This is a genomic window from Alteromonas sp. PRIM-21 (genome assembly GCF_027563165.1).
GTDB classification, from domain to species: Bacteria; Pseudomonadota; Gammaproteobacteria; order Enterobacterales; family Alteromonadaceae; genus Alteromonas; species Alteromonas macleodii_A.
In genome coordinates this window covers 1-57671 of record NZ_JADOEK010000015.1, presented here as the reverse complement: position 1 = coordinate 57671, position 57671 = coordinate 1, and the positions used below count along the sequence as shown (strand labels likewise).

Below are 57671 nucleotides of genomic sequence, written 5' to 3'. Positions count from 1 at the left end.
GCAGATGCTACTTCGCCGCGAGTTTCCGCAACCTTTGGAGATAGCTTTGACACCGATTATGGACGAGTCGGTTTGGTTCTCACCGGTAGCTACGCAGAGCAGCAAGTTGCTTCGTTTGACCCACGTTTCGACAGGGACAGGGAAGTACTCCCTGATTCTGGCAGCGCTAGTGCAGAGTCTTTCCCTTTTTTGAGAACGCAGTTTTTAGATCAAGTCATTTCCCGATATGAATATGAAACCAAGAATTTCACAGGCTCCTTTGAGTTTGAGCCTATGGATAACCTGAGGTTATATTTTGATGCGACAGTTAATCGCCAAGAACGAGCACAGAAAAGTTCCCGCGCATTTATTTCAGGAACCGGTGGATCGGCTGTTGTTGACAATACGGATAACACAGCGTTTGAAACCGTCGACTTAGGAACAATTGATGGTCCAAATGGGCCGTTAGAATTAGGTGAGGTTCAAGCAGTCCTTACGGGAACATTAGGAGTAGGTGTTGATGCAAATAACAATAATATCGACCCAAATTTAAGAACAAGCGTCAATACAGGCTCACGTATTACCGACAGTGATGTATTCGCTACCGGTTTCGATCTTTTGTTAGATCGCCTTGCTCTTAAAGGTGAAGTATCTTATTCAAGTTCAGATTCAGTGTTTCCTCGTTTAAATACGACACTCGATTTTATCAATCCGAATGGCCCGCAACCAAGTGAAGGGTTAAGTATTGATAACGGTGTGCCTGTTGAATTTGATGCTTCGGGCGGCACACTTCAATTCGGGATAGCTCAAAATGCTGAATTTGGACCTTCTAGCCAAGACTTGTTGAATCCAGCTAACTATGCACTTCGTGGTGTCGGTGTGGGTAGAAGTACTCAAGAAAACTCCGAAACCGCATTTAGACTAGATGGGGACTACGACATCTCCGATTTAAATCCGTATTTTTCGGGCATTAAAGCAGGTTTGAGATGGAATAAGAATAAGGCAGAAAGTAACGATATAAACACCACGTCAAACTTTTCTAACCCTAACTCAGCATTCTATAGACCTAGGGCTGATCTGTTTTCAAATATTGTTTCTGCTGGCCCTTCAAACTTTAACGATGCTGATGGAAGACGCTTGTACATTGCTGACTACCTTACCGTAGACGGTGACTTATCGTTTAACAACCCAGACCAAGTTTTGACTGCGATTAATAACGCTATCGCTGAGAATAATGCTGCTCAAATTGCAAATGGAAATATATCAGAGCCATATCCGTCATTGGCACAACCTGAGCTTCAGCTAGATTCATTTTTTGACATTGAAGAAGAGACAACAGCGTTATATTTGCAAGGAGACTACTTCTTTTATATCAATGATATGACATTTCGCGGAAATGTTGGGGTTCGTTACGTTAGTACAGATATTACTTCGGTAGGTAACAACATAGAGAACGGTGTAGTAACAGGCCTGCGCGAGGAAAGTGCGTCTTATGACTATTATCTGCCAAGATTCAATATTGCGTCTGAAGTTATCGATGATTTAGTAATTCGAGCTGGTGTTGCTAAAGATATTCGAAGACCCAACTTTGATAACCTTTCCACGTCCATAAATTTTCCAGGAGGCGCTGGTGCCGCAGTAACAGTTGGAAATCCCGCTTTGACTCCTGAGGAGGTTATTTCTTACGATCTATCTGCCGAATACTACTTTTCTGACTCAAGCTTTGTCAGTGTAGGTGTCTTCCATAAAGAAAGAACGGATATCTTTGCCGAAGTCCGTGATAATCCAGAGGAACCTATCGGGGAAAATGGTCAAATTGAGCGTGATATTACAGCCCCATGTGAAGGTGGCGGTATATTTAACCCCACTGTTACTGACCGAAATGTTTGGTCGTCGGTTCCTGGTACGGGAATTTGTGTTCCACTCCAAACAACAATTAACTTGCCGAATGAGGAGACACAAACTGGTATTGAGGTCGCGTTTCAACATGACCTTTCTGAATATGAGGAGGAGCTTGGATGGGCTTCTGGTTTTGGGGTAATCGCAAACTATACATATCAGGAAGCAGGTGCAGGTATTGAAACGTTCCGTCCAGCAACAGGAGATGGAAACGCGCTGAATAAACTATTGGGGCGTACAGATGCTGATCAATCTACACCTACACTTGCCGACGATATTGTAGAGGAACGGATTGAGTTGGAAGACTTATCTCAAAACGCATACAACATTACGTTGTTTTACGATAAGTATGACCTCAGTGTGCGAGCACGATACACGTGGCGTTCAGCGTTCAAAACTGGGGACTTGATAAGCTTTGATATGCCGCGAATAGTTGATGATAGAGCACAGCTTAACATGAGTGTGAGTTACGATATAAACGACACCTTTACCGTTGGGCTAGACGGCATAAACCTACTTCGCGAAGATCGTACTGAGTGGTGCGTAAATGAAGGTGCGTTGCTTTGTGCACAAGGGTTAACTGACAGACGCATAGTGTTAGGGGTTACAGCAAACCTTTAATTAACTTTTCAATAATTAAGTAATTCTACAAAATCCGCCTCTAGCTTATCTAGAGGTGGAGTTTTTGGTTTTCGGTGATTCTCGAATGGTAATGAAACCGGGGCAGAGCCCCGAATCTGAAATATGAGTCTGTCGATGATGTTACATCGATGGGAGCGATTTCATAAGAAGTAGTAGCTAGCGCTATTTACTTGCATATAAATTCTCCACAACCACACAACCAGCTTTAAAATAACGCGCAATTGTGGAGAAACGTACCACTTGCGAAGTACTGTTCGATTTGCAACTCGTTAAAACCCATTATTTCCAACTGTTTTCTCATCCCTATGCCCAAATATCCATTTCATTAAAGGGTTGTGGAGAGTCTAATACGTTAAGTGTACACAATTTCGCTATAATGGTGAAAATGTGTATATTTAAAAAGGTTGTGCTATTATCTACACATAACTTCGTCAATATGGAGAAAAAGTGTATATGAGCTTCGCGTTGAAGGTCACTACTAGACTACATAAAGCCATTAAAGACGGACATTTTGGGATATTTACAACTCACGATATCGCATTGGCAACAGAAGAAAGCGTAAATGATAATTTTCGAAAGAAGCTGTCTAAGGGCGTTTCAAGTGAGTGGCTATTGAAAGTTTGTCGAGACATGTATGCCTTGCCTAACAATGAGCCAACAAAGCGAGGCGTGCTTGAATACATTGCATCTCGTCTGCACTGGGATAAATTCATATATGTCAGCTTAGAAAGCGAGCTTTCAAGACAAGGGATAATATCGCAAGTTCTTTTTGGCTACCTTACCGTTATGACGCAAGGGCGAAGTGGTAAAATAGAGACGCGATATGGAACTATTGAGTTCACGCACACTAGCCGTAAAAAACTGACCGAAGAAGATGTATATTATGACCCTGATGCACGAATTTTTCGGGCCAGAGCAAAGCGGGCGATTGCTGATTTAAAGCGGGTCGGACGAAATGTAGATATGATTAATGAAGAGGTCGTAAATGATTAGTGTTTTAGTCACCCGAGCAATTGAAAACAATTCGCAATTGATAGGGTTAGAAGATGTTGTAGAAAAGGAGATAGTGCATCATGAATTGCTTAATATTCTGCATAAAGAAGGGTTTTTAGAACATCTCACGTTTATCGGTGGAACAGCCCTGCGTCTTTGCTATGGCTCTAACCGCCTGTCAGAAGATTTAGATTTCACTGGAGGAAAGCATTTTTCATTAAAGGACTTCTCGTCACTATCGGCTGATATAGAGTCAAATTTGCAAAATAAATTCATGTTGGACGTCAATGTGCGCGAACCTGCCATAGACCGCGGTGACACATCGACTTGGAAAGTGACTATCATCAAAAATCCAAAGCGGCCGGATTTACCTTCTCAGAAAATGCACATCGATATATGTCGCTATGATTCGTTTGATAAGGTGCGACGCCCAGCTAAAAATTTCTACGAATTAGATTCACCTATTGAGGGTTTGCCAATTCCTGTGCAAAGCGCTAAAGAAATACTTGCAGACAAGCTCATTGCGTTGGCGTTTCGAGAGCGCCGGATTAAACCACGCGACGTGTGGGACCTAGCATGGCTAAACCAACAGAATGTGCCAATTGAAGCTTTGCTGGTGGAAAAGAAACTTGAGATGCGAGGTAAAACTCAAGATGAATTTCTCGATAGTTTAGAGAAGCAACGTGGCTTGGTTTTAGCTTCGGATGAAACAAAGTCAGACTTTAAAAGAGAAATGTCCAGATTTGTCCCTAAAGATATACGAGAGCGTACTCTAGACCGCAAAGAATTCTGGCCGTACGTGGGCGAAACGATATCAGCACAAATTGGAACCATTGGTGCGGCTCTGTCCGGTGACGGCAAGAAGCGTAATGCTTCAGATATGAGTATGTAATTCAGTTAATTAAGAAATCCCTCGGTGTTAACCCACAACAAGGTTAGATCCATTTTGACCCTCTGATATACGCTATTTTCCGCCATTTGTAGCTAGTGATTAATAATTAAGGACCACAGAGTAGCCCTAATAATGTAGGTAATTAGCACCTTATTGCATGTTAATAACGTTATAAATATAGATGCTGCAAACTCACCTAACGATATAGCCGCACTTAAAAGTACTGAGTAGCAACTTGATTAAACAGGCGCTCCAGCTACTCGGTATTACCGAAACCGTTTTCGCTACTAAAGTATAATTGCTTATTCAATTTTACATAGAAGTTATGATTTTTCACTTTTTGACTATAAATGATCATTTTTGATTCTAAATTTTTGCATGAGTGGTAGTGTTAAATCCGTGTTAATTAATTGTTTATTGTTGCCTTCATAGTTGAAAGACACTGAGTGGCTGATAAGAACAATATTTTTAACATCAAGGCAGTGCCTACCTCATTTATTAAATTTTAAGGATAAAAAATGAGTCACACATTGAAACATAGTTTAATTTACTTAGCGTGCATGTCTGCACTTTACGTCTCTCACGAATCTCAAGCACAAGACACCCCAGAGGCAAACGATGTCGAAGTAGTTGAAGTGTTAGGAATAAGATCATCTCTAACAGGAGCTCTGGATAATAAACGGTCAGCAGATAGCGTTGTAGATTCAATTTCAGCAGAAGATTTAGGCAAATTTCCAGATCAAAACATCGCTGAATCTCTACAAAGGATTTCAGGTGTTTTTATCGACCGTCAATCTGGTGAAGGTTCAAAAATTACAGTTAGAGGGTTCGGGCCTGAATTCAATACTGTACGGTTAAATAATCGAACTATAGCAACTATTGAAACTGGTGAAGTAGATTACTTCTTCTCCGATGTAAATCTGTCAAGAGCATTTGATTTTCAGGCGCTGGCGGCAGAGGTTTTGAGCGGAGCTGATGTGGTAAAAAGTCCCACTTCTGATATGTGGGAAGGGAGTTTAGGTGCTAGTGTAAACATGCGTACTGCTCGCCCACTCGATAGTATCGGTTTTCATATGTCAGGCTCTGCACAGGCCCGATATCAAGATTTAGGGGAGGAATGGGGACCTCGAGTATCTGGACTGGTAAGCAATACATTCGCTGAGGACTCGATGGGGTTGCTCTTCGCTGTATCTTATGAAGATAGAAAAACAAGGTTAGAAGAACACCGTGGTGGAGCATGGTCTTACTATAATGGACCAACTGTTGACTCGGATGACGTTGTTGAGTTTCGTTTCCCCCAGGAGATGGGGCAAAGTTTTACTATAGATGATAGAAAGCGTTTAAGTATTAATAGTACTTTTCAGTACGAACCAAGCGCCGATATGGGTATGACGGTTGATGCTCTCTATGTAGATTTTAAACGAACCACCACCACACAGGGCATCAACGCGCCAATGCAGTTTCCATTCTTTTCTGATGTGAAAACAGATGAAAACGGGACGGCTACATCATTTGTTAAGACATTTGGTCCCGTAGATTATCGTTACGAAGAGGGCGGCGGCGATAGTGAGACTATTGCGTTGGGTTGGAACGGTTTTCTTTATTTAGATAATGGCGTTTCGTTCAATGCCGATATTTCTTGGTCGCGGGCTACAGCTCGAAACGATGCAACAAGGATTCAAGCAGCAATCAAAGATACTAATCCGTGGAACGCCCCCTTAGAGCCCGGGAGCCTTGACGACCCTAGAGCAGGTGAGGCAAGCCCCGATTTTGAAACAAATATTATCACATGGACAAATGCTGATGTTCCTTCATGGTCTACTTCTCTCGATTTGGCGGACCCTGCAAATGCCCGTGCGCATGTCGCTTTGACACCCTCCATTGAGTTAGAGGATGAAGTTTTTGAAAGTAAGTTTGATGTCGGGTTTGAATTGGATTCCGGGGCTATCCGTGGTTTTCAAACGGGAGTATTCTACAGTGACCGTAAGAAAGCTGCGTTGCCTTTCAACTCTGGTATTTATAGACCTAACTCTCCAGAGGGACCGTTCGACCCAGGGTATAATTCTGCAGGCACTTTATTTGCAGACTCAAACTTCGTCGCGCCATTTGACCCAACCGATGGCGTTCAGGCGCCATGGGAGGCGATAAATGTACCGAATGGCCCAAGGCCCAATATGGGAGGTCGCTTTTTCGCGTTGCCTTCAGATATTTTCACTCCTATTTCAGTACCGAGTCTACTTAGTGACTCAGGCGCAAGTTTTCCAACCTCGTTTTTGTTGACTGATAAAGATGGCTATTGCGAGGCAGTTCGTCAGGGGTCTGGAAATAATGACGTTTGTTCTTCACAGGCGCGTCCTGATTTAGCTCGAGATGTACAGGAAACAACTTACGGTGCCTATGTGAGGCTAGATCTTGATGGTGAGTTTAATGAATTCCCTTGGTCTGCAAATTTAGGTCTAAGGTATGTTGAGACCGATACCTCAGCATCAGGCCCATCAGTAGAGTTGATAAGAATTGACCCAGTGGACGCTGATGGCGCTACATCGGGTCTAGACTATGTCACAACAGAGAGACAAATAGTTGAGAAGAAGAATTCTTATTCTAATCTGCTCCCAAGTTTAAACGCAAAAATATCACTGAGTGACAACGTGGATTTGCGAGCGGCAGTAGCTAAAGTCATTACGCGACCTAACTTAGGCGATATCACGCCAAATCAAAGTTTTAGCGGTTTATTTGGGCTGTCCACTCGTCGTTCCAACAACACGGATTTACAACCTTACGAAGCATGGCAGTACGACGCTTCTTTAGAATACTATGCTGACAACGGTAACGCGTTTTCAATATCTCTGTTTTATAAAGATATTGAGACTTTTATTTCAGAAAGCACTGAACTTGTACCCTCTGGATTTAGTCATCCCGCCTTTGGTGAAATTATTTTCCGAGACACGACAGATAGAAACCGAGATGGTGGGTCAATTCAAGGATACGAGCTTGCAGGGCTAATGTACTTTGATTTTCTTCCTGGTTTCCTCAGTAATGCAGGTATACAAGCAAATTATACTTTTGTAACGGGCCAAGACGATGAGGCGCTAGCGTCGCCCCAAAACCTTCCACTAGCAACTGCGCCTGGAAATGGGTTAGAGGGATTTACACCTCATTCGTATAACGTAGTTGCGTTCTATGAAGATGATGACTTTTCTGCGAGGGTCTCTTGGAACTGGAGAGATCAATTCTTAGTTAAACGTGCTGGACTAGCGGGCATAGCAGAGCACTTTGATGCTTACGGACAGTTAGACTTAGGATTTGGCTACGCGCTAAGTGAAAATACCAAAATTACACTTGATGTGAGTAATTTGTTAGACGAAAACACTATTCGTTTCGCAGATGTAAGAGAGCGTGTCATTTTGAACGAATACACTGGCAGGCGCTTCCTTCTAGGCGTTCGTTCAACTTTCTAAAACTGAATCGTTTCAATTTATTTTCAATTAACCAAAAAAAAGCGCCGTATTGAAGACGGCGCTTTTTAACACATCATTATATTCTACTGTTCAATCGTCACTGAATATTGCCCAGCTTCATATATACGACTTGGTCTCCCCTGTAATGAAACCTTAGCTGAGGAATTGTTTGGTACCTCGAACTGCCAATGGATAGTATTTCCATGGCGTTGCCAATTGCTCACTATTTTCCCATAGCCTGTCTTATAACTTGCTTCAACCCATTCCAGGTCTTTAGGGAACACAGGTGACAGCTCAAAATGTTGATAGCCTGGATTATCGTTGTGAGGCCGAATACCGCCTAAACCCTCGTAAAACCAACCGTCATACCCACTGTGAAAAGGGTGGTTTAATGAGCGGCCTGGCGGGTTTCTACCTTCCGGGTCTTTAGTTGGATCCCATACGCCTTTACGCTCCCATAGGGTTGTTGCCTTGAGATTATCGAATTGCCACTGATAACCAGGATAGCCCTGAGCTGTAAATATACCAAAAGCAGTATCTCCGTAACCGTAATCGCTCAGTGCGCGATATACATAAGTTTGACCCAATGCGCCAATAGAGCCGTGACCATTCCAGTTTTCCACAACATCTTTATTCAGTGCTTCGGCAACAGAAGCCCTTAAGTGTATAGGGGTAATACCGAATCTAAGTGCCATGGCGTCAGCGGTTTGGCTCCCATAATGCCCGGTTTCTGGGTTATAAAATTCTTTGTGATATTGCGAGGCAATCCTTTCGAATAAAGCACTATAGTGTTTAGCTTTTTCCGGTTTATTCAGAAGCGTAGACATTTTAGCCATTAGGTCGGCGCCATGTGCTAAAAAGCCAGATGTCGTCATCGTTGGTAGAGTATATTCAGGATTACAGCGTTTGCGCGTCATCCCGGGTACTCGAACTGGATCACACCAGTCACCATAGCCATCGCGCAGAAGGTTATCGGTTAGTTGTGTCTCTGCAGCGTCCATGTATTCCACCATACTCTCGTACTGTTCGGCGATTACTTGGATATCTCCATGATGGCGATAATGCTCCCAAGCAATAATAACTTCAGCTACAGCCCAATCGTACTTTTCGCCATGTGAACGTTTGCCAGGTACGACTGCCGGAGCGATGTGACTCGATGTCTCGAAGTCACCTAAATATTTTTCCCAGAGGTTTTGCATGTCGTAATTGTAGTTACCAGTAATCAGCGCTGCATGTGCATCACCTGTCCACCCAGCTCGCTCTCTTATTGGGCAATCCATCGGTAGCGCCATTAAATTTCCTTCGTAACTCCACAGCGCCATGTCATGAATTTTGTTTAGCAAGTTACTAGAGCTTTTAAATTGCCCAGCAATTTCAACGTCGCTTCGAACTAGATGTCCGTATACGGCATTTAATTCTGGCTCAAAGTCTATGCCAGTTAGTTCTAGATAACGAAAACCATGCCATGTGAAAATCGGACTCCAGAATTGCGCGTCTTCTCCAGAAGCTATATAGGTATCAACCTGTTTTAGAAGTGGTGCACCTCCCCCAGACTTTTGGCTTAAATTACCGTCTATGTCTGCCCATTCTCCGTAGCGCATATGGACAGCTTGCCCTGGTTTTAAATTTAAAGCTTCTAGGTTTAATGTTGGTATACCAGTGAAGTTTTGTCCGAAGTCGAAAACCCAAACATTCTTTTGCGGTTGATAAAGCTTAATAGGTTCTAATTTTTTTATTGCTCTTATTGGCGGCAGAAGCTGTGGTTCCAATGATTCAGTAGGCCATTCATTCAAGGCTTCAACCGGTTGCCAGTTAACTAGGTTATTTGCAGATGTATTTACGTTCCATTCTTCAACAGCTTCATTGGCGTCGTAGAGCTCTCCAGAAAAAAGCCCTTCTTTTAAAATAGGTGAAGGGTGTGATATCCAGTTTTCATTAGACGCTACAATTTGACTGCTTCCATCTTCATAAAAAAGTTCTAATTGGGCTATGAATTTCGGCTGTCCATAGGATAAGGTTTTATGATTTCTCTTATCCTTAGCTGCGTCTGGGTTAAACCATTTGCTAAAGGCAATGTTCTCGTCATACCAGCCGCTCCCAAGATGGACGGCGATAGTATTCTGACCGTTTAATAGTAAACCGCTTACTTCATCAGTGTTATATAAAATACGCTTATCAAAATCAGTTTGACCCGGGTCAGCAAGTCGATCATCAACCTTCTGTCCGTTTAAGAATATTTCATAGTACCCTCCAGCTGTGCTGTGAAGTTTTGCTCCCGCGATTTTTTTGCCAGTTTCTGTAGTAAATGAGTGACGAAATAAGCTGGCAGTTGGCTGCTGTTTTAATTGTTCAACAACGCCTAGTTGTTTGTTAAAAGCGGTCTCTGTTAGTTTCTCTGTGATATTTGGATGAACATTGGCTGCATATTTTATCCAATCCATTCGGTCTTTTGTTACTTGTGCGATATCACGCTGCTTAACTTGCAACCACTTTGCGCGCCAGTCGGATTTGTTAAGTAAGCCCATTTCCCAGGTTGAGGGAGTGCTCCATTCGCTGGGCTGTTCGGCGCCCTTTGACCAGACTCGAACTCTCCAAACGGCTTTACTGTTTGCCTCTAGCGCCGTGCCTTGATAGGGAACGTTAACAGAAATACTAGATATGACTTTCTCGCTGTCCCAAAGATCTGGCAAGTCAGAAACTAATTTGTCCTGACTAGTAGCGACTTGTATTTGGTAAGCCTCTTGTGATTCAACATTGGCATGCCAAGATAGCCTTGGAGCTTCGTTGTGAACGTTAAGCGGACGGATATTATCTTCAACTAGTAAGTGACTAGGTTGTGGCTGTTCATTGTATTGTACTTTGCTGGAACTTGATTCAGGTTCAGGAAGGGTACAAGCAACTAATATAAGTAATGAGGCGACAAAGGTAAGGTGTCTTAACATGTAATTTTGCTCTTCTCATAACAATTCAAAGGTTCATCATGAATAGGCAATCTTCTTGAAGATTGATACCCAAGATTTGTAGTTATTTTTCAAAATTAGTCGTCGCAAAAGAGCACTTTCAATATGTAAGGGCTTTGACGTAACTCACTACTTAAGAGCTGCTATCAAAATTCTCTTACGGTGTCAAAAGTTTTACTTAGAAAGAGTAGTAACTAGGTGCCAGCAAGCATCCACCGAGGCACCTAGTTAACTAAATTGCAGAAGCCTAATTCTTTAGGACAGGTAATTAGCCCTTCATATCTTCAAGTTCTACGCCTCTAGTCTCATAGACATAACGTATAACAAATACAATCGACAGCAGTGAGAAAAGCGCATAAAGGCCGTAAGCACCTGAGAGCCCTATACCTGCTAGCAACATTGGGAATGACCAAGTTATTAGAAAATTTGTTGACCATTGGACTAAACCACTAACAGCAAGGCCTGAACCTCTTATCTGATTTGGGAACATTTCTCCTAACATTACCCACATTACAGGCCCCCATGAGAAGTTAAAGCAAAAAACATAAAGGTTCGCTGCAATCAAGGCTATTGGGCCCCATTCGTTTAGAGATAATTTTCCATCAACAGACTGTTCAGCATTTAAAAAGGCAATGGCGACCACGGCAAGCGTAACTGTCATGCCAATAGACCCCCACTTTAGTAACGGTTTACGGCCCACTTTGTCGATCACGGCGAGGGCAACAATACATGCTGCTATGCTTATAGCCCCACTTATAACGTTTATTAATAATGCGTCAGACTCAGAAAAGCCTACTGCTTGCCATAGTACGGCTCCATAGTAAAAAACGACGTTTATACCCACAAGTTGCTGTAGTGCAGCTAAACCAATGCCAATCCATACTATAGATTTCAGCTTCCCTGAACTTTTATCAATTAAATCCTTTAACTGAGGCTTATGGTCGTCAGACAGTGATGCCTCTATTTCTGTGAGTTTATGCTGCGCTTGTTGTCCATAAAGCTTGCTTAGTACCGAGCTTGCCGCCCCAGTTTTCTGCTTGACTACTAAAAAACGAGGACTCTCAGGAATGAAAAGAAGCATTATGAAAAAAAGCGACGCCGGCACTAACTCCATCCAGAACATCCAGCGCCAAGCTTCAAAATCCAACCACAGTTTTTGAGTAGACCCTGATGCAATATCAGCAAGAAAATAGTTACTGAGAAATGCTGTGAAAAGGCCCCCTATAATAGCTATTTGTTGAATTGAAGCGAGCATACCTCTGTATTTTGCGGGTGATACTTCTGCGATGTACGCGGGCGCCATTACAGAAGCGGCGCCTACAGCGAGACCTCCGATAATTCGATAAAGAACAAACTCGACACTGTTTGTTGCAACACCTGAACCCCACGCACTTATTAAAAAGAAAATAGCCGCAACGAGTAGTAGAGACTTGCGGCCATATTGATCTGCTAAGCGTCCAGCAAAAAAAGCGCCGACAGCACAGCCTAAAAGCATACTGGATACATTAAAACCCGTGCCTACACTTTCAGAATTGAAAGCGGTTTGTAGCCCATCAACAGTGCCATTTATCACGCCACTGTCGAATCCGAAAAGGAACCCTCCTATCGTCGCTACAATAGTTATGAAGAGAATAAATCCAGTGTTTGTCGATTCACTGGAAGTATCATTGGTTAACGTTGTGTCCATATTGTTTTCTCTATTGTTGTGGTCCTAATCTAGGAGATGTTGATAACCGGGCTTTCTGATTCACTTTCTAAATAATCAGGTTGCGCTGCTTGGCGGTACTCAACAGGAGTTTGGTCAAAGTGTTTACGAAAAAGCGCATACATATATTGAACAGAAGGATAGCCACAGCGCTTTGCTATTTCGCTACTGTGCGCGTCAGTCTCCTTTAGCATTCTGCATGCTCTGTTTAATTTTTCATTGTGTATTTCGGTGTGAATACTATGACCCCGCTCTTCTTTAAATCGGGCCTCTAAGTTAGACCTTGAAATGCCTACGTGGTCCAGCACTTGGTCAACTTTTATACCCTTACAAGCATTCATTCTTATAAAATGCGAGGCTTGCATTACAAGAGGGTCTTTGATGGCTTTAAACTCTGTTGACTGCCTCTCTGCTACGGTAACGGGGGGAACGAGTAACTGGGAGTTCTTAGGCGCGTGTCCTTTTAGTTGCCTGTGAAGTAGCTTCGCAGCTTGAAAACCCATTTCGAGACAACCTTGTCTGACAGAGGACAAACTAACTCGGCTCAAGAATCGCGTAAGTTCATCGTCATCGATACCAATAACGGCAAATCGCTCTGGAATCAGTAGGTCTAAATGGTCACATGCTTGGAGTAGATGCCTAGCACGGGAATCTGTAACCGCTACAATCCCGGTAGGCGCAGGCAAACTTTTAAGCCAATCGGTAAGCCTCTTTTGAGAATATTGCCAAGTCTCGGCCCTCACAGCATGACCACGATATACATAACACTCATATCCATGCTGCTTAGTAAGAGCTAACATCGCGTTTTCGCGCTCTTGCGCCCATCGCTGCCCTTCACTAATTGGACTGCCATAGAACGCAAACCTTTCTATACCCTTTTGGCGTAAGTGTTCAAATGCGGCTTCTACGAGCGCAAAGTTATCCGTGGCAACATAGGGCACATTGGGGTAATTGCTTTTGTCTTGATAAGAACCCCCTACGCCAACAACTGGTACAGATGTACTAGTCAATGCGCGCTCTATCGCAGGGTTATCGAAGTCGGCAATTATGCCGTCACCGCGCCACTCATCTAAATGCTCCAGCCGAGTTAAGAAATCTTCTTCTAAATACAAATCCCAATCTGCATCTGATGTTTGGAGGTACCGCCCAATCCCTTCGATAATTTGTCTGTCGAATATCTTACTCGCATTCAGAAGTAGCGTAATACTGTGCGCTTTTTCGAACATGTTAGCTTCCTACGTATAAACAAATTACGTAACGTTTATTATGATTATTTGTTTAGCGATACTAAACCAGGATGTTGTAATTAACAAAACGATTACAAAATTTCGTAATTGATATAAACGCTTTTAGTAATCAACATTCGTACATCAGCGCTTATTTTATGAGAAATGTCGATGTACATAGGAATAGACTTAGGCACCTCTGGTGTGAAAACTGTGTTAACCAACGAAGCTGGAGCGGTTGTTTATTCAGTAAGCCGTCCACTTACCGTATCTATGCCGCATCCTCTTTGGTCGGAGCAGGATCCTAACGACTGGTGGCAGGCCACCTGTGACTGTCTTGATGAGTTGAGTGATAAGAACAGTTTATCTACCGTCAAAGCAATCGGCTTGAGCGGTCAAATGCATGGTGCGACGCTGTTAGATAGCGAGGGGAGCGTTTTAAGACCCGCTATATTGTGGAACGACGGTCGAAGTAGCGACGAGTGCGAAGAGATAACTCGCTTAGTGCCAGACTCATCTATCCGTACCGGAAACCTCATGATGGCAGGCTTTACTGCCCCCAAAATTCTTTGGGTAAGAAAAAATGAGCCGGAAATCTTTTCTAAAATAGACAAGGTACTGCTTCCTAAAGACTTTTTGAGGTACCAGCTTACCGGGGAGTTTGGGTCTGATATGTCGGATGCTGCGGGTACCGTTTGGCTTAATACCGAGTCTCGTAGTTGGGATGAAGAACTATTAAAAGCCTGCGGCCTGAGCATCGATAACATGCCTTCTCTTTATGAGGGCAGCAGTATTACAGGGCACTTAAAAGACTCATTAGAGGCACGCTGGGGAATGCAGGATGTCGTTATTGCTGGTGGTGCTGGCGATAACGCCGCTGGTGCAATTGGGTGTGGAATTTATGAGCCTGGTCACGCAATGCTATCGCTTGGAACATCAGGTGTATATTTCGCGGTAACTGATCGATTCACCGTAAATACTGCTCAGGCTGTTCACAGTTTCTGCCATGCTATTCCTAATCGTTGGCATATGATGTCGGTTATGCTCAGCGCGGCGAGTTGCTTAGACTGGTATGCAAAGCAAAGTGGTTATGCTGATGTTGGGTCTATGATCGACGATGTACAGAAAAATACAAGCCACCACGACACTCAAACACCTGTTTTTCTCCCATATTTAACGGGCGAAAGAACACCTCATAATAACCCTTCAGCTAAGGCCGCATTTTTTGGGGTATCGGCATCGACTGAGCGGGTTCATATGGCACGAGCTGTCATAGAAGGGGTTTCGATGGCACTTGCTGACGGCATTGACGCGGTGCATCAAAGTGGTGTCACTGCAAAGTCAATAAGCCTTATAGGTGGAGGCGCAAGAAGTACTTTCTGGCGTCAGCTCCTCAGCGATATCAGCGGTTACGAACTGGAGTACAGAGAGGGCGGGGATGTTGGTCCGGCTCTTGGGGCCGCTCGACTGGCACAATTAGCTGCCAATCCGGATGCCGACCTTTCAGACATATGCTTTAAGCCAAAGCTTGAGGCGACATACACACCAAACAAAAAGATTCATGACAATTACCTCAATAAGCGGCAGAAGTTTAGAGAATTGTACTACGCCGTCGAGACATTTTATTCGTAATGTTGCGGTTTGAGGTAAAAACTGTAAGTGACTGTTACGTATCAATATGGTGCGGACTACAAAGGAAATACTATGAGCAATTATTTTGAAAGCATTCCTTCTATACAATATGAAGGGCCAGATTCAACGAACCCTCTTTCATTTAAGCACTATAACCCTAAAGAGGTAATCGGTGGCAAAACAATGGAAGAGCACCTTCGTTTTGCCGTGTGCTACTGGCATAATTTCTGTTGGGATGGCGCAGATGTATTTGGGGGTGGCACGTTCGACAGACCTTGGCTAGCAGCAGGCGATCCCATGGAGCGAGCCAAACAAAAAGCCGATGTAGCGTTTTCATTTTTCGAAAAGTTGGGAGCGCCATTTTATTGTTTTCACGATATTGACGTAGCACCAGAAGGCGATTCTATCCAAGATTACATTCGCAATTTTGGGGAAATGACAGAAGTTTTAGCACGTAAGCAAGAAGAAACGGGTATGAAACTCCTGTGGGGAACTGCTAACGTATTTAGCCATCCTCGCTATATGTCTGGCGCGGCAACTAACCCAAATCCAGAAATCTTCACCCGGGCCGCTACCCAAGTTTACCATGCGATGAATGCGACCAAAGCCCTCGGTGGCGCAAACTACGTTTTATGGGGAGGCCGTGAAGGCTATGAAACCCTATTAAACACTGACCTAAAGCGCGAGCGTCAACAATTTGGTCGCTTTATGAATATGGTTGTTGAGCACAAGTACAAAATTGGTTTTGATGGGTTATTGTTGATTGAGCCAAAACCTCAAGAACCTACGAAGCACCAATATGATTACGATACAGCAACCGTTTATGGTTTCTTGAAGGAGTTTGGCTTAGAGAAGGAGTTTGCTGTAAATATTGAAGCCAACCACGCGACCTTGTCTGGCCATTCTTTTCATCATGAAGTGGCTACTGCCTTCGCGCTTGATATCTTCGGTTCTATTGATGCAAACCGTGGTGACCCGCAGCTTGGTTGGGATACCGATCAGTTTCCTAATTCAGTAGAAGAAATGACGCTTATTTGTTACGAAATTCTGCAGAACGGCGGTTACACGTCAGGCGGATTCAACTTCGATACAAAATTAAGACGTCAAAGCCTCGATGCTGAAGATCTTTTCTTAGGCCATATTGGTGGTATGGACACCTGTGCTCTTGGTTTGAAGAAAGCTTACGAATTGATATCTAACGGTGTGTTGGATAGTAACGTTAAGAGCCGCTATGCAGAATGGAATTCTGTGTTCGGCAGAGAAATCTTAGACGGTAATATGTCGCTAGAGTCTTTAGCTGAACACGCGAAAGTCAAATCTTTAGACCCTAAACCAGTATCTGGAAAGCAAGAAGGGCTAGAAAACATAGTGAATCAGATTATCTACAAATAATGCTCTACCGAGCAATATTTAAGCCTGATCAAGAATCAGGATTCATAAAGACCCTCATTTTTGAGGGTCTTTTACTTTTCCCATAAATTCAGCTTTTCGTTTTTACAAGAAGTCTTCCCGCATTGGGCTAAACATGTCAATGAGGACACCACCGGTTTCTGTAGTGGTGCCGTGCTCAACATGTGGATCGATCACGCAGCTATCTCCTGCCTTCAATACCTTGAGTTTACCGTCAATGAGGAAGTTGAATTCACCTTCTTCGCAGTAAACAATTTGTGTATGACGATGGCTATGGGCGTAACCTTCTGCGCCTTTTTCAAACCACACTTTCACGGCCATAGCATCGTCATTGTATGCGAGTATCTGACGCTTGATACCGCCACCCATATCTTCTACAACACCTAACTTTTCAGACATTTCAGTTTTCCTTCTTAAAGTGTTTTAATGATCAATTACGTGATTTCTGCGCATCTACGGATGCTAGATTTTCTCTAGTTCTTTTCTAAAGTATGTAAATTCACCGTTGAGCCCCATTTTTTGAGATAAAGCCAATCCGAGTTGTAGCAATTCGTATCGACCTTTCACGCTAGGGCTTCGTGCTTTTAGCACCTCAATAGCTCGTTTGGTATTACCTGCTTTGTCTAGCGCTAAGGCCAAAATATACAGATAGTTGCTGTTTGTCGGCTCGATATCGGTGGCAATGTTAAAATGCGTTATTGCGGCATTTAAATCTTGGCTGCGTATTAAGCGCATTCCTTCTGCGTAATGCATTAACGATGAGTGTCGATTAGCATTTATACCTTTTTTAAGCGTTGCTGCCTCTAAAGCGCTATCTCCCAAAGAGCGGTATAAATTTGCTAGGTTTATGTAATTAGGTTCAAAGAAGGGGTCACGGGATATACCTGCCTCAAGAAAATCTTTTGCTTTTTCAAAGTTACCTTGATTAGCTTGAATAAGACTAGCGTTTAAGTTTCCTTCACCACGCCAGAGGTTCTGTTCAGATGCTTCGTATAACTCGTCTAATACTTTTGCGGAAATAATGGCCAATTCCCCCGAAGCTATTAGCTGTTCAGCAGCCGAAACTCTAACCGCTTTATATTCATCCGCTAAAAGCGCTTTTAGAAGCTCGACGCGTCTGTGTTTATCGACAAGAAATGAAATATCGGAAAATGCTAGACGAACTAGCGGGCTCTCGTCATTGGCCAGCATTTTGGCATACTTATACGCTAGAGTTTGAACTGAAGCGGGAAGCAGTGAAACGACAGTTGCTCGTTTTATATCAGGCAGTGCTTTGTTTTTTGCTAAGGAAAAGTGACTATTGAGTGTCAAGGTGTCGCCACTTAACAATACCATATATTGCATTTCAGCTGGGTGTGAAGGCGCTGTCGGTCCATGCCACTCGTCGATTTTGTCTTGCGCCCATCGCGGGCCTTTGTCTTCGTGGCAGCTATTACAGGCGTTAGGCGAGCCAAACTTTTCAGTAAGGTGCGGTGCTGGGACCTTGAAACTATGATCTCTTCGTTTATCAACGCCCATATAAGTATTCGTAGGCATATGACAATTTACACATTGTGAGCCTTGGCCATTGGGTTCGTGCTTATGATGCTCGACGTCATCATATACTGTTGCTTTGTGGCACTGTAAACAAAGGCCATTCCCTTCGACTTTCACTTTCGCAGTATGAGGGTTGTGACAGTCGTTACAGTTTACTCCAGCCTCAAACATTTTACTTTGTAAAAACGAGCCGTAAACATACACTTCATCCTTTATCTGGCCATCAACATGATATTGCGGGGTAGTTAGCAAAGCGGGTTTAAATTGTGACAAAAAAGGTTCAGATGGTGTGATACCGTCGCTGAGTGGCGTGCGAAGTGAATGGCACGCAAAGCAGCGTTCCATAAAACTATTGTCACGCTTTGGACCTTCCCATGTGGCTATCTTTTTGTCTTTACCTAACAGCCAGTTGCCAATATCTTGCTGTTCGCTCTCAGAAAGAACCGAGTGAGAAGAGCCGTTACCAGCATAATGATCGTCGTCAACGTGACCATGGCAAGATTGACAAGAAACGTTTATCTCATTCCACACTGTATTGAATGTGTCTTTTTCACTGTCGTAGTTTCTTTTTAATCCTGACGAGTGACAGTCCGCACACATACCATTCCAGTTTTGCAAAGGTTGAAGCCAATGCAGCCTATCCTGCCTGCTTATCTCCTCGTCGGGATATATGGGGTACCATTTTTGACCGCCGATCGACTTATCTCTTGAGTCCCATGCAAATGGAAAGACCTGCATTTTTCCCTGCTCAGTTTTGATAAGGTATTCCTGAAGAGGAAAGTGACCGAACACATAGCTGACTTGGTAAACCCTCGGTTCTGTTTTATCTTCTTGAAACTCTATAAAGAACTTTTTATCTTTTTTATAGAATGTGGCTTTTTGATTGAAATGCTCAAACGTAATGTCATTAAAATCCCCTAAAACCGTGTTTTCTGAGGCGATAGCCATTGCTTTACTGTGGTCCGATTCAAGCCAATCGGTCAGCTCCTTCTCATGACAAGCACCACACAGGGGCGCCTCGTTTGCAAAGGAACTGAAGGAAATACTAATAAGAGTGAGTAAAAAGCACAGTCGTAACATCAATTAAGAAAGCCAAAAGCAATAAAATACAATCATAAAATATCACGGTAGAAGTACGAGCGCTAACATTCGATTAACTTTTGTTCTCTTGTGACGTATGTAAAGCGCGGAATCAAGTAAATTCCAAAAGGGAATAAAATTTAGATTTAACTTAATATGCTTATTAATGACAGATAAAGATGATATCATCATTTTGAAATTCAACTTTATTCAGGAGTAGTCATGAAGATTGCCTTAATGATGGAAAATAGCCAAGCGGCGAAGAACCCTGTAATTCTTAAAGAATTGACGTCTGTGGCCGACTCGCTAGGACATAGTGTTCATAATGTAGGTATGGAAAGTGAAACTGATCATCACTTAACTTATGTACACCTTGGGATTATGGCCGGCGTTCTTTTGAACTCTGGCGCTGTAGACTTCGTTGTCGCTGGCTGCGGTACCGGGCAGGGCGCTATGATGTCTTTGAACGCGCAACCTGGTGTTTTCTGTGGTTATTGTATCGACCCTTCTGACGCCTTTTTGTTTAACCAAGTAAATAACGGTAATGCGTTAGCGCTTCCTTTTGCGAAAGGTTTTGGTTGGGGAGCTGAGCTGAACGCCCGTTATATTTTCGAAAAGGCTTTTACTGGCGAGCGCGGAGCTGGTTATCCGGTTGAAAGACGCGAACCTCAAGTGCGCAATGCCGGTATCCTGTCAGAGCTAAAAGCGGCATTGGCATGCGACGACTATGTCGATACATTGAAGAAAATTGATCAGGAATTGGTAAAAGTTGCAGTGTCTGGTGAGCGCTTTCAAAAGTGCTTTTTTGAAAATGGCAAAGACGAATCTATCAAGTCATACATCAAAACGCTCGTGTCATAAGTCAACTGTAGGCAGTGTAAGGAGTGGACAATACGCCTTACACTGTTTTTATTCTTATCCAACGGGTAGCGTACTATTTGGATACTTGATTCTTTTCTGACGAGGGCTAGCAAGAAAATACGCAATGGTCAGTGGACCCAATCGGCCAATAAACATCAGAAATATGATAACAAGGCCTCCAGTATTAGATAACTCTCCGGTTAAACCGCGTGATAATCCTACCGTACCTAAAGCCGATATAGCCTCAAAAATAATATCTATAAACGCCGCATTTTCTGTTATCGATAAAATAAATATAGAAAGCCATGCAATTACAGTGGATATTAACGTAAGCGCCAACGCTTTTCCTCTCGTTTCACTCGACAACGTGCAGCCAAATATCGCTGGAGAAGGATCGCGTCGCAGATAGCTGTAGGCCGACATAATAAGAACAATAAAGGTGACAAGCTTTATGCCACTGGCAGTACTCATAGAGCCTCCACCGATGAACATTAATAGCAACGTTAGCCAAGTAGTTGCATTTTCTAATGCACTTATATCCACAGTATTGAACCCAGCCGTGCGGGGTGTTACAGCTTGAAACCAAGATGCCCACCATTGTGAAGTGGTGTCCAAATTAGCAAGCGTATTTGGGTTGTCTTTTTCGATAGAATAAATAAGGAGTAACGCTATTGCGTTTACGATAATAGTGCTACTTATCATTAATTTACTGTAGACAGACAATTTGTGCCACGTACGCTTTTTAATAAGATCTATCCAAACTGAGAAGCCCAAACCTCCTATGATAAACAAACCGGTAATAGTGAGGTTTACTACTGGGTTACCCACATAAAATGAGAGACTATCTGAGCTTAATGCAAACCCAGCGTTGTTGAAGGCTGAGATTGTGTAAAAAAATGCGTGAAAAAGTGCTTCTGCAGGTGGTTTACTCTGAAGCCAGAATAAAGCCAAGATAGTGAAGCCAATCATTTCAATGATAAACGCAAAAATTAGAACCGACCTCGCCGTAGAGGCGAGGGTGGATAAATCTGTTTGGTTAAATGCTTCTTTAATTGCCGACTGTTGCAAAAAGCTTATTCTTCCGCCAAGCGCAATTAGCGTGACTACCGCAAAGGTCATTAAACCAAGCCCACCTATTTGAATTAACAGAGCAATTACTGTAAGCCCCAAGGTGGTGAAGGCAGTCCCTGTGTCTACAACTACAAGTCCTGTCACCGTAACTGCAGATGTCGCTGTGAAAAGACTGTCTGCGAACGTGATTGATTGTGTAGTCATACCTGGTAGTAAGAGCAATAATGTTCCTAAAATTATCACAGCTAAAAAGCTCAGGGACAGTATGAGTGGTGGAGCCGCTTGGATTTTATAAGCGCTTTTTGCCTTACGTGATAAAGGGCGACGTTGCAAATTCCAGCGTGTCATTATTTTAGCCTTGGGGCAATCCGAACTAAGGCCTCTTTGGGGCCGAATAAGATTAACGTATCGCACTCGCGAACAATATAAGAAGGCGGTGGGGATTTCATAACCTCTTGCCCTCGCTTCACCATTAAACAGTGAATTGAGTTCTCGAACCCTTTTATGAGCGAGTCAATTGAGGTTGGTTGAAAAGGAGAGGGGAGGTGTATATCTACAATATAACTACCATGACCAATACTCAAATAGTCACTTACCATTGGATAGTTTAAAGCCTGTGCTACTCGTGCTCCCATCTCCTCTTCTGGGTGAATAATTCGTGTCACTCCTAGTTTAGAGAGGATAGTATGGTGGGCTGAAGTATTAGCTTTTACCCAAATATCCTTAACGCCCAAATTTTTAAGATGAAGAGTGCACAGAAGGCTGGCCTGCATATCTTCGCCTATGGCTACAAGTACGGCTTCGCTCTGACAGAGATTAAGTTCTTTCAGGGCCCTCTCATCTGTAACGTCACATATGAGTGCTTGAGTGAGCTCACCTGCGTACTGCTCGGCAAGTTTCTCATCTTTATCTATACCTGTTACGGTATGGCCCATATGTATCAGCTCGATACTGGCGGTTATGCCAAATCTTCCTAATCCAATTACCGTGAAATGTGCCATTTATTTACTCCGTGTGACTGACGAGGAAGCGATATCCGTTCCCTGCAGAAGTCTCAATCGAAAAACAATTTGAATTTAGAGCAGAAAGTTTTTTCCTAACGTGACTGACCAGAATTCTTACGTAATGTGTGTCTTCGCTATTATAATTACCCCAAATAGAGCGAATGAGTGTTTGTTGGTTAACAAAGACCCCGACTTCCCGTGTTAAAAGGTCGATAAGGTGCAGTTCTTTTGGGGTGAGTGAGATGTCTATGTTGCCTAGTGATATTAATCCGCTATCCAGGTCAATTGTTAGGTTCTGTATCTTTCTACGTCGTTCCGCGGTAGGAATGACGGGGGTAATATCCCTTAGAAGAACTCGAATGCGTGCTATCAATTCTTTTATACTGAAAGGCTTGCTAACGTAGTCGTTAGCTCCAGCCATCAACATACCTACTTTGTCATCTTCTGAATGTCTAGCGGATAAAATTAGAACAGGCACGCTACTTGTGCGTCTAATTCTAGCTAGAATTTCTTTACCGTCGCCATCGGGAAGGCCAAGATCCAATATTATCAGTTCTGGCTTTTCTTTAAGCGCTGTGATGAGTCCGTCTTTAACATTAGATGTTTCAAGGGGCTTAAACCCCTCGGCCTTCAGGGCAATACATATCATTCTGCGAATGTTTGCGTCATCTTCAACAATAAGGATTTTGTTCATGACGATTTTTCACTTAGGTTTGGGATGGAAATAATTGCACGACAACCTGGCGCTAAGTTTTCGAGTATTAGCCTACCTTTGTGCGCCTCTGCTATACCTTGGGCGACGTTTAGCCCTAAACCAATTCCTCCAGTACCGACATCACCATCTCTTGATGAAGAAAAAAGCATAAACGGGCGTTGTGTGTCGCCATCTTTAAGCCCAATACCACTGTCTTCTACAATTATATTTGTGTATTTCGAATCGCTTTTTACTTTTACAAGCACTTCTTGTTCGCTAAATTTAAGTGCGTTATCGATGACATTAAACATAGCTTGTTCTAAAAGTGGGCCGCTTGCATAAATTTGACGAAGATGCCCCGAAAAGCTAGTCACAATACGAGGATTGCTAAAGCGAGTTAATACGTTTTCAATCAGCGAGTTTATTGAAATTCGCTCTCGCCCGGCTATCAACAGATCGTTTTGAATACGCGTAGCTTGCAAAATATTCTCTATGTAAGCATGTAATCTTTTGCTTTCGACAATACTCCCCTTTATCAAATCTCGCTTATCGTTTTCGGGAAGCGAGTGATAGTAGGTATCTAAGGTTTCCATGGAGCCGATTATTGTTGATAAAGGGGTGCGTAGATCGTGAGAAACTGACCTTAGCACGTTTGCTTGGAGTTGTGCTTTGCGAAGAGCGGTTTGCTGTCTCTTGTAAAAAGAAGAGAACTCACTGGCTAATACAGCCACCACGAGAAACGTCGCTATATTTATTACATCGTCAACATCGCTCATTCGTACCGAATAAAATGGCGCGGTAAATAAAAAGTTAAAGCTTATAGCACCTATAATGGCCGCTACTAGTCCATTCATACGTGAAAACAGAATGGAGCAAGTTACTGCACCCAACTGGAGTATGAGTAAAGTTCCTCCAATAGGTAAAAACCAATTTCTTAACAGCAAACAAATAAGTGTAAAAATCACCATTATGCCTACGGTTATGATGCCATCTCGCATTGGATGAAGCGCCCCGCTAAAAATAAAAGGTCTTACAGAAATGTATCAAGGCTGATAAGAAAATACGCGTAAAAATTGCGTAAAAAATGGGAGTGACTGGTAGAAGCAACAGGGACAGGCGAGTACATTGCGCACTCGCCCACCAATTATTAAATCAATTAGAATCTGTAGTTGACTGCTAACTGATAGATACGACCTGTATAGGTTAGGCGACTAATAGCACGCTCGTCTGTTCCTAAGAACTCTTCACCAATCTCATCCGTTAAGTTGAAAGCACGAAGGAATAATTTAGTCTTCTCGTTAAGTGCATAAGAACCAACGAAATCTAAACGTCCAATCGCTTTTCTGGTACGTGCATTGGTACCTAGGAACGAGTTTGCACCTCTAAGAGTTTGATCGTCACGCCAGTTATAAGACAAGCGTAAGCTTATACCGTCGTTTTCCCAATACGTAATCACATTGAACGATTCAGGCGAAACACGTGTTAACTCAACTTCGCTGCCTTCTTGGTCTAAACTTGTATAGTTAAATACGCCACCGAAGCCGTTCCATGGGTAGGGTAGGAAATCTAGTTTTTGCTGGATTGCAACTTCGTAACCTTCAACAGTGATGGTGTCAGAAACATTGATTGGAGCGACAATGTTTACTTCCCTCAAGTTTTCATTTCCATCATCATCAATGATAGGTGTTGTCTGAATACAGCCAAACTCTCGACCATTGGTCCCTGGGGTACGTTCAATATCGCCAAGTAGTCTATCGACAATTGGGTTTGTACCTGGGTCAGGGCAGAAACCTTGCTCAGAATCAAACAAGTTTGTAATGTCTTTCTTAAAATAACCTACAGAAATTGCACTACCTTCGCGGTTATACCATTCTAATGAAATGTCGTAGTTTTTTGCCTCGTAAGGACGTACTGTCGCGGTCGGCAGGTCTAGACGAACTGTTTGGTTACCGCCCCTTAGCGCTGCGGTTGGGCGCTGAGCAAGCAGATTTGGACGAACAATGCCTTCATAGTAAGCAGCTCTTAACAATACATCATCATGAACCTCGAAGGTGATGTTTGCCATAGGAAGCGTATGTTGATAATCATCCTCAAACGTGACTGGCGCCGCTACGCCGTTACGACCGCGTTCGTCAACTTGAGTTTCAAAACCGTCAAAGGTGTTATCTGTTTGTACATGGCGTACACCAATGTTCCCGCGATAGGGTATTGAGCCCAATTCGCCACCAAAATCAGACATGACGTACATTGCCAAAATGTCTTGCTCTGCATCGAAATTAAAGCCTAAGTTAGTTGGCAAACCGCTGTTTCTATCTTGTTGGTCCCAAAAACCAGTCCTATTGCGTACTAACCCTGGAAATGGTGTGCTGAAAGAAGTTGCAGTTGGAATATTATTTACGTCAGTTTCAATACCTTGTTGAAGCATTTGCAGAGCTAAAGCATTATCGATGGTTAACCATCCCGAAGTATTATCGAACGTGCCTGGAATATTACCGCCGAAATAATCATTTTGCTGTGACGATAAGGTGTTGTCGGTCAGGAACGCATCAGAGATATTACTTGTATCAATGCCTGCCAAGCTTTGTCTCTGGTCAATACTTTCTAAAGACTCTCGTGAGAATCGCGCACCGAACTTGATAGTTTCAAAATTAAGTTTATCACCTAAGCCGAAGTCTACAAATCGTTCTGCATTGAATTCAGCGCTGCTCAATTCGCGCGATAGATCGCGGACACGCCCCGTCACTCTGAAAGATAAGCGACGACCTTGGTTTGCATCAGAAACAGAGTTAATGCTTGAAGAGCTTAGATTTGGAACTTGCCATACTAAGTCATTGTAAACGTACGGTTGATCATACTGTCCTTGAACAACAATATTATCTAGATTCCCGTTACCTGAATCAATTGTACCATTGAATCCTGTTGGTACACTATCTACGCCAGTTCGACGACCGTCAGCGTCCGTAAAGTTGAATGAATCACGCCAATCCTGATTCGACAAGAATGTATAGCCGACGTTCTGAAACTGATTACTTGCTTCAGAGTGTGTGATTTTGCCATCAAACGCCCAATCTTCTGTGAAATAATCTGCATAAAGAATAATACCTTCGGTTTTTTCTCTAAAGGTAGTTTCGCGATTTTCATTTTGGAGTGACCCGTTAGTGAAGTCGTATTTAGATACTGCATAAACTAACGGGGCTCCCTCTTCGTCTGCCGTTCGGTCATAGGCAAACGGTGCTGTATCCATATCTAAAGTAACACGTGCGTCAAAGTTATCTCTGTCACGGCGACGGGTATTAAAACCGGGACTGATTGTTGTAGCTTCTTTGGTACCTGATGCCAAGTCTCGTTCTGAATAAAGTAAATGAGCACCAAGTTTAAAGTTTTCGTTTACACGATATTCGATGTTTCCTGAGAAAGAAATACGGTCACCATCGCTGTACTCACTAACATTTCGACCTCGAGCTGGCGCGGTAAGCTGCGCGTCCTCTTCCAATCCCCACTTTTCGCGATACTCTGCGATATTAGTTGCGCGAACATCACCATCTACGGTGTCAACAGAAGTGTAGTCTATAATATCGAATGTATCGCGTCTGAATGTTTGGCCTGAACCAGCGAGTTTAAATGCAACACCCAGCTTATTGTCAATTAGGTGCTTTACACCTGATATTCTGAAGTTAGGGTCAACGTTTTCCGTTAGATCTTCATAACGTCCACCTAAACTTATAGAAGCTGTTCCATCTCGCTTAGAAAGAGCCTGTTGCAACTGTTGATCTACCGTACCCGCTATACCGCCAGCTTGCATATCCGCTGTTGGGCTCTTTACTACAGTAACGCCATCAAAAATACTTGCTTCAAAAGCAGCAAACGGGTTTGGTTCCCCGACTGAGTTAATGTTGTTGGCGCCAGAAGGTGTAGCAAAAGACTGTCCAAATGCCGTTGTTTTAACGAAACCACTACCTAAACCACGAAGGCTGATTGTACTTTGTCTTCCTTCCTCGTCAGAGTTCAACTGAACACCAGGTATCGCCTGCAGCGCTTCACCAAAATCTAATGCTGGCAAAGCATCGATATCGGTAGCAGAAATTGCATCGACAATAGATGCAGCATTGCGTTTGGTGTTAAGGGCATTTTCAAGTGACGCTCTTACACCCGATACTTCAATAACTTCTACATCGTCATCAATCTGATTTTTCTCAGTACTCTGCTGTGCGTTATTGACTGCAGTATTAACCTCTTGAGCTAGCAGTGTAGGAGAGCTAATGGTTAATAATAGTGCAGCTGTGTTGCCCAACAGCTTTCTATTAATATTTGATCTTGTGTTTTGCATCGACCTAGTCTCTTGGTTGTGTGATTTAAGTGTGTGTCTCTTAAAAGTCTTGTAAAAGATTTGTGAAGCAATATTAACCGTACAAAACAATCAAAACAAGTCATAAAGCATCATTTTCATTTATTTTGACTTTATTGGGCGTTTAGAGGTGTGCGAGACATGACTAAACAACGCAGTTCCAGGCGCATTTCTGATATGCGTATATTCTTTAGTCTATAAAAGATAGATGGATTTGTACGACACGTAGTCGACCTTTTCCCTATCTAGTTACCGTGTTGATATTAATATCCATAAAAGCAAGTGTTGTTGCGCATTTGTTAACAAATTAAGCCTATGTCTAATAGACCGCTGGTGATTATAAATGCTTATATGTTCCCGGATATTAACAGGTGGCTTAATAAGTTAAGTTAGCACAATAAATATCGATAAACTATTTACGTCATACATTTCAATTGATTACGAGACTATCGGACAGGTCTGGTACTTTTTAAATTACCTTGAACAACCTTGCTTGTGTAAAAAAAGACCCAAAATGATTGAAAATGACTTGATCTTGAGCGGTGGGGTGTTAATGTTATGTTAATTCGTATTTAATAAAAATTGAATATTGCGAATTTATGAACAGAAAGCACATTACAAACTAATCTTTAAGGTAAAACCGATGGCTACTAAAAAACACTCTAAATCGGCATTTAAAGTCAAAGCTATAATGGTTGGTTCAGCCGCTGCGCTCATGATGGTAAGTTCACCAACTCTACTGGCGCAAGAGGTTAAGAATGCACTGGATAGCGCGAAATCTACACAAGATACCAAAGCCAATGAGGTTGATGAAGCAGATGTAGAAATTATTGAAGTATCAGGGTTTAGGGGAGCTTTAGAGCAGTCTCTGTTTACCAAAAGAGCGGCGGATTCTGTGGTAGATGCCATTTCAGCGTCCGATATGGAATTACTTCCAGCTTTAGATTTAGGTGAAGCGCTTCAATCATTGCCTGGTATTCAGTTAAATCGTGATAGCGGAAGTCGCGACGGTGAAATTAGTCTTCGAGGCCTGCCCGGTAGTTTCGTTCAAACTACTGCTGGTGGACAATCAATAGCGACTCCTAGTCGAAGTGCTGGTGCAGCGGGCGCTGCTAATCCATTTGGCGCGTTTGAAGCAGGTATATTTGACGGCGTAAATGTAATAAAAAGTCCAACAGCCGATCTACAAGCGGGTGGTATTGCAGGAATAGTAGACCTTAAATTCCAAAGAGCATTAAGCAAGAAAGATGGTTTTTTGAAAGTAGACTTAGGAACTCGTTATGAAGATTTGTCTGACGAGTTCAATACTACTTATCGGTTTCAAGGTGTTAAACACTTTATGGACGGTCGTCTAGGTATCGCTATCAAGGCAGCCGGTTCTGAGCAAAATTATCGCCGTGATACTGTAAATTTCTCACAATATACCGACTTGGTCACTTTCAACCAAGAAACAGGCGAGCAAACGGGTGTTAGGCCCGTTATAAGTGAAGAAGCTATTGACGCCTATCGCGCTCAGCATGGGTTAGAAGATAACTCTCAAATACGTGTCATTTCTCGTGCGGGTCAAGCGGCAGAAGTGAGAAATGGTGACCGTCATTCTGGAGCGGTAAACATTGAGTTTAAGGCTACAGATAATCTTAAACTCGGATTAGATTACATCTACACCAAGCGAACGCTTGATCAAAGCAATTTAGAAGACTCGCAATTTCTGTTGCGTCGACAAGCCGATAACGCCCAGCAGCAAGTCACGTTATTGGGTGCGCCTTCTGCTTCGGGGTTCGCTGGACCCGGTGAACCTCAAACCTATACTGTTGGCCATGCCAGTATTACCAACGTGAATTGGCAACCGGCTAATCGTTTATTCCAGTTTACGGAAGACGCTAAAGGTCTCTTCTTATATGGCGACTATGTAAAAGAAGATTGGAAGATAGACGCTAAGTTTTCTAAGTCAGAATCAGAAAACTTTTTTATCAATGAAGGCCTTGATGTACGCCATCTCGTTGATGGAGCTAGACAACGTTACAATCCTACAGGCGTTGATATCGAAATTAATACAGGCAATGGTGATTTGGGACAGGCATTAATCAATGTGCTAGACCCATCTGCTCTGAACTCTTTCTCTTACGACGGTAATTGGAGAGCACCTAGTATTTCACAATTTAATAGCGGACTTGATCGTGCTGTTAATGACGATAGACGCGTTGATTTCTATGTGAATGGTCGAGTTGATAACCCTATTCGCGAAATGGATTCAGGTGAACTAAATATATTACGGTATACCGATCTCGGGTTTAAAGATGTTTTTCGTTTAGATTCTGTGAAAGGCGGTTATCGATATCAGACTGAAGAACTTATCAATAACGACCTTCGTATAGGAGCTGGTGGCATAAATGTCGACGCATTAAATGCAGAAAACTTATTCGGTGATGCTAAGTTGTTTGTTGAAACGCAAGGAGAATTCTTCAATGGGAATTTCCCTGGGGCCTTTGGTCCTGATACGGGCTGGCTAACTATTAATTCAGAGAGTCTTCGCCCTCTACTCCAAGAAGGAATTCTAGACCGTTTGCCCGAGGCACAGCTTGCTTCACCTACAGGTTGGGCTATAAGAGAAGCTGGCGGAAGAAACCAATTCTATGCTCGTAACTTTAGTACGACGCAAGATATTGATGCAGCATATATCATGGGTAATTTCAGTGGTAATCTGGGTCGCGTTTTTTACTCAGGTAACCTAGGTTTGCGAAGAATTGAAACGAACAACGAATTTGTCGGAGCATTTGTTGACGCAGACAATGTTCTTCAGACGCGTACATCAGCAAATAGCTACACCCATAATTTGCCATCGTGGAACATTAAGTTTGAGTTAACTGATGATGTTATTTTGCGTATGGCGGGATACGAAGCTCTTGTTAGGCCTAATCTTCGCAGTCAAAACCCAACGACGATTATCACGCCGAGTGAGAACGATGATGGTGATGTGACTGGGGTGCGCGTTGACTTACCATCTTCCGACGTAGAACCGTATACTGCTGATAACTTTGATGTGTCTTTAGAGTGGTATAACCGAGAAGGCAGTGCTATTTCAATTGGCTTTTTTGAGAAAGAAATTACTGGCTTATTCGGACGTGAACCAATTTGTGGTGATGATATTCCAAGTGATATTAGCGAAGGCTTATTTGGTCCTACAGGCCTTGTTGAAGGCAGTGGGACGGGGGGCTTAGAGTGTCGTGAGCTATCACCCTTCACCGATTCTCAAGGGAATGTTAATGAAGATGGTCGCCGTATCACTGTAAATCGTTCAATAAATACAGATGGTTCTATCAAGGTGTCGGGTTATGAAGTCGCAGTACAGCAGAAACTCGATTTCTTGCCTTATCCATGGAATGGTTTCGGTGGTGTTGTTAACTATACTAAGATTAATACTGATGAATCTGATGATGGAACTACGCTTCTAAGAGTTTCGCCTGAGTCCTACAACATAGTGGGATATTGGGAAAATGACGGTATAAGTATTCGCCTTTCCTATAACTGGCGTGATGCACAGCAACTATCGCAGAATATTATTCTTGATGGTACTAACAGCGCCTTCCTAGGAACTGATGCACGATTTGAAACGAGCAGAGGCCGTTTAGATATGGCTGTAAATTACCGTTATAACAGTAACTTAAGGTTTGATTTCCGAGCATTTAACTTAACTGAAGATCAAGGTTATGAGTATATTGGCGGGAACGAAGATGCGGTTAACCGCATTCGTTACGCCGGCCGTACTTACAGCTTCAACGTAGGATATACATTTTAAGGTAAGCGTTTAACACAAACGGTTGTGTGTGCCAAAGGTCAAGCATGTAAAAGTGTTTGGCCTTTTTTAATATTTTAGGTGAATAAACTAAAACCCTCGACTTAGTGTTCCCTTGGAAAGTTTTAGCATTTTTAAAAGGGGATGGGCGTAACGATACGTTAGTAAATGCATGTCATTATCAGACTGCGCCTTTCTAATTAGTGAACTCCGCTCTGACTACCGAACTTTCGCCATTCCAGTTTTTCCGGCCTGATACTGTTTTGCATAACGAATAGCCATAGTTTCGTTTTTCCAGTTGCCTGAAAGAACTATTTCTGCCATAGGTACATTGGCTTCCATCATAGTGAGCACACCCCCAGTGCGTGTGCTGTGACATGTAAACTTACCATCAGCATTTAATGTTACACCTATCGCTTCATACCGTTTCAACAGTGCTTGATATTGCATAGGCGCTTCTTGGATCGTTTGCTTTGGGGATAACTTCCTAAAAATGAACCCTTCAGAAATCTGCGCTTTTTCAAGCCACTTCTTAAGCAACGAGGACGTTTCATTAGAAAAGAAACCAAAGTGTCCATCACCTAGTTGGTCGGTTTTCGAGCGAGGTGCGAATACGGTTCTTGCTTGCCAATCGATATGCTTAACTTCAATGGCCAATATATTCGATGCTCGAAATAAGGTATCAATAGCCAAGTTGATCAAAACTGCATCGCGTAACCCCAGTAGAGAGTCGGTATCAACAGCACAACTTGCTTCGCGAACGTGGTGTAGTTTTAGAGGTTTTGCCTGCTTCTGTACGGAAGGCTTTTCTTTTAGTTTGCCGTTTACATATCTATTAAATAACTTTGAATGCTTCCAAGGATCTGGCAATTCGCTAACTCCTATAAAAAAGCGTATTGCAGCGAGTTTACGTTTAATAGTGTGATGTTTTAGCTCTGTGATCATTAGACCATCAAAGAATGCCTGACATGATCGCTTTGTTATTTTCCAGTCACTTGCTAGAGCTGGTAATTCGTTTTTACGGCAAAATTGTAGGTATTGGTTAAAATCTGATTGATATGCTTTACGAGTATTAAACGACATCGTTTCCCATACAGAATCGCGCAACTCTGTCAGGTTTTCTACAACGCTTATTTTATGTTCGTTGTTAAGAGCGAAGTCGTTCTGAGATAGAGAAAGTGTCTTAGTCATTTCATTATTCGATATAACTTTAATTATCTATAATAATAAAATAGCACAACAAAGAGAGTAAATAAAGCGTTACATATAACGCTTGCACAAAATAACAATAGTAGGGTAGCTACAGTCGTGATATAAAAGCGTTATAAGTAACGCAAACGCAGGGCAGGGTAGTGAGCAACGATACGGTTTGGCAGGAATATATAGAAAATAATTTTGATAAATTCATTTCATCTTTAAAAAGCGACGATTTTATAAGTGGCGAAAAAGAAATTATAAGCGATGAAGATATTAATTTTTTAGAGCCTAAAAAGACTTATGATTGCCTTAGAAAAATAATTACTCAAGATGCCATTAAAAAGCTTCAAAATAGATTTAGAGCGCACAAACACAGAGAAAAAAGAGGAATAAAAAATCTTCAATTAAAATCACATTCTCTTAATATGCTTGATAAGTTTAAAGCGCAGGTGGGCGCCGACACATTGGAAGAGGCGATAGACTTTTTATTGTCACCGGACTATCGCGAGTATGAACACGATGTGGACCTGGCTAAGCAGCGGTTAGGCGAAGGAAACTTTGATAGCACCGAATTGATGCTCGACAGCTTTACCAAAAGACTGAAAAACTACGACAGAGAGCGCTTATCGTTAATGATCGCGCTGGCGTTCAACGAAGGCTGGAGAGCTGCAAAGCAAACAAAAAAGCGTACCGGCAATCCCCGCCAAGAAGCGCTCAACCAGTCAGACTTATATAACAGCGTAGTGAAATTAATAGCAAGGAGTAATAATGTTGATTGAAGATAACACATGGAAAATTTTTGCGCCCTACAACATATTGGTGTCGCTTAGAGGGCTAATGGACGAAGTCTGTAACCAGATTGTCGAATATAGAAACAGCGTGCCCATTGTGCCAGTACTGTGCCTGCCTACAGCCGCTAAGGAAATATCGCTGACACCGCTCATTATGCAATCTGCCTACCATCTACAGAGAAATGACAAGGCGGTCTTTTATCCAGTATCGGAGCTGACCGCTACACGAAATAAAAATGAATCAAAGGGGCGCATTGATATAGGTCTATTCAGTAAGAGACACGCCACTTTTATTGAATGCAAAGCTGTAAGAACCAGCGCAACCAACAACAACAACAATAGAATTTAAAAGGCGTTAAACAAAGCAACGGATCAGCTTCTCGATATAGATATGGAGACACTGCTATTCAATTCACCAAAAGATACAATTAGTAATATTCGTGCGAATAACAAGCTTATACCAATGGTCGCAATCAATGTGACATGCGATAAGAATAGGGTAGAAGATCGAGACAGTCTATTTTTGAAAAAAGTAGAATCAATTCGTGATGGTTTCCGAAATTCAATGATAGTACAGGTCAGATATAAGCCGCACTTTATTCGTTATAATGGTGACATTGATGTAAAAGTTGAGGATAGAAAGCTAATGTCTATTGGTCATGTTTTTATTTTAAAAGAAGTTTTCAAAAGCTAAATTTGGTGAGTCTCAACTTGTTCTGACATTTTAGATAATAGAAAGGTATCAATTACGAAGGGCTGTTGTTTACGTGAAGTAGAAGTTTGCACTCTGGGGGACAGAGGTCGGCTATGAGTAAAGCGGACATTGACCACAACCAATGCGCTGGTCCGCTTCAGACAAACAGCAGACGTTCAGGGCTCTCTGCTCTTGATTCCGATATTTACCATAAGCGGAAGTTAATATGCTTTATTCTGACTGACTCTTCAGTGGCATAAAGCAGTTATTCAGACCACAATAGTCCACAGGATGCGCCTCCAAAAGCCGAATGTTGAATATTACAATTGATAACCAACCCTACAACTCCAAATTTTTATTACAAAGCGATTTACGAGCCACCTCCCCATTTTGTCAAAAGAAGTCGAATGATCGTCATGGGGGTAAGTAAATCCGGGGCATTGATTTATAAACCCAAATGCCCCAGTGCTGCTAATTCACCTTATAGTGAACGAGTCTATAGAGTACAGGTAGTACAACCAGAGTTAACAAGGTAGAGGATATGATCCCACCAATGACCACCGTTGCCAGAGGTCGCTGCACCTCTGCGCCAGTACCTACGTTAAGCGCCATGGGCACGAAACCAAGACTCGCCACTAACGCTGTCATCAGCACTGGCCGCAAGCGAGTCATTGCACCATCAATAATCGAGTTTACCAACTCGCCAGTCTCTTCCATCCTCTGCCTGATAAAAGACAGCATTACCAGACCATTCAATACAGCAATACCAGAGAGCGCGATAAAACCAATCCCTGCCGATATTGAAAGAGGCATATCTCTGATCCAAAGAGCAAAGATGCCGCCAGTTAATGCCAAAGGGACGCCTGTGAAAATTATCAAGGCGTCTTTGACTGAGCCAAATGCAATCACAAGTAATGCAAGGATCAGGAAAAGCGTTGCGGGCACAACCAAGCTCAGTCGTTGACTTGCACTTTCCAATTGCTCAAACGTTCCACCATAACTTATCCAATAACCACTCGGCAGTGCCACATTGGCTGCGATTTGCTCTTTAGCATCATTGACAAAAGAGCCTAAATCACGATCTCTCACATTTGCTGTGACGACGATACGGCGTTTTGCGTTTTCTCGACTTATTTGACTGGGTATATTGGTATATTCAAGCTCAGCCACCTCGGCGATTGGCACATACTCACCATCATTGGTCATGATGGGTATATTTCCCAGCGCTTCTAAATCATTGCGAATCTCTTCAGGATAACGAACAACAATCTCAAAGCGTCTGTCGCCTTCAAATACCAAACCAGCTTCTTTGCCGCCAACTGATGCACTTAACCACGTTTGCAAGTCAGTTACGTCTAAGTTGTAACGCGCCAGCGCATAAGGCTTCGGGTTCACCGTGAAGATGGGGATCTCATCTACTTGTTCTACTCGTGCATCAGCAGCGCCCGGAATATCTTGTAATACGGATAAAACATCACCAGCTGAATCCCGCAGCTTATCCAGATCATCACCATATATCTTGATCCCTAAATCTGCCCTAACGCCACTAATTAATTCGTTAAAGCGCATCTGTATAGGTTGCGTAAACTCATAGTTATTGCCGGGTACATTTTGAAGATCCCTCTCCAATTGCTCGACAAATTCCGTTTTCGATAATGCAGGGTTTGGCCATTCATCAATTGGTTTTAGCATTACAAAAGTGTCAGTGACGTTGGGTGGCATAGCATCAGTAGCCACCTCAGCAGTACCCGTTTTAGCAAATACGGTGTTTACCTGTGGGTATTGCATAATGACCTGTTCAAGCCGTTTTTGCATATCGACAGCTTGTTCAATTCCTGTGCCGGGCACTCTCATTGCATGAAGGGCTATGTCACCCTCATCTAGTTGCGGCACAAATTCAGAACCTAGGCGCATCCCAAACCAAACACTGATAACTACGAGTAATGTTGCTGCACCTACTACCAACCATCGTAATTTTAATGCCCACTCCAGTACAGGGCGGTAAACTGATTTAGCCCCAGTGATTATTGGACTCGCTTTTTCACTGACTTTGCCTGACATAAACATAGCAACAGCTGCGGGCACAATGGTGATTGAAAATACCATTGCCGCTAGCAATGCCAATATTACGGTAGCCGCCATTGGGTGAAACATCTTCCCTTCGACACCTGTTAAGCTAAAGATAGGAATGTACACAATCGTGATTATCATCACGCCAAATAGACTTGGGCGTATCACCTCATTCGTTGCCTCAAATACGACTTCCAGCCGTTCTTTAAGAGGCAGTATTGCACCCGTTCGCCGCTGCGATTCACTTAATCGCCTAATACAGTTCTCGACGATAATAACCGCTCCGTCAACAATCAGTCCAAAGTCTAACGCACCTAAGCTCATTAGGTTCGCGCTAACGCCCGTTTGTACCATGCCTATTATTGTGGCAAGCATGGCAAGTGGGATGACAGCGGCGGTGATAATTGCTGCCCGTATATTGCCCAGCAATAAAAATAAGACAACAATAACGAGTAGTGCGCCTTCAACAAGGTTTTTTTGTACTGTATTGGTGGCTTTATCCACGAGCGTAGTGCGATCGTATACACTTTGGATAATTACGCCCTCTGGCAGGCTTGCTTGGATTTCATCCACTTTATCAGCCACGTCTAGCGCAACAGCTCGGCTATTTTCGCCTATTAGCATCATAGCTGTGCCCAACACCGTCTCTTGACCTTCTCGTGTTGCAGCGCCCGTTCTAAGCTCCTTACCGATGGCGACCTCTGCAATGTCACTTACCGTGACGGGAGATCGGTTTGTAAGCGTTACCACCACGTTACCGATGTCCTCAACGCTCGAAAGTCTCGCTTGTGAACGTACTAGTATTTGCTGGCCGTTGCGTTCAATGTACCCAGCGCCCTGATTAGCGTTATTTCGATTTAATGCCCGCAATAAATCGTCAGTACTAACGCCGTAATTAAGCATAAGTTGAGGATTAGGCTTCACATGATACTGTTTGGTAAACCCCCCAATAGCATTAACCTCTGTTACCCCTTTCACCAAGGCCAGTTGAGGTTTCACCACCCAATCGTGTAACTCTCGAAGCGCCATTGCATCAAATTTTCTGCCATCGACAGTTACTGTGCCGGGCTTCGCGCTAAGCGTGTACATGTAAATTTCACCCAAACCTGTGGCAATCGGCCCCATCTTAGGCTCAATACCATCGGGCAATTGGCTTTTGATAATGCCTAGCCGTTCGTTTATGAGGTTTCTGGCAAAATAGAGATCCGTGCCTTCTTCAAAAACGGCCGTCACTTGTGATAAGCCATAGCGCGATAGTGAACGTGTGTAGTCCAAGTTTGGTAATCCTGCCAAAGCGTTTTCTACCAAAAAGGTGATACGTTGTTCAGTTTCAAGCGGTGAATAACCTTCTGCTTGTGTGTTGATTTGTACCTGAACGTTGGTGATATCGGGTACGGCATCAATAGGCAGCTTTTGATAACTGAATAGGCCTAATCCAATCACCAAAAAGGAAAGCATCAGAAAAATACCGCGCTTTTCGATTGCGGTACGAATAATGGAAACTAGCATCTTAAACCTCCCTTAGAACTACACGCCATTTGACAGGGAAATATCAGTTGTAGTGAGGCATTAATGATCATGGCCTGCCTCCGATTTTTCCAAATCTGCTTTAATTATGTAGCTATTGGAAGCCACGACGCGTTCGCCTGCTTCAAGGCCACTGATAACCTCGATATAGTGACCATCTGAGACACCAAGCTCTACCGCTCTGGGCGCATACTCATCACCCTCAACCACAAAAACAACTTGTTTGGCTTCATACTCTTGCACAGAAGATAGAGGAACCGAATGACTTACTGGCTTAGTTGACGTCGTAACTTGTGCTTTGACCAGCGTACCGAGTGGCCAATATCCAGTACTATTATCGACAGCTACATTGGCAAGAGAGTGTGGATTGCCATCAGCTGAAGGCGTAATATATGCAATCTTGGAGGTTTGGTTGAAACCTGCGTGGCTTAGTTCAACTGACTGTCCAACCTTGATGCTGCTAAGCATTTGTGAAAAAACGGTCAGCTGTGCCCATACGTTTTTATAGTTAGCTAACGAAAAAAGTACTTGCCCGTTTGATAACTCACCATTATTCGCATGTCGCGCAATCACATTGCCATCAAAAGGTGACGTGATGGAATAACTTTTTAAACTCTCATTGGACTCAACAACCGCTAAAATATCACCTTTCTTAACGGAATCGCCAATGTTGACTTTTACATCTTTAATAACACCGTCAAACCGTGCTCTTATATGACTTAATGAGGCGGGGTCTGCACTAATTCGCCCATAAAGCGTACTCGTTAACGCAATATCGCGTGCGAGCACGGGAGTTGCAGAAATACCATTCTGAATTGCTGTTTCATTGCTCATTCTTACGACTTCACCTGCGTGATTGTCTTGATCGCTGGAACTTACATCACTGTGTTTACCTCCTGCGATTGCGGTTAGGCTATAAAGGCTAAGGGTGAAGATAGAAATAAGTACTTTTTGTATTGTGAATTTATTCATAATCATGACTTCTTATCGAAATGTTAGATGACTGCTGCCAATTGCTTTTGTGACTTGGGTGAAATGAGTCATCATTGTGCTCATTCGTCAGCGCGAGACCTGTGAGTGTTTCAATTTCTGTTTTGCTTAAGTGAACTTGAGACGCTGCCTCTATTAATGTCAGCCGGGTTGTCAGAAATTCTTGTCGAGTAGTTACCCATTCCAAGTAGCTGAAACGGCCCTCCAAATAGGCGTTCTCGACTAAATCTAACGCGCCCTTTAACGGAGGAATCACCTTGCGCTGAAGTGTGTCAATCTCTAGCAATGCTCGTGTATGTTCGCCTAACGCTTGATTAACTGAATGTAATAGGCTTCGAACGTTGCTTTGTCTTTGCTGCTCTATTGCGTCAAGACGTGCCCTGTTTGCTTCATATTCACCAAGGTTTCGTTCTTTTTGAAACAATGGAACGCTTACTCCGGCAACCAGTGCTGTTTCATCAATACCTTGCATTCTGCGAAGCCCCGCTGACCACTCAATATCAGCGCGGTTATTCGCTTGCACTAAACGAAGCTGCGCCGCTTGCACACGGCTTTGTTTAGCGTATAGGTCAATGTGAGGGCTATTTTGGATTGCGACTGCCAGCGCATCAAACGACTCAATCTTATTAAAAGCAAAAAGATCGCCTTCCACACGCTTAAAGCTCGGTACCTGCTCCCCCCACATGATGGATAAACTGCGCAAGGCAAACGTTAGGTCCTGTTGAGCTAGATTAACATCGAGCTTTGCTTGGGCCAGCGCAGCTTGGGCACGTTTTTGTTCTAACAAGGGGGACGCGCCTGCTTCAACGCGTTTCGTTACGGCATTCAATGTATAAAGTGCAAGTGCCTCTGCATCTTTTATGACGTCTAAGTTCGCCTGCAATACGAGTACTTTGATGTAACGACGATTAAGCTCACCGAGGATATCTAAGGTGAGTATTCGCTTTTCAACATCTTGCTGTATTCTTCGTTCAGAGAGTACATTCAACCTTGCTGCTGGCTTATCATTGAGCTGTAACACTGATGATAATGTCAAGGTAACTTCAAACTCTTTGAGACCTGATACCTCGCCAGTTCCCAAAAAGTTCTCTAATTCAACCCCTGCATTCAATGCGGGTTTAAGCGCCGCCGTTTTTGACTCTCCGTCTATAACACGTTGTTTAAATTTAAACTCATACAGACTTGGATTATTGGCAAGTGTTAGTCTAATAGCGTCCTCAAGAGTCAGCGTTTCTCGTATGGGCGCTTGGACACTTTTGTCTACAAATCTGTTGGTTTTCGCCGCATGAGCGGTCGGTGGACTGAGTAATAAGCCCAGTATGCAACTGCACACAATGGCAGATGCATGCCCGAAAATAGGAAACATTTTCATTGGAATATCCTAATAATTTATCAATATTTAGCATCGCGAGTGTTATCAGCGCGGTGCTATCGAAAAAACGTACTAGGAAGTAATTTTGGGGGGGCGAAGTAAGCGGTTAATAGGTGCGTCAATTACCGCATCTAAATAGTTGAAATTGTGGACTGAAACCACTGTTTTCAGACTGTTGATATGACTCTGACTGACCCATTGTGCATGTGTGCCATGGCAGTGGCCGCAATGGTGACAATCAGCAGGATTGTGGTGCTCTGTACTTACTTTATCACTGGTTTCATTGGCAGACAGCTCAGACTGCACTTGCTCGTGCTCAGAATGCTTATGCTCGTGTTGCAAGTGCTGAATGTCTATTGCATGAAAATCTAACGAATTCGCCACAGCAGAAAACGACTGAAAGAGTATCAGCGAGATCACGATGTAACTTATGCGTTTTAGATTTTTCATGTATGAAAGGTTACCAAGCCTAATTCACTTCGTCACGACATTGTTCATTAGCAAACTCCAGCTCAACTGTCGTATGTTCAAATTTATACTTTTCTAACGAACTGTGTATGTTTTCTTTGAGTGATTGGAGGTGCTCAAGACTGACATCTTCATCAAGAACAAGATGGACCGTCATTACGTTACGCTCACCGTCTAGAGACCAAATATGAAAATGATGAAGATCACTTACCTTATCGTTTGCCAGTAAATCGCTTCGAATCTTTGAAAGCTGTTCTTCATCGGGCGTTGCTTGCAAAAACAGCATTAGGGTTTCTTTGAGATTGCGGAACACATTGAAAAGGATGAACAAAGTAAAGCCAATGGATAAGATTGGATCTAAAATAGGCCAAGGCTTAAACATTAAGACGATGGACACGATAAATACTGCTACCCAACCAAGCACATCTTCCAGCAAATGCCAGTTGAGGACTCGCTCATTTAATGAGTCTCCCTCACTCAGTTTATAAGCCGCAAAGCCGTTTACTGCCATCCCAAAGATAGACAATAAAACCATCCCTTCAACTTGGGGCATTTCAGGCTCAGCCAAACGAGGTATCGCTTCAAGCAATATCCAAATGGAGCCTACCGTCAGCACAATACCGTTAATCAATGCACCGAGTAAGGAAAATCTTTTGTAGCCGTATGAGAATGTTTGATTAGAATCTTTATCGCTAAGCTTGTTTAATCCCCACGCTGTACCAATGGAAAGACTATCACCCAAATCGTGCACTGCGTCAGCCATAATAGCGGTGCTGTTGGTAAGCCATCCACCAATGAATTCAATAACAGTGAACACCACATTTAAGAAAAACGCCCATCCAATACGTTTAGACGCGTCGGTTGAATTCTCTTGCGAGTGTGAATGGTTATGACTGTGCATTTCTAATTTTTTCCAATATGGCTTTGTTTTCGGGTGAAATAGACATTGACTTGAATGGACTCACGTTTGCCCCACCAGTATTGCCCTCAGGCAATAAGCCAATTGGAGTTTTAGTCAGCGCACCTAGCATTCTAAAAATTTGTCCAAATATCTCTTTAAGGTCGCGGCGTTCTATTCCAAATTTAAGCATTTCATAATGCACTCGTGTGTGGTGGTATGTTGAGTGCTGACCGATGACATGAGCATCCTCTAAGGCCTTAAATCCTGCTTTATTGTCATTGTTCGAAAGGGATTGATGCGCGGCGCTCAGTTTTTGAAGTATGTAAGGTTTTGCTGCTTGAGTGAAATTCATACGATCTCTCCATTCGTCGAGCTGTTTTCACGGAATTCCTGTCTGGCGTCTTTTAGAATTAAGACTGCGCCTCGTAACACAACGATAGACACAATAAAACCTATGACCAAATCAGGCCAACGAGTATCGAATAGATAAACCATCACACCCGCCAATATCACTCCTATGTTTGCAATGACGTCGTTTGCCGAGAATATCCAACTTGCTCGCATATGCACCTCGCCATTTTTTTGTTTTCTGATTATCGCCAAACATATAACGTTAGCGATAAGTGCAACACCGCCCATGCCCATCATAAGCATAGATTCAGGCCCACTTCCAAAGGTTGCGCGACGAGCTATGTCAAACAAAATTAATAGGCCTAATGCCAATTGAAAATATCCACTTACCTTTGCAGCATTGGCTTTGTGAACAATTGTTTTCCCTACTGCATATATACCAACACCGTAAACGACTGCGTCAGCCAACATATCAAGGGAGTCTGCAATAAGTGCTGTTGAGTCAGCGAGTAACCCTACACTCATTTCAATGATAAACATCACAGCATTGATGCCCAATAGCCAGTAGAGAACTGCCTTTTGTTCTTGGTCTTTTATCTCAATTTCGCACCCACAACCACTCATAAAAACACTCGCTTTACTCACCTATAACGCGAGTGTAAACTCTATACTTGGTATAGAGTCAAGCTTTAGGCAAGTTAAAATGAAAATTGGGCTTCTGGCAGCTAAGACAGGGTTAAGTATTCAGACAATTCGTTTTTATGAGCGTAAATCACTATTGGCTGCACCTGAGCGAACGGCATCGAATTATCGAAGCTACTCTGAAGATGCACTGAAGCAGTTATTGTTTATAAAGCAATGTCGCGCATTAGATATGACAATCGAGGAAATTAAATTAGTACTGGAAACCCGAGCAAACCCAGAGAATAGCTGCGAAAACGTTAATACTACAATAGATAAGCATGTTGACGATATCGAACATCGGATAGCTGAATTAAAAGTACTACAAGAAACACTGATTTCAATTCGTTCTGCTTGCGATCATGATAAGAAGGTTAAAGAGTGCGGGGTATTGCATCAATTAGATAGCATTGCAGAAGTGTGTTCTTCTAGTACGGAGAATTAGTCTCGAATTATCAGTTTTATGTTGGAGCTTTGTCATAGGTATTCGGCTAAAGCAGCCATTCAATTTTTATTAGTAGCATGACCGTTGATTACCTCATTCGTGTCATTAAAATCTTAATGAGCCAAGGTCTGCTTCACGTGCACAAGAGACTGTCAATTTTGGTCTAGCTCTATCTCTGAAAGTGTCAGGTTAAGTGACGACTAATCCAGTTTAGCGTGTTAACACCAAGCGACTTTGTCGTATCTTAATTACCAAGCGATTCTGTCGGTCATTTTTTTATGTGCCTGTTAGTGTTTTGTTTTTTGAATACTAGAAGGCATGTTGAGGATGATTGTGATGGATTCTAAAGCTCAACTCACCGTTGATATAATAGCTAAAGTGGTTGAAGGTAAAATATCGATTGCCAATGCTACCAAGTTACTCAATAAATCCCGACGTTCAATTGAACGCTATATAAAACGCTATCAAGAAGTCGGTATTCAGTTTGTGGTGCATGGTAATTGCGGTAAATCACCCCCGAATAAAACGCCTATTTCGATAAAAAAAGCCGTTCAAGCGTTAATTAAGGATAAGTATTTTGATTTGAATTTACTGCACTTAGCCGAGCAGTTGGCTGAGAATGAACACATTGTTGTTAAGCGTGAGACCTTACGTGGTTGGGCGCACGATATTCATCATGTAAAGCGAGCTAAGCGTCGTCGTAGCCATGTTCGTAAACGCAGAGAACGTATGGCCGCACCGGGCTTAATGATGCAAATGGATGGTAGTCCGCACCGTTGGTTTGGTAACAAAAAGCATTGTCTCATTGCGATGATAGATGATGCCACCAGTGAAGTTTATGCTGAATTCTTCCCATCAGAGACCACCGTTGGATGTTTGAAAGTCATGCGTGACTGCCTTGAAAAGAAAGGTGTGTTTAAAACACTTTATGTGGACAGAGCCGGAATCTATGGTGGGCCTAAGCGTTGTAACTTCTCACAAATGCAACGCGCTTGTGAGGAGCTGGGCATTGAAATTATCTTTGCCAATTCCCCACAAGGTAAAGGGCGCGTTGAACGAGCGTTCGAAACCTTCCAAGACAGGTTGGTGCCCGAACTTAGGTTGAACAATATCAACGATATCGCCGCTGCCAATGCTTACCTTAAGCATGTCTTCATTCCGCAGTTCTGGCAGTCGAAAGTCCAAGTGAAATCAAAGCAAGCACCTGAATTTACGCCTCTGTCAAAACACATCAACCTTGATGATATCTGCGTCATTAAAGACCATCGTAAAATACGTAACGACCATACCTTCAGTTATGGCAACAAATTCTACCTCATTGATTCACCGCTCAAGCACTCCATTGCCAATCAGAAAATCGAGATAAGGAACACGAGTAAAAAAGGGTTTACCGCTCACTTCGCTGGTCGCAAACTGAAGATCTCGGAAGTTAATGAGCCAAGCAAACTGGCATCAGAAGACTTGGCAGTACAGAAGAAACTTGAAGTATTAGCGTTAATCGAAAAGCTCGGAAGCGTCAGTGCTGCATCACGCCAAAGTGGCGTCTCACGAGACACTATTCATCGGCACTTAAGAATGGTTAAGCGAGGTGGCCCTGATGCGCTAAAACGGCAAGAAACGCCTAACATACGGCATAAAAACTGTGTAGATATGGAAATCGAGAAAGCGGTAATCGAGTTCTCTCTTGAACATCCTCACCTTGGTCAGCAGAAGGTGGCACATAAGCTAACAGAAGCATTAGGCATTGATGTTAGCCCAAATGGCGTGCGCAGTATGTGGTTGAGAAATGATATGAATACAACCGCACTGAGAATTGAGAGATCACTAGCTTTGCATGAATCAGCATAATAAATAGCCAGTTGTTTAACTGACTACTTTTCAATTACAACAACTGTTGCCCTCTTGAATTGGAGGGCACTTCACTGTTCCATATGAGCAATAAACGCAGCAGTCGCCGCTCAAAGGCTTTAGCAGTGTTTTACATTTAGTGCATTCATAAAAAAATTGGCATGCAGTGGTTGGCATTTCTTCTTGCTGGCTGTAATCGCAATGTGGGCAAGTAATCGTCGATGAGAGTTCTATTTTCGCCATAGTTTTGTGTTCCTCTGAGGGTTTCAATATCGTTCAACTAGCGACGGCCTTACGACTTCACTAATGAAGGATAACCAGCATTCTTTGTAGCCTTTGTTAGTGCATCAGGATTTGTTATCTCATCGTCAAATGTTACAACAGCAAGTTTATTTTCAAATGTCACTTCCACTTGTTTAACGCCTTTAACGCGCTCAAGTGCTTTTTCTACTGTTATCGGGCACGTTACACAATCCATAGACGGAACTTCTAACGTAACAGTTACATCTTTTGCAAACGTCGCCGTGCTGCTTATCAACAATAAAGTTGTAATCAATAACTTCTTCATTTTTCTCTCCAATTAGAGTTAAGTGGTAGCACCTACACGACCCATATGATCCAGTAGTTGCTGGTAACAAAAACAAACGCCAACAGTGTGGTAAACCAAAATACTGCTTTTCGTCGTGTTCTTACCTTTGGGACTGCACAAGCCTCGTCATCCGCACAGTTTTCAACAGGCTGATGTATCTTCCACCCAGCAAAGCCAAATAAAACTACAACCACGAATATAAAAATAGGACGATAAGGGTCTAAGAGTGTTAAATGACTAATCCATGAACCACTTATACCCAATAAAAGTAAAACAAGAGGCCCGGCACAGCAGGCACTTGCACCGATTGCTGCGGCAAGCCCGCCTAAGATTGATAGTTGACTACTTTTTGCCATATTTACGTTTATTACACTGTTCTTTTAAGCACAGCATAAACTCCGTATATGGGTACGGAGTCAAGTGATGAGTCATTTTACGGTTGAAGTGACTGAATGATTGGGCAATCTTTATCACTTGGATTAGTTTTACAGTCTGAAATGAGCGAGACAAGGCTGTCTTTAAGGTTAAGCAAATCTCTTAACTTATCTTCAATTACTGCAAGCTTTTGCTCAGCGAGTTGCTGAACATCTTCACAATTACTAGCACTTAATATTAATAATGATGATATTTCCGCCAATGTAAAACCTAAATACTGTGCACGCTTTATGAACAATAGTCTTGAAAGTGCTTGTTCTGTATATTGCCTGTATCCCTGTATCGGTTTGATGGGTTGTTCAAGTAAGCCTTTGCGTTCATAGAAACGAACGGTCTCTACACCAACATTTGCCTCTTTGGCGAGTTTACTGATTGTATACATTGGCTACCTTTAATATTCTGGTTAATTCAATAATATACAAAACGTCTAATTAACTCATGCTTCAAAGGAAATATTTGCATATTTATTGAAGTGGATAATACTAACTGTTACCTTAAATGCGACAAAGTCGCTCGGTAATTAGACCGACATAATCCCTTGGTAATCACACTAATCCAGTTTAGCGGACTTCTTCAAAGGCGCTACTTTACATCTTCTTCTATTGGAATAGATTCCCAATAGTTGTTCCACCAATCGAGCGGCATTAGTTTTATTGATACTTCAAAGTGCTTTTCAAACAACCGATAAGTCTTGTCAACGTATTTGCAGGATCTATACAAGTAGTCGGGGTCGAGCGGCACGTCTAGTAGAGCAGGAATCAAGTGGTGCTTATGTAGTGGATTTTTGCAACGAGTCATATTGTAAACTGAAACATGGGGCCACATGCTATGCGCCACTTGGCTAAAGGGCGTGTAAGCAAAATTATAAAGGTCTTCGCAATCTGCCTCTTGCGCCATTTTCCTACAATTTAAATTCGACCACGTTCCAACATCCACTTCGACAAAAAATTCATTGCGTTGTGAATTAATCCAATGCTCTCTAAACTCTATCATTTGTTGAAGATCTTCTTTGTCTTCTTGATATTCCTCCTTTTCTAACAGGAGCTTGTAGTGTTCGATAAGTAACTTTGCTTCACCCAGACCATGCATAATGTATTTATGGGGTCGCTCTTCCAAATCATCCATCATCCACGCAAGCGTGATATATAAATCGGTCATAGAGCGTAAGAATAATGGTGCAGAATGTCCGTTCCATGTTGAGGGAGCTTGAGCCAACTCGATGGAGAGAGTAATTTGTCGAGATAAAAGACCACCAATGGCAGATAATGCCTCCAGTTTATCCGCGGGAATTTTAACTTTAGTCCAAACTTCATCGAAACTGTCCACTAGATAATCGACGTAGCCACTTACTAATTCTTCAATATCCATTGTCGCATCCATCTAAATCAAAAGCCTCATTCCAAAAAGTCTCTGGCCAATTGTTTTTAGGAACCCCTATTTCTTTCAAAAAAGAAGCTGCTGCAAATCCGTTGATATGAGCGCGAGCAAAACTTGCAACACGCTTTGCATCATCAGACTCTGGCGCTTTGAATATTGCATTGAAGTCAGGCAAGTCGATATGAGCAGAAATTTTCATTCGCCCAGATATTATCTCTGCGTAAACCGCAGTAACCTGAACTTTGGTCGCTTTTGATGACAGTCTATCCAAAAGCGCCTCTACATCCTCTTTCAGCATTTCAATGGCATCTTCACGGTCAACACCATACTGGTGCTCAGAAAAAAGAAACGCTAATGGATAGCTCTTTAATAAGTGATACTGATGTTCGAGATTACTTAAAACGTCGTTGAAATATGGTTTCGTTCTTAATGTCTCATACAATTCATTCTTTTTTGAATCTGACAGAGTTGTATAGCTACCCATGTATTGAAGCGGCGCAATTTTTTCACCCTCAAAGCAGTTATACGCAGTATCAATAAAATCAACAATGACTTTAGTTGCATTCCTATCGCCAAGACGAAGATATAATGACGACATCCAAATTAAGCACGGAAGCCGGTCGTTTACAAACGATGTTTCTCTCATCTTGTCGATTTGCATTAAAGGGGGGATGAACTTTTTGCCCACTTTTTTATGATCTTTTAACACCTTTCCTTGGTGGTTACTTTTTTTCATTCTTTTTTTCTACTTCACTTAAGTGATTTTGCAGGGAGCGGATATCTCAGCTCTACATTCTTCGTATGAATTTCACGTTGATCTCGCCTGATATCATGAAAATACCAAATATTAAATTTTCGCTCATAGTCCCAAGTGTCGTGTTTGAGCGAGTCCCAGCCTAAATATGATGCAATATGATTCGCCATATCTCGCTTTCTATCAGAGGTTACTTTTCCTTGAAACGCGCTCATAACTGCTCCCAACAGAAAGTCAGCCAGCTGTATTTGCTGAGAATCTTTTGAGTCTTTAGTCACAACTGTTTGAATCAGAGCATCACCGCCTAATTCTTGTTTTAGGATATTGTTAGCGATTGTATGAAACGCTTCGTCAGCCTTATTGTATCGCGACGGTAATGGGTCGACTTCGACTCGAAATTCTGATAACTGATTAGGATGTGCTTTTTTAACTGCTTTTATTTTTGAAGAAATAAGAGTTGTGAAGTGTTTTCGCATTGCAAGGTCGTAGTCACCGTCATGAAATGATTTATCTACCAATCCTTTTCTAATAACTATGCAATGAAAAGCCAGCCACGCGTGTTTGAAAAATACATCGGCAAGCTCTTTGTAAAAATCAATGTTATTTTTCTGATGAGCACGTTGCCATTTAATTTCGTTTGTATATCGATACTTTTCCCTAAGATTTCTGATGATACGAACAAAATCGCCGCGACGTTGGTACTTCATCCACAAGGAACCAAAACCGTAGTATACCTGCCCATCTATACCAGATTCGTCACAGGCAATATGCCAAATTAGCTTTCCTTTTGCCATTTATACACGCCTCCGTATGCATAATCATATTAAACAATGCAACATATAGTATTAGCAAGTTTAACTTTTAGTCAGGTAGGCGATGTTGTGAAAATTTGGACCTATTGACCCGTTAAGCGCTGATTGCACCAAACATTCCTGAACGACCGGAGTACGTACTTTTCTGCCGTTTAATTACAAATATTCGAACGGCTGCTATTGGCACTAAATTGCAGGACTTATTCGCAATTTCCTTAGTAGAGAGCAGGACTCGGGCTCCTAGACTTAACAGTGGTGAATCAATGGAAATATTATAAACGGTATTACTGGCTCTATAGTATCGATAGTATTTCCTTGAAACCAATTCTTTGTCGCAACATGTGTTAAGGCTTAATGTCTAGCGTTACTTTTTTGAGGTATCAGTCTTTTAGTCGTAACAAAAAAATAATACCTACGTCATCATTTTTTGGCCTACTAAAAGCCCATTTGAACAGTAAAAGGAAGTAATAAATGAAATTAATGTCTATTGGATTTTTTTTAGCTATTCTAGTGTCATTTTCTAAGCTAGCTGTAAGTTCGGAAGTCGTTGAGTGTTATGATTGCAGCCATTCCGATAAAATTGTGTCATGGGGTATGTTGAACTTAAAGGTTGGTGAAAAAAAGCATATTACGCTTGTTGATATTTACAATAAAAATGCTCGTTCTTTTGATGTAACTCTTTCTCTCACTCCCACTCTTCCAGGGATGCCTGAAGTTCCGGTTGTGACATACATGCTTTCCTCAGTTCCTTCGGGTATTTCAACAATGATGACGGACCTCAGTAATGCTTCGAACTCTCTGGTGGCCGAAGCTGAAGCAAAATCAATTCCGAAAGAAGTTATATCTTCACCCTGGGAATTCGTTAATTGCAGCTATTGTCGTGCTGGTGTAAGCGACTATCTAAATAATAGCTTAGAGGGAAAGATAAAAACTGTAGAAGCGACGGCTATCTCCATAGCTCAGGCGCTTAACTTGATTAATACTAGTGTGCCAAACCAGTTTCAAATTCCACTTGAAACTGGCGGCAGTATTTTAGTTGAATTAACAGTAATTAACTCTCCAATAAAGTTAGAAGTTAAAATACTCAGAATTCTTGATACTAACAATAATGAAGTACAGCAAGATGTAACTAAGTTGAACAATATGAACATCAAAGCGGCGCTAGAGGCTCACATAGAAGATATGAACAACTATTTGAGCCCACTAGGATACGGCGTAAACATGAATTCTTTAATTTTTAGTGGTGGATTTTACAGAGGAAGGATAACGATAGAACGCTTCGATTATAAATAGCGATACCTATCTTTGCTGTACTAAATCTTTCCAAAAGCTACGAAATTTGTTTTTAAGCAACTAAAGATACTTCTATTAAAAAGCTTGGCCCTTGTTTGGGCTTAGCTTTTGGTGTAGCCGTTTACAAGGATAATAGGTTTCATAGTTTGAGACTATTTTGAGTTTTTATAAATCCGTGGATAACCAAAGATTACTGCATATGCTGCTCGTCTAAGCGTACAATTGAAGCTAAAGCGGCCACCTGAAGAACTAGAGGCTATGAAGTACTTTTATTGCTGCAACTAAGAACATCAGCACATAAGTGTAAACGTCCGGTAATCCCACCTAACGCTTAGCAAATTGCCATGGCAATTTGCTCGATATCAACGTCGGCCTTACTGAGTTTATCGAGGCCAGTCATCACATACTCGAACACATTGAGATCATTAGCTTTAGCGGTTTCGATGATGCTGTAGAGAACCGCACTGGCATTTGCGCCCGTGGAGGTCTGGCTAAACAGCCAGTTTTTTCTGCCTATCAAGAACGGTTTAATCGCGTGCTCAGCGCGATTATTATCGATATTCAATAGTCCGTCGAGTGTATAACGCGCCAGCTTTTCCCATTGATTCAAGCAGTATTGTATCGCTTCGCCTAATTTGGTTTTCGGTAGTGTCCACTTCCCATAAACTGAGACAGACGTAGTTGGAGTTTTTAGCGATGAATAATGCAGGGTGCAATCAAAAAGTTTAACTTTTCATAACCTTAGCTCATCAGTGTGTTGGATTAAATCGATGTTATTAGGTAGGTTGAGGTAGTAAATATTATTATGATTTAATATCCGATGGATGCATTTGAACTCATAACATATCTAAAGCTTCAAGTTAATCTCAAGCTTTATAAATTTTCGGATTCACGCATGACAATTACACTTATCATGCGTGAAAAAAACAAACAGTGGGACTTTCGATAAAATCACTATATGCCCATCGCGGTAACTTAACCAAACTATATTTTCGCTAACTGGGCTTCGCGTTTTTTATCCGCCTCGGTAATCGGCCTCGTATAGAGGTTGGTGGCTTCATTCAAACACTTCCACGCATGCCCTTGCCTATTTGCTTTACGTTTTTGCGGCACGTGAGCGCTTAACGGACGAATTGTGGGCACATCCTCGTAATTACATAAAATAACGGGCTGCGCGGCATTAATGGTATTTACCACCGGCTTACCGTCACTCGCGCCATAGTAGAGAGACAAATTCACCGACGCATTGCGTGTCTTACGTATATAAAAGCGGTGGGTGTGCTGTGTGCCCATTATACGCGCTTTTATTTCATTCAGTTGTGTATCGTTGAGACCAGACTTGCTGTTATACAGATACAACACAGCGCGCTCAGGCGTTAGCCGTTGGTCAGCGTTCTTGTAGGCCCAGTAAAAATTCACGCTTTTAAGCGCGGTATCTGTATCAGGGCGACAACTGATAACATCGATATGCCGATATAGCTGATAAGAGATAATTTCGGCGCCACGGTGTTGGTGCAAGAACTCGTGCTTCTGCAAATGATTACGTCCGTGTGAGCCATCAGGCTTTCTATCCTGCACGCAGTGTTTGATAGCGGTTTTGGTACTGTTAATGGCGATAATAGTATCAATGACGTCATCATGGTTCTCTAATAAAAGAATACCAGGGTATTTGCCTGCCACCCGGCCTGAAATGTCATGAGAAGGACGATGAAAACATTTCAAAGCATTAAGGCAACGCATCTGTGCTTGGACGTTGAACATATCTCGGTGGCCAAGCATTAGCTCACCGGCAGAGAACGCTTTAAAGTCCTCTTTAGTGACGTCATCAATATTGGCAAAATAAGCAGTAGGTGCTAACCGCATGGCACTATAAAGCGACTCATACAACGCATCCAAAGTTGTGAGCAAACTATTAAAGCGCGCAAAGTCATTTACCATCACCATATCCTCTTATCAATCAAACCTAACCCTATTGTATTATATTTACAGACCACCTTCACATAAAATCCACCCGCGGAAACACCAAAGTGGCATCCACCCTGCCCCCCGCTCTACCAAAACAGCCGAAGGCGCGCGCGAGTTGAGCAAGAGGGGCACCTCGGTGGTGGATGAGGGACATGTTTTTTGGTATACTTGCTTGAAGGTGGTCTGTAATACTAGATGGTAAGTTCGTTTTGCATGGTAATCGTTGAACAGAAACATTGGATTGTTCTGGCGTGACGGTTCTAGAGACTATGGGGCTTTCAAAATCAACCGTCAGTTGCGAACTTTCATTGAGGTAAAGTATAACGCAACTTGTTTGTTGGCCAGTACTGTATTCTAATGAAAATGAGTAATAATCCTTCTCTATTGTAAATAAATCGACATTAGAGTTGTCAATGTATAAGCGCTGGAGAAGTGGACATTAAACGCCGTTAAATCAAAATAATTATCACCACTTGAGAGGCCGTATCGAGGCTCAAATGTGTCGTCGCCATCGCCGAACATACCCTACTCTATTCTCACCATCGAGCCAAAATACGCTACTTTGCGCAGTGTCTCATATTGATTATTGACTTAAAACACACATAAAAGCCTAACAATTGTTTTACTGAACGCAAGTTCTGAGTGGCTATTCCCCTCGAATTAAGATAATAAGTGCACAACTCTTGATTAAATAGTTGGAAGAGAGCGACTGCCTGTTGGTTGAACTTTGTAGTGGCAAAAAACAGGAGTAGTTACTAAGAAATATACGCTCTTAAACGAGGGACAACGATTCAAGAAAAATGCCTATCTAAGAGAGGGCTTAAGTTACTGAGAGATTAGAAATCGTTTAAAAGGCAACCATAGTACGATCCGCCGATAGGTTCGACGTAAAAAATCTGCAGTACGCAATACCTGCCGGATGTTTGCGTACTACAAAGCGACCAAGCTATTGTATATCAGCACTCACCATTGCCTTCGCTAAGTCTGTCGTGAATGAAAAATGGATGCCCAAATAAAACTGGCTCGCGGTATTCTTAAGTACCCTTAAGGCAGCACACGATGCGTCTGATTATCCCTAATCGCATTAACATCAAGCGTCGCCCCGCCACAGCAAACAAGAAGAAACTGTTCGGCGATTGCTAAGTCGGTACGCTTTTAGGTAAGCAAGGAACAAGCATATTAGTCAGTCTTGTCGAACGGAAAAGTAAGCTGTTTTTAATAAAAAAGTACCAATAAAAAGCGCATATTATAGAAAAGTTCCAGCCATGTTCACACATTCATAGTGGACAATGGCAGTGAGTTTTTTGGTCATGAAACAGTAGCAGAGAATTACGAGACAGGCGTTTACTTCGCGAATTTTTATTCATTATGGGAGCGAGGACTAGTTAAAAACTTCAAAGATCTACTGCGTCAGTGCTAATTAAAAGGTCACGATTTACGGACGATAAAAGATAAGCTGGTAACTGAGAATGAAAAAACATTTAATGATAGACCAAGAAAGTGCTTCGGCTTTGAGCTGCCCATTGCAGTGCACAATGTATCACTAAACGGCCTTAAAAAATTATAAATTTGCACCAGGGTGAACGGTGCCAAAAATCAATATTTTCACGTCGTTTTTTGAAAAAATATTACTCTTTAAACATTTTGCTCGTACCGAGATGAATAAAGAACGAACTTCCTGATTAAAATAATGTTCAAAGCGTTACTTCTTGTTCCACTCAGACATACTTTTTGATCGTACCCCCCACGTTACTTCTTAAAAATAAAATAAAAAGGAACGCTTTTTTTGGGGGTACAGAGAACGGTACAGAGAACGGTACAGAGAACGCGCTTAAAAAAGTCCAAAAATGGAGTTTTGCTTAATTTTTGTGCGCCCGTACTTTAGAATCCAAACTTTGAAAAATGATAATTATATTCACAATAACTGAGGCAAAGACCGGTCTATATTCACCACTGAAAAAGCCTTTGTACCTAAGCCTTTTTAAAAGAAGTCGGCGACTATATCTTTATCCATTTACTCATCGACCTTAAGGAAAATTTTTCACGGTCTTTTTGGATGCATAAAATGACTAAAAATATTGCGCTGTTTTCCATTCTTGTGCTTATCATTTAGCGGAGCTTTGACTTGCAAGTTATATATGGTCTAGCATTTTATATAACATGACTGAGAGATATAAAATAAGAACTGCAAAAGCACATTATTGGGTACTTGGTTCAGAAATTGGCTGGCCAGCGTCCATGTCATTTCTATCCATTGCAACGAAGGCAATTAAAGGTATAAAGGAGAAGATAACTTATTTGTGAAGGGTCGATTGTTGAAATACCAAAGACCGCTCTTTGTGTTTTCAAAGTGATTTCTGATTGTATAATATGTTAGAGTGAAATTATAAAATATCGCTTTGTCAATCATCCCAGTATATGCTTCTGAATTACTGTCTGATGTATTTGGAGAGCTCCCTATTTATTCGCTCCGCCAGTGCCGCCACCTAAAGCTTTTGAACCCGCCGGATATTGATAGCTCACTAACATTTCCCCATCTATAAAAATAGCTTTAAGACCAGTCTTCACATTGTAAGTTTCTGCTATGTTGTGAGGCTTACCATCTTTAAGTGTTGGCCTACCAGATTTCCCGTCTAGGTGAAGTTTAAGCTCATGATTCCCTTGGACAACAATATACAGCCTAAAACTCAATGGCTATTTGTAATCTCCAGCAGGACGATGTATTGACTTGCCTCGATCATTTTGGAAACTAAACAAAATTCTGTTCTCTTTATCGCTTTGGTCTTTTAGAAATATTTCATCAATTCCACCAGCGGCCGCTAGAGCTGTATTCGATTCGGTACGCAATAGCGAACCCGATGATGATTTATTAACGCTGGTGGGTATTATCGCAGGTCAAAACATTCAGGCTGAAGAGCTGCTTATCTCGATTAGAAATGAGATCCAATCAACCAATCGTTAATAGTAAGTCATCTAGCCCCTTTAAATAGGGGCTTTCTGATTTCAATAGCCCTATTCCTAAGTTAGACTCCCATTCTTCCTTGCTATATTACGTAAGACCGCCTAACATTAACCATCAAGAGTGACACTATATCGGCCTCTTAAATGCCATTCATCGCAAATTCTTGCCTATAAGCTGCATTTCCCAACTGGTCAGAGCAGTTAACTTTGCAATTCGATGTTATTTTTATGGTTGGGTGTTTTTTATCCAAATTATACTTTACTGTTCAGAACAACATCTGGCTAGGACAACGACTGTGAAGACCATCTCAAAATTTAGAGTTCGTCAAAAGCTTCAAGTTATTTCTAAACTTGGGGACAGACATGTTGTGCTTGGACAAAAGCGTAGTGGTGTAGCCGAGTGTTTTTTTATTGTCCGCGATAATTTCGAACGCGTATTACAATCAAATCCATCTATCACTGTAGATGCAGAAGTGCAACGAAATAAAGAAACAGGTCTAGTTTCTGTTGTGAATCACAGCGATGAGAAACTACCGCTCTATGATTTTGCTAACAATATAACTCAGAATGTTGGTACATCAACTAGCTGCTAACCATTCCTAACAATTTGTAACGGATTACTGTGCCACTCTTATTAGGAAATCACGATAAAAATATTATAACGGCAACTGACGTTATAGAGACTGAGCCTTTGTCATGGTCGACGAAGGAAATTGTGATCCCCGGCTTGGAACAAGATAACAAAGCTCAAGCTATTACCTTTGAATTTGCTGAAGGTAAGGGCATGGTCGTTATCGAACGAGGCGGTAATGCAATCGCCAACTTCAACTACACTATACTTCCAGCACACCACCCTCTTGCACAGGCCTTTAAACCTCAAAGGCAGGTTGCCCAGATTGTTAGCGCACTTGTTGACGAAGACTATCGAGGTTTTGGTATTTCCCATTTATGCTACTCGATGCTCAGTCAACGCTATATTGTATGTTCAGATGAACAACAAACAATTGAGGGGGCGGCCCTGTGGTATTTCAAAATCCCACAGATTGACCAAATTTCTTTGCATATCGTTTATCGTTATGATCAAACAGACTTTACAATTGACACATGGGCAAACCAAGATGCATGGTCTGGGGAACGAGGGTTAGTTAACTTCGCCATTGATAATGGCATTCCCGCTTCTCATTTTGATGACCACAGCAAGACAGTTTTCGTTGCGGTATCAGAAACTAAGTCGACAACCCATATTAAAACTAACTAATTCCTAAATTTGTTTCTAATTTAACTGAAATATTCGTGATTTCTCTGAACCTTGGCCGTCTCTTACTACAGGAAGTGACGTTTATCGTTAATTATTCGCTATTGCGTATATTTACAGATATACCTTATATGGAATATTTCCCTATTTATGAAAGTTAGGACTCCCAACGATGTAGGTTCCTACATCACGTCTATTCGTAAAGCATATAACCTGACACAAGCAGAGCTCGCTCAAAAAATAGGTAAAGACCAGCGGTTTATATCAAAACTTGAGAACTCTCCTTCCAGTATTTCCTTTGGAACAGTCATGATGGTTTTAAATGCATTAAATATCGATATTGACTTTTCAAGCTCCGATACTAAAAACCAAAACAAGTTGAGTGGTGAACTATATAGGGATAGTTTAAACAAGGAGGGTAGCAAACCTTCTTTACACACCTGGAGAAAACCACACAGGAAGCCCAAGGTAGTAAGCAAAGTAAAATAATAGGAGATAAGTGAGCTAACAAATCATAAATACACCAATAATAGCGAAAGTTGCGGGTGGTTTGTCTTAAATACTTATGGCCACTCTTTTATACAAGTCAACAGTACGCCATAATGTCGATAACAATAATCCAAGATGTAAATTATGGCCAACGCGTTCTACAGAATAAAAGAAGGTGAGTTTGTTAGACAGCTGGAAACTCAATCCATCACAAAAGTTATAGCTCAAGAAAGTCCAGCCAAACCGCAAAAGTTTTTGTGGTGGCCATTAATGCCAATACAGAAATAGCTTATGTAATGCGCCATGGGCGCTCAGACGAACCTAGAACATGGTGACTCGATAACTTGGCTAGGTTTTTACGTAAGAACGGCGTAGCATCATTTGAGACGCTTTTGGGGGGGTAAAGTCATAGTCGATAAGACATTGCTGGCAGAGTTATTTTGAAACAAGACTTGATAGGCTGAGAGCGCTCAATGAGCAAATGTTGAAAGAAGAATAAAAGAGTCGAGATAAAGAGCCAGAGCGGATAATTGAAGAGCTTTCTGGAGTGCCGCCTTTCGCCTTTGGCTAAGATAAACAGTACACGCACGACGGCGTAGACAAAAGCACCCTGCGAACGATATCGACCATCTGTACTACTAAAGGAATCTACGTACTGAGTTCACCTGGCGCTGCGGATGCTCTAAGAGCAGTTATTTTAGAAAGAATCTGGGAGCATGAAAAGCAAGATGAAACCCAATAAGCAGGAACTTGAGTTAATCGTAGGCCATGCTAGCAATGCCCACCCTCTAGGCATGCTAGCTAACATAATTTTTATTGGGGTCTTGGGAGCAGCGTTGCTTGGCCTGTTATTTAAAGGCAAGGGGATGATAGGCGTTGCCTTATTTGTAGTAGCCGGTTTTGCCTGTCGCCAATTTATATTTTTTCTTCTTAAGTTACACCTCAAGAAAAAGTATTGGTCAGAGTAAGCTAATAACATTAAGAAGTAAGGCCTCGAACAAAATTAGTTACAGGCTCTCTCCGTCAAAGCTACGGCAGAGTCCCTTGACCCCCCTTAACCAATAAACCCTCTTCTGATCACCGCAACATAAGAACCTTGTGTCCACTTCCCCTAAACTGAGACAGACATAATTGGAGTTTTCTGCAATGATTAACGCAGGAGACGACTATGAAAAAATCACGCTATACAGAATCTCAGATCATTGGGGTGTTAAAGGAAGTTGATG

45 protein-coding genes and 1 pseudogene (1 of these 46 running past the window's edge) are annotated in these 57671 nt (G+C 42.2%); 18 read left to right on the top strand and 28 right to left on the bottom strand.

Annotated features, from left to right (window positions below; genetic code table 11):
* From IW644_RS17510 to IW644_RS17495, 4 genes are all read left to right on the top strand, one after another.
* On the top strand, window positions 1-2499 hold the 3' portion of the coding sequence (locus tag IW644_RS17510; RefSeq protein ID WP_269918669.1) for a TonB-dependent receptor. It extends 570 nt beyond the left edge of the window; the window shows 2499 of its 3069 coding nt (coding positions 571-3069); its start codon lies off the left edge, out of view; its stop codon occupies window positions 2497-2499.
* Window positions 2500-2973: 474 nt separating this feature from the next.
* Window positions 2974-3513 (top strand): type IV toxin-antitoxin system AbiEi family antitoxin, encoded by a 540-nt coding sequence (gene abiEi, locus IW644_RS17505; protein ID WP_269918668.1) that lies wholly within the window; start codon window positions 2974-2976, stop codon window positions 3511-3513.
* Window positions 3506-4405, top strand: a complete 900-nt coding sequence (locus IW644_RS17500) for a nucleotidyl transferase AbiEii/AbiGii toxin family protein (RefSeq protein WP_269918667.1) — start codon at window positions 3506-3508, stop codon at window positions 4403-4405. The genes abiEi and IW644_RS17500 overlap by 8 nt, the downstream gene beginning before the upstream one ends.
* Window positions 4406-4923: 518 nt before the next feature.
* On the top strand, window positions 4924-7863 hold the full coding sequence (locus IW644_RS17495; protein ID WP_269918666.1) for a TonB-dependent receptor: 2940 nt from the start codon (window positions 4924-4926) through the stop codon (window positions 7861-7863).
* Between the two features lie 83 nt (window positions 7864-7946).
* On the opposite strand, the gene IW644_RS17490 is transcribed toward IW644_RS17495, so the two are convergent.
* From IW644_RS17490 to IW644_RS17480, 3 genes are all read right to left on the bottom strand, one after another.
* On the bottom strand, window positions 7947-10805 hold the full coding sequence (locus IW644_RS17490) for an alpha-L-rhamnosidase (protein WP_269918665.1): 2859 nt from the start codon (window positions 10803-10805) through the stop codon (window positions 7947-7949).
* 286 nt (window positions 10806-11091) lie between these two features.
* Entirely contained in the window at window positions 11092-12510 is a 1419-nt protein-coding gene (locus IW644_RS17485) for a sugar porter family MFS transporter (protein WP_269918664.1), read from the bottom strand.
* A 29-nt stretch (window positions 12511-12539) separates the two neighbouring features.
* Window positions 12540-13754: a XylR family transcriptional regulator gene (locus tag IW644_RS17480; protein WP_269918663.1), complete on the bottom strand. Its 1215-nt coding sequence runs from the start codon at window positions 13752-13754 to the stop codon at window positions 12540-12542.
* 171 nt (window positions 13755-13925) lie between these two features.
* On the opposite strand from IW644_RS17480, the gene xylB reads away from it, so the two are divergent.
* Window positions 13926-15386: a xylulokinase gene (gene xylB / locus IW644_RS17475; RefSeq protein ID WP_269918662.1), complete on the top strand. Its 1461-nt coding sequence runs from the start codon at window positions 13926-13928 to the stop codon at window positions 15384-15386.
* A 72-nt stretch (window positions 15387-15458) separates the two neighbouring features.
* The gene (gene xylA / locus IW644_RS17470) at window positions 15459-16778 is read left to right on the top strand and encodes a xylose isomerase (protein WP_269918661.1); all 1320 of its coding nucleotides are present in this window, start codon (window positions 15459-15461) and stop codon (window positions 16776-16778) included.
* A 102-nt stretch (window positions 16779-16880) separates the two neighbouring features.
* Here xylA and IW644_RS17465 read toward each other — a convergent pair whose 3' ends face one another.
* Window positions 16881-17195 carry a cupin domain-containing protein gene (locus IW644_RS17465; protein WP_269918660.1) on the bottom strand — a complete coding sequence of 105 codons (315 nt, stop codon included), beginning with the start codon at window positions 17193-17195 and terminating at the stop codon, window positions 16881-16883.
* Between the two features lie 63 nt (window positions 17196-17258).
* Complete coding sequence (locus IW644_RS17460) at window positions 17259-19280, bottom strand: multiheme c-type cytochrome (protein WP_333473926.1); 2022 nt, start codon at window positions 19278-19280, stop codon at window positions 17259-17261.
* Window positions 19281-19634: 354 nt separating this feature from the next.
* Between IW644_RS17460 and IW644_RS17455 the strand changes: the two genes are divergently transcribed.
* Entirely contained in the window at window positions 19635-20273 is a 639-nt protein-coding gene (locus IW644_RS17455) for an RpiB/LacA/LacB family sugar-phosphate isomerase (RefSeq protein ID WP_269918659.1), read from the top strand.
* Window positions 20274-20327: 54 nt separating this feature from the next.
* On the opposite strand, the gene IW644_RS17450 is transcribed toward IW644_RS17455, so the two are convergent.
* The 5 genes from IW644_RS17450 to IW644_RS17430 form a co-directional block, all read right to left on the bottom strand.
* Entirely contained in the window at window positions 20328-21692 is a 1365-nt protein-coding gene (locus tag IW644_RS17450) for a TrkH family potassium uptake protein (RefSeq protein ID WP_269918658.1), read from the bottom strand.
* Window positions 21692-22345, bottom strand: coding sequence for a potassium channel family protein (locus tag IW644_RS17445; RefSeq protein ID WP_131094907.1), 654 nt, complete (start codon window positions 22343-22345; stop codon window positions 21692-21694). Before IW644_RS17445 ends, IW644_RS17450 begins: the two co-directional genes overlap by 1 nt.
* Before the next feature lie 4 nt (window positions 22346-22349).
* A complete protein-coding gene (locus IW644_RS17440) occupies window positions 22350-23042 on the bottom strand; it encodes a response regulator (RefSeq protein ID WP_131094908.1) in 693 nt (230 codons plus the stop codon).
* The gene (locus IW644_RS17435) at window positions 23039-24040 is read right to left on the bottom strand and encodes a sensor histidine kinase (protein WP_269918657.1); all 1002 of its coding nucleotides are present in this window, start codon (window positions 24038-24040) and stop codon (window positions 23039-23041) included. The genes IW644_RS17440 and IW644_RS17435 overlap by 4 nt, the downstream gene beginning before the upstream one ends.
* 158 nt (window positions 24041-24198) lie before the next feature.
* Complete coding sequence (locus IW644_RS17430; protein WP_269918656.1) at window positions 24199-27369, bottom strand: TonB-dependent receptor; 3171 nt, start codon at window positions 27367-27369, stop codon at window positions 24199-24201.
* A gap of 661 nt (window positions 27370-28030) precedes the next feature.
* On the opposite strand from IW644_RS17430, the gene IW644_RS17425 reads away from it, so the two are divergent.
* Window positions 28031-31183 (top strand): TonB-dependent receptor, encoded by a 3153-nt coding sequence (locus IW644_RS17425; RefSeq protein WP_269918655.1) that lies wholly within the window; start codon window positions 28031-28033, stop codon window positions 31181-31183.
* 216 nt (window positions 31184-31399) lie between these two features.
* On the opposite strand, the gene IW644_RS17420 is transcribed toward IW644_RS17425, so the two are convergent.
* Complete coding sequence (locus tag IW644_RS17420; RefSeq protein WP_269918654.1) at window positions 31400-32371, bottom strand: tyrosine-type recombinase/integrase; 972 nt, start codon at window positions 32369-32371, stop codon at window positions 31400-31402.
* Between the two features lie 161 nt (window positions 32372-32532).
* Between IW644_RS17420 and IW644_RS17415 the strand changes: the two genes are divergently transcribed.
* Together IW644_RS17415 and IW644_RS17410 are read left to right on the top strand one after the other, a co-directional pair.
* The gene (locus IW644_RS17415) at window positions 32533-33156 is read left to right on the top strand and encodes a hypothetical protein (RefSeq protein ID WP_131094912.1); all 624 of its coding nucleotides are present in this window, start codon (window positions 32533-32535) and stop codon (window positions 33154-33156) included.
* The gene (locus tag IW644_RS17410) at window positions 33146-33517 is read left to right on the top strand and encodes a hypothetical protein (RefSeq protein WP_269918653.1); all 372 of its coding nucleotides are present in this window, start codon (window positions 33146-33148) and stop codon (window positions 33515-33517) included. The genes IW644_RS17415 and IW644_RS17410 overlap by 11 nt, the downstream gene beginning before the upstream one ends.
* Before the next feature lie 816 nt (window positions 33518-34333).
* Here IW644_RS17410 and IW644_RS17405 read toward each other — a convergent pair.
* The 7 genes from IW644_RS17405 to IW644_RS17375 form a co-directional block, all read right to left on the bottom strand.
* Window positions 34334-37441, bottom strand: a complete 3108-nt coding sequence (locus IW644_RS17405) for an efflux RND transporter permease subunit (RefSeq protein WP_269918652.1) — start codon at window positions 37439-37441, stop codon at window positions 34334-34336.
* Between the two features lie 60 nt (window positions 37442-37501).
* Window positions 37502-38431, bottom strand: a complete 930-nt coding sequence (locus IW644_RS17400; protein WP_269918651.1) for an efflux RND transporter periplasmic adaptor subunit — start codon at window positions 38429-38431, stop codon at window positions 37502-37504.
* Window positions 38424-39821 (bottom strand): TolC family protein, encoded by a 1398-nt coding sequence (locus IW644_RS17395; protein WP_269918650.1) that lies wholly within the window; start codon window positions 39819-39821, stop codon window positions 38424-38426. The genes IW644_RS17400 and IW644_RS17395 overlap by 8 nt, the downstream gene beginning before the upstream one ends.
* 72 nt (window positions 39822-39893) lie before the next feature.
* A complete protein-coding gene (locus IW644_RS17390) occupies window positions 39894-40271 on the bottom strand; it encodes a hypothetical protein (RefSeq protein WP_014951214.1) in 378 nt (125 codons plus the stop codon).
* A gap of 19 nt (window positions 40272-40290) precedes the next feature.
* Window positions 40291-41190: a cation diffusion facilitator family transporter gene (locus tag IW644_RS17385; RefSeq protein WP_014951213.1), complete on the bottom strand. Its 900-nt coding sequence runs from the start codon at window positions 41188-41190 to the stop codon at window positions 40291-40293.
* Window positions 41177-41542, bottom strand: coding sequence for a DUF3703 domain-containing protein (locus IW644_RS17380; RefSeq protein ID WP_014951212.1), 366 nt, complete (start codon window positions 41540-41542; stop codon window positions 41177-41179). Before IW644_RS17380 ends, IW644_RS17385 begins: the two co-directional genes overlap by 14 nt.
* Window positions 41539-42165, bottom strand: a complete 627-nt coding sequence (locus IW644_RS17375; protein ID WP_014951211.1) for a cation transporter — start codon at window positions 42163-42165, stop codon at window positions 41539-41541. The genes IW644_RS17380 and IW644_RS17375 overlap by 4 nt, the downstream gene beginning before the upstream one ends.
* 79 nt (window positions 42166-42244) lie before the next feature.
* On the opposite strand from IW644_RS17375, the gene cadR reads away from it, so the two are divergent.
* On the top strand, window positions 42245-42667 hold the full coding sequence (gene cadR, locus IW644_RS17370; RefSeq protein WP_014951210.1) for a Cd(II)/Pb(II)-responsive transcriptional regulator: 423 nt from the start codon (window positions 42245-42247) through the stop codon (window positions 42665-42667).
* 327 nt (window positions 42668-42994) lie between these two features.
* Window positions 42995-44515: an ISNCY family transposase gene (locus IW644_RS17365; RefSeq protein ID WP_024016316.1), complete on the top strand. Its 1521-nt coding sequence runs from the start codon at window positions 42995-42997 to the stop codon at window positions 44513-44515.
* A 30-nt stretch (window positions 44516-44545) separates the two neighbouring features.
* On the opposite strand, the gene IW644_RS17360 is transcribed toward IW644_RS17365, so the two are convergent.
* The 7 genes from IW644_RS17360 to IW644_RS17330 all read right to left on the bottom strand — a co-directional run bounded on the left by IW644_RS17360 (window position 44546) and on the right by IW644_RS17330 (window position 48464).
* On the bottom strand, window positions 44546-44758 hold the full coding sequence (locus tag IW644_RS17360; protein ID WP_080589192.1) for a GDCCVxC domain-containing (seleno)protein: 213 nt from the start codon (window positions 44756-44758) through the stop codon (window positions 44546-44548).
* 49 nt (window positions 44759-44807) lie between these two features.
* Window positions 44808-45083 (bottom strand): mercury resistance system periplasmic binding protein MerP, encoded by a 276-nt coding sequence (merP, locus tag IW644_RS17355; RefSeq protein WP_014951208.1) that lies wholly within the window; start codon window positions 45081-45083, stop codon window positions 44808-44810.
* 32 nt (window positions 45084-45115) lie between these two features.
* A complete protein-coding gene (locus IW644_RS17350) occupies window positions 45116-45460 on the bottom strand; it encodes a mercuric transporter MerT family protein (RefSeq protein WP_014951207.1) in 345 nt (114 codons plus the stop codon).
* A gap of 77 nt (window positions 45461-45537) precedes the next feature.
* Window positions 45538-45921, bottom strand: coding sequence for a MerR family transcriptional regulator (locus IW644_RS17345; protein ID WP_014951206.1), 384 nt, complete (start codon window positions 45919-45921; stop codon window positions 45538-45540).
* A gap of 200 nt (window positions 45922-46121) precedes the next feature.
* A complete protein-coding gene (locus IW644_RS17340; protein WP_032096157.1) occupies window positions 46122-46907 on the bottom strand; it encodes a DUF5677 domain-containing protein in 786 nt (261 codons plus the stop codon).
* Window positions 46897-47652, bottom strand: a complete 756-nt coding sequence (locus IW644_RS17335) for a hypothetical protein (RefSeq protein ID WP_269918649.1) — start codon at window positions 47650-47652, stop codon at window positions 46897-46899. Before IW644_RS17335 ends, IW644_RS17340 begins: the two co-directional genes overlap by 11 nt.
* A gap of 14 nt (window positions 47653-47666) precedes the next feature.
* A complete protein-coding gene (locus IW644_RS17330; protein WP_014951205.1) occupies window positions 47667-48464 on the bottom strand; it encodes a DUF3800 domain-containing protein in 798 nt (265 codons plus the stop codon).
* A 489-nt stretch (window positions 48465-48953) separates the two neighbouring features.
* On the opposite strand from IW644_RS17330, the gene IW644_RS17325 reads away from it, so the two are divergent.
* The gene (locus tag IW644_RS17325; protein ID WP_269918648.1) at window positions 48954-49775 is read left to right on the top strand and encodes a hypothetical protein; all 822 of its coding nucleotides are present in this window, start codon (window positions 48954-48956) and stop codon (window positions 49773-49775) included.
* Between the two features lie 324 nt (window positions 49776-50099).
* On the opposite strand, the pseudogene IW644_RS17320 reads toward IW644_RS17325, so the two are convergent.
* From IW644_RS17320 to IW644_RS17310, 3 genes and pseudogenes are all read right to left on the bottom strand, one after another.
* Window positions 50100-50409: pseudogene (locus IW644_RS17320) on the bottom strand (IS66 family transposase); the annotation flags it as partial.
* 350 nt (window positions 50410-50759) lie between these two features.
* Complete coding sequence (locus tag IW644_RS17315) at window positions 50760-51713, bottom strand: DNA replication terminus site-binding protein (RefSeq protein ID WP_269918647.1); 954 nt, start codon at window positions 51711-51713, stop codon at window positions 50760-50762.
* Window positions 51714-54197: 2484 nt separating this feature from the next.
* On the bottom strand, window positions 54198-54431 hold the full coding sequence (locus tag IW644_RS17310) for a hypothetical protein (RefSeq protein WP_269918646.1): 234 nt from the start codon (window positions 54429-54431) through the stop codon (window positions 54198-54200).
* Window positions 54432-54468: 37 nt separating this feature from the next.
* Between IW644_RS17310 and IW644_RS17305 the strand changes: the two genes are divergently transcribed.
* The 5 genes from IW644_RS17305 (at window position 54469) to IW644_RS17285 (ending at window position 57413) form a co-directional block, all read left to right on the top strand.
* Window positions 54469-54702: a hypothetical protein gene (locus IW644_RS17305; RefSeq protein ID WP_269918645.1), complete on the top strand. Its 234-nt coding sequence runs from the start codon at window positions 54469-54471 to the stop codon at window positions 54700-54702.
* Window positions 54703-54997: 295 nt separating this feature from the next.
* A complete protein-coding gene (locus IW644_RS17300) occupies window positions 54998-55294 on the top strand; it encodes a hypothetical protein (RefSeq protein WP_269918644.1) in 297 nt (98 codons plus the stop codon).
* A 29-nt stretch (window positions 55295-55323) separates the two neighbouring features.
* Window positions 55324-55959 carry a hypothetical protein gene (locus tag IW644_RS17295; protein WP_269918643.1) on the top strand — a complete coding sequence of 212 codons (636 nt, stop codon included), beginning with the start codon at window positions 55324-55326 and terminating at the stop codon, window positions 55957-55959.
* 147 nt (window positions 55960-56106) lie between these two features.
* Window positions 56107-56445 (top strand): helix-turn-helix domain-containing protein, encoded by a 339-nt coding sequence (locus tag IW644_RS17290; RefSeq protein WP_269918642.1) that lies wholly within the window; start codon window positions 56107-56109, stop codon window positions 56443-56445.
* Between the two features lie 716 nt (window positions 56446-57161).
* Window positions 57162-57413: a hypothetical protein gene (locus IW644_RS17285; protein ID WP_269918641.1), complete on the top strand. Its 252-nt coding sequence runs from the start codon at window positions 57162-57164 to the stop codon at window positions 57411-57413.
* Window positions 57414-57671 lie beyond the last annotated feature (258 nt).

What these genes read in the sequence shown, in the direction of transcription:
- abiEi (WP_269918668.1), top strand. Translation starts at nt 2,974, where the DNA reads ATGAGCTTCGCGTTGAAGGTCACTACTAGACTACATAAAGCCATTAAA.
- IW644_RS17500 (WP_269918667.1), top strand. Translation starts at nt 3,506, where the DNA reads ATGATTAGTGTTTTAGTCACCCGAGCAATTGAAAACAATTCGCAATTG.
- IW644_RS17495 (WP_269918666.1), top strand. Translation starts at nt 4,924, where the DNA reads ATGAGTCACACATTGAAACATAGTTTAATTTACTTAGCGTGCATGTCT.
- IW644_RS17490 (WP_269918665.1), bottom strand. Translation starts at nt 10,805, where the DNA reads ATGTTAAGACACCTTACCTTTGTCGCCTCATTACTTATATTAGTTGCT.
- IW644_RS17485 (WP_269918664.1), bottom strand. Translation starts at nt 12,510, where the DNA reads ATGGACACAACGTTAACCAATGATACTTCCAGTGAATCGACAAACACT.
- IW644_RS17480 (WP_269918663.1), bottom strand. Translation starts at nt 13,754, where the DNA reads ATGTTCGAAAAAGCGCACAGTATTACGCTACTTCTGAATGCGAGTAAG.
- xylB (WP_269918662.1), top strand. Translation starts at nt 13,926, where the DNA reads ATGTACATAGGAATAGACTTAGGCACCTCTGGTGTGAAAACTGTGTTA.
- xylA (WP_269918661.1), top strand. Translation starts at nt 15,459, where the DNA reads ATGAGCAATTATTTTGAAAGCATTCCTTCTATACAATATGAAGGGCCA.
- IW644_RS17465 (WP_269918660.1), bottom strand. Translation starts at nt 17,195, where the DNA reads ATGTCTGAAAAGTTAGGTGTTGTAGAAGATATGGGTGGCGGTATCAAG.
- IW644_RS17460 (WP_333473926.1), bottom strand. Translation starts at nt 19,280, where the DNA reads ATGGCTATCGCCTCAGAAAACACGGTTTTAGGGGATTTTAATGACATT.
- IW644_RS17455 (WP_269918659.1), top strand. Translation starts at nt 19,635, where the DNA reads ATGAAGATTGCCTTAATGATGGAAAATAGCCAAGCGGCGAAGAACCCT.
- IW644_RS17450 (WP_269918658.1), bottom strand. Translation starts at nt 21,692, where the DNA reads ATGACACGCTGGAATTTGCAACGTCGCCCTTTATCACGTAAGGCAAAA.
- IW644_RS17445 (WP_131094907.1), bottom strand. Translation starts at nt 22,345, where the DNA reads ATGGCACATTTCACGGTAATTGGATTAGGAAGATTTGGCATAACCGCC.
- IW644_RS17440 (WP_131094908.1), bottom strand. Translation starts at nt 23,042, where the DNA reads ATGAACAAAATCCTTATTGTTGAAGATGACGCAAACATTCGCAGAATG.
- IW644_RS17435 (WP_269918657.1), bottom strand. Translation starts at nt 24,040, where the DNA reads ATGCGAGATGGCATCATAACCGTAGGCATAATGGTGATTTTTACACTT.
- IW644_RS17430 (WP_269918656.1), bottom strand. Translation starts at nt 27,369, where the DNA reads ATGCAAAACACAAGATCAAATATTAATAGAAAGCTGTTGGGCAACACA.
- IW644_RS17425 (WP_269918655.1), top strand. Translation starts at nt 28,031, where the DNA reads ATGGCTACTAAAAAACACTCTAAATCGGCATTTAAAGTCAAAGCTATA.
- IW644_RS17420 (WP_269918654.1), bottom strand. Translation starts at nt 32,371, where the DNA reads ATGACTAAGACACTTTCTCTATCTCAGAACGACTTCGCTCTTAACAAC.
- IW644_RS17410 (WP_269918653.1), top strand. Translation starts at nt 33,146, where the DNA reads ATGTTGATTGAAGATAACACATGGAAAATTTTTGCGCCCTACAACATA.
- IW644_RS17405 (WP_269918652.1), bottom strand. Translation starts at nt 37,441, where the DNA reads ATGCTAGTTTCCATTATTCGTACCGCAATCGAAAAGCGCGGTATTTTT.
- IW644_RS17400 (WP_269918651.1), bottom strand. Translation starts at nt 38,431, where the DNA reads ATGAATAAATTCACAATACAAAAAGTACTTATTTCTATCTTCACCCTT.
- IW644_RS17395 (WP_269918650.1), bottom strand. Translation starts at nt 39,821, where the DNA reads ATGAAAATGTTTCCTATTTTCGGGCATGCATCTGCCATTGTGTGCAGT.
- IW644_RS17390 (WP_014951214.1), bottom strand. Translation starts at nt 40,271, where the DNA reads ATGAAAAATCTAAAACGCATAAGTTACATCGTGATCTCGCTGATACTC.
- IW644_RS17385 (WP_014951213.1), bottom strand. Translation starts at nt 41,190, where the DNA reads ATGCACAGTCATAACCATTCACACTCGCAAGAGAATTCAACCGACGCG.
- IW644_RS17380 (WP_014951212.1), bottom strand. Translation starts at nt 41,542, where the DNA reads ATGAATTTCACTCAAGCAGCAAAACCTTACATACTTCAAAAACTGAGC.
- IW644_RS17375 (WP_014951211.1), bottom strand. Translation starts at nt 42,165, where the DNA reads ATGAGTGGTTGTGGGTGCGAAATTGAGATAAAAGACCAAGAACAAAAG.
- cadR (WP_014951210.1), top strand. Translation starts at nt 42,245, where the DNA reads ATGAAAATTGGGCTTCTGGCAGCTAAGACAGGGTTAAGTATTCAGACA.
- IW644_RS17365 (WP_024016316.1), top strand. Translation starts at nt 42,995, where the DNA reads ATGATTGTGATGGATTCTAAAGCTCAACTCACCGTTGATATAATAGCT.
- IW644_RS17360 (WP_080589192.1), bottom strand. Translation starts at nt 44,758, where the DNA reads ATGGCGAAAATAGAACTCTCATCGACGATTACTTGCCCACATTGCGAT.
- merP (WP_014951208.1), bottom strand. Translation starts at nt 45,083, where the DNA reads ATGAAGAAGTTATTGATTACAACTTTATTGTTGATAAGCAGCACGGCG.
- IW644_RS17350 (WP_014951207.1), bottom strand. Translation starts at nt 45,460, where the DNA reads ATGGCAAAAAGTAGTCAACTATCAATCTTAGGCGGGCTTGCCGCAGCA.
- IW644_RS17345 (WP_014951206.1), bottom strand. Translation starts at nt 45,921, where the DNA reads ATGTATACAATCAGTAAACTCGCCAAAGAGGCAAATGTTGGTGTAGAG.
- IW644_RS17340 (WP_032096157.1), bottom strand. Translation starts at nt 46,907, where the DNA reads ATGGATATTGAAGAATTAGTAAGTGGCTACGTCGATTATCTAGTGGAC.
- IW644_RS17335 (WP_269918649.1), bottom strand. Translation starts at nt 47,652, where the DNA reads ATGAAAAAAAGTAACCACCAAGGAAAGGTGTTAAAAGATCATAAAAAA.
- IW644_RS17330 (WP_014951205.1), bottom strand. Translation starts at nt 48,464, where the DNA reads ATGGCAAAAGGAAAGCTAATTTGGCATATTGCCTGTGACGAATCTGGT.
- IW644_RS17325 (WP_269918648.1), top strand. Translation starts at nt 48,954, where the DNA reads ATGAAATTAATGTCTATTGGATTTTTTTTAGCTATTCTAGTGTCATTT.
- IW644_RS17315 (WP_269918647.1), bottom strand. Translation starts at nt 51,713, where the DNA reads ATGGTAAATGACTTTGCGCGCTTTAATAGTTTGCTCACAACTTTGGAT.
- IW644_RS17290 (WP_269918642.1), top strand. Translation starts at nt 56,107, where the DNA reads ATGAAAGTTAGGACTCCCAACGATGTAGGTTCCTACATCACGTCTATT.
- IW644_RS17285 (WP_269918641.1), top strand. Translation starts at nt 57,162, where the DNA reads ATGAAAAGCAAGATGAAACCCAATAAGCAGGAACTTGAGTTAATCGTA.